Annotated in this window: 40 protein-coding genes and 5 pseudogenes; 27 read left to right on the top strand and 18 right to left on the bottom strand. The window is 71.7% G+C overall.

What is annotated here, in order from left to right:
• The first annotated feature begins 124 nt into the window (after positions 1 to 124).
• Positions 125 to 1,015, top strand: a complete 891-nt coding sequence (locus tag ACZ52R_RS39990; protein ID WP_465755256.1) for an IS5 family transposase — start codon at positions 125 to 127, stop codon at positions 1,013 to 1,015.
• An 18-nt stretch (positions 1,016 to 1,033) separates the two neighbouring features.
• Here ACZ52R_RS39990 and ACZ52R_RS39985 read toward each other — a convergent pair whose 3' ends face one another.
• Positions 1,034 to 1,453: a HEAT repeat domain-containing protein gene (locus tag ACZ52R_RS39985; protein ID WP_465665379.1), complete on the bottom strand. Its 420-nt coding sequence runs from the start codon at positions 1,451 to 1,453 to the stop codon at positions 1,034 to 1,036.
• Positions 1,454 to 1,680: 227 nt separating this feature from the next.
• Entirely contained in the window at positions 1,681 to 2,043 is a 363-nt protein-coding gene (locus ACZ52R_RS39980) for a CAP domain-containing protein (RefSeq protein WP_465624397.1), read from the bottom strand.
• Between ACZ52R_RS39980 and ACZ52R_RS39975 the strand changes: the two genes are divergently transcribed.
• Positions 2,030 to 2,680 carry a hypothetical protein gene (locus ACZ52R_RS39975; protein WP_465755255.1) on the top strand — a complete coding sequence of 217 codons (651 nt, stop codon included), beginning with the start codon at positions 2,030 to 2,032 and terminating at the stop codon, positions 2,678 to 2,680. The genes ACZ52R_RS39980 and ACZ52R_RS39975 overlap by 14 nt on opposite strands.
• Positions 2,681 to 2,850: 170 nt before the next feature.
• Positions 2,851 to 3,117 carry an RICIN domain-containing protein gene (locus ACZ52R_RS39970; protein ID WP_465755254.1) on the top strand — a complete coding sequence of 89 codons (267 nt, stop codon included), beginning with the start codon at positions 2,851 to 2,853 and terminating at the stop codon, positions 3,115 to 3,117.
• Between the two features lie 356 nt (positions 3,118 to 3,473).
• Here the strand turns inward: ACZ52R_RS39970 and ACZ52R_RS39965 are convergent, their stop codons facing one another.
• Both ACZ52R_RS39965 and ACZ52R_RS39960 read right to left on the bottom strand, forming a co-directional pair.
• The gene (locus tag ACZ52R_RS39965; protein WP_465624392.1) at positions 3,474 to 3,608 is read right to left on the bottom strand and encodes a hypothetical protein; all 135 of its coding nucleotides are present in this window, start codon (positions 3,606 to 3,608) and stop codon (positions 3,474 to 3,476) included.
• Positions 3,605 to 3,913 carry a hypothetical protein gene (locus ACZ52R_RS39960; protein WP_465755253.1) on the bottom strand — a complete coding sequence of 103 codons (309 nt, stop codon included), beginning with the start codon at positions 3,911 to 3,913 and terminating at the stop codon, positions 3,605 to 3,607. The genes ACZ52R_RS39965 and ACZ52R_RS39960 overlap by 4 nt, the downstream gene beginning before the upstream one ends.
• Positions 3,914 to 4,174: 261 nt before the next feature.
• On the opposite strand from ACZ52R_RS39960, the gene ACZ52R_RS39955 reads away from it, so the two are divergent.
• The 6 genes from ACZ52R_RS39955 (at position 4,175) to ACZ52R_RS39930 (ending at position 7,358) form a co-directional block, all read left to right on the top strand.
• Entirely contained in the window at positions 4,175 to 4,375 is a 201-nt protein-coding gene (locus tag ACZ52R_RS39955) for a hypothetical protein (RefSeq protein WP_465755252.1), read from the top strand.
• Between the two features lie 192 nt (positions 4,376 to 4,567).
• Positions 4,568 to 4,738, top strand: coding sequence for a hypothetical protein (locus ACZ52R_RS39950; RefSeq protein ID WP_465755251.1), 171 nt, complete (start codon positions 4,568 to 4,570; stop codon positions 4,736 to 4,738).
• Positions 4,726 to 5,076: a hypothetical protein gene (locus tag ACZ52R_RS39945; protein WP_465755250.1), complete on the top strand. Its 351-nt coding sequence runs from the start codon at positions 4,726 to 4,728 to the stop codon at positions 5,074 to 5,076. Before ACZ52R_RS39950 ends, ACZ52R_RS39945 begins: the two co-directional genes overlap by 13 nt.
• Positions 5,077 to 5,112: 36 nt before the next feature.
• Complete coding sequence (locus tag ACZ52R_RS39940; protein WP_465755249.1) at positions 5,113 to 5,310, top strand: hypothetical protein; 198 nt, start codon at positions 5,113 to 5,115, stop codon at positions 5,308 to 5,310.
• Positions 5,311 to 5,394: 84 nt separating this feature from the next.
• Positions 5,395 to 7,140, top strand: coding sequence for a DUF6895 family protein (locus ACZ52R_RS39935; protein WP_465755258.1), 1,746 nt, complete (start codon positions 5,395 to 5,397; stop codon positions 7,138 to 7,140).
• Positions 7,137 to 7,358 carry a hypothetical protein gene (locus ACZ52R_RS39930; protein WP_465665370.1) on the top strand — a complete coding sequence of 74 codons (222 nt, stop codon included), beginning with the start codon at positions 7,137 to 7,139 and terminating at the stop codon, positions 7,356 to 7,358. The genes ACZ52R_RS39935 and ACZ52R_RS39930 overlap by 4 nt, the downstream gene beginning before the upstream one ends.
• Positions 7,359 to 7,513: 155 nt before the next feature.
• On the opposite strand, the pseudogene ACZ52R_RS39925 reads toward ACZ52R_RS39930, so the two are convergent.
• Positions 7,514 to 7,823, bottom strand: a pseudogene (locus tag ACZ52R_RS39925) (molybdopterin cofactor-binding domain-containing protein); the annotation flags it as partial.
• A gap of 126 nt (positions 7,824 to 7,949) precedes the next feature.
• On the opposite strand from ACZ52R_RS39925, the gene ACZ52R_RS39920 reads away from it, so the two are divergent.
• Both ACZ52R_RS39920 and ACZ52R_RS39915 read left to right on the top strand, forming a co-directional pair.
• Complete coding sequence (locus tag ACZ52R_RS39920; RefSeq protein WP_465755248.1) at positions 7,950 to 8,774, top strand: SDR family NAD(P)-dependent oxidoreductase; 825 nt, start codon at positions 7,950 to 7,952, stop codon at positions 8,772 to 8,774.
• 850 nt (positions 8,775 to 9,624) lie between these two features.
• Positions 9,625 to 10,017 carry a VOC family protein gene (locus ACZ52R_RS39915; protein ID WP_465755257.1) on the top strand — a complete coding sequence of 131 codons (393 nt, stop codon included), beginning with the start codon at positions 9,625 to 9,627 and terminating at the stop codon, positions 10,015 to 10,017.
• A 376-nt stretch (positions 10,018 to 10,393) separates the two neighbouring features.
• Here the strand turns inward: ACZ52R_RS39915 and ACZ52R_RS39910 are convergent, their stop codons facing one another.
• Complete coding sequence (locus ACZ52R_RS39910; RefSeq protein ID WP_465665366.1) at positions 10,394 to 10,783, bottom strand: aggregation-promoting factor C-terminal-like domain-containing protein; 390 nt, start codon at positions 10,781 to 10,783, stop codon at positions 10,394 to 10,396.
• Positions 10,784 to 11,587: 804 nt separating this feature from the next.
• On the opposite strand from ACZ52R_RS39910, the gene ACZ52R_RS39905 reads away from it, so the two are divergent.
• The 10 genes from ACZ52R_RS39905 (at position 11,588) to ACZ52R_RS39860 (ending at position 27,548) form a co-directional block, all read left to right on the top strand.
• On the top strand, positions 11,588 to 12,112 hold the full coding sequence (locus tag ACZ52R_RS39905) for a hypothetical protein (RefSeq protein WP_465755247.1): 525 nt from the start codon (positions 11,588 to 11,590) through the stop codon (positions 12,110 to 12,112).
• Positions 12,113 to 12,438: 326 nt separating this feature from the next.
• Entirely contained in the window at positions 12,439 to 13,410 is a 972-nt protein-coding gene (locus ACZ52R_RS39900; RefSeq protein ID WP_465755246.1) for a phosphotransferase family protein, read from the top strand.
• A 137-nt stretch (positions 13,411 to 13,547) separates the two neighbouring features.
• Positions 13,548 to 14,144: a hypothetical protein gene (locus ACZ52R_RS39895; RefSeq protein WP_465755245.1), complete on the top strand. Its 597-nt coding sequence runs from the start codon at positions 13,548 to 13,550 to the stop codon at positions 14,142 to 14,144.
• A gap of 974 nt (positions 14,145 to 15,118) precedes the next feature.
• A complete protein-coding gene (locus ACZ52R_RS39890) occupies positions 15,119 to 16,474 on the top strand; it encodes an aminotransferase-like domain-containing protein (protein WP_465755244.1) in 1,356 nt (451 codons plus the stop codon).
• Complete coding sequence (gene dpgA / locus ACZ52R_RS39885) at positions 16,471 to 17,592, top strand: 3,5-dihydroxyphenylacetyl-CoA synthase DpgA (protein ID WP_360509483.1); 1,122 nt, start codon at positions 16,471 to 16,473, stop codon at positions 17,590 to 17,592. The genes ACZ52R_RS39890 and dpgA overlap by 4 nt, the downstream gene beginning before the upstream one ends.
• 21 nt (positions 17,593 to 17,613) lie before the next feature.
• Positions 17,614 to 18,297 (top strand): enoyl-CoA-hydratase DpgB, encoded by a 684-nt coding sequence (gene dpgB / locus ACZ52R_RS39880; RefSeq protein WP_465755243.1) that lies wholly within the window; start codon positions 17,614 to 17,616, stop codon positions 18,295 to 18,297.
• On the top strand, positions 18,294 to 19,595 hold the full coding sequence (gene dpgC / locus ACZ52R_RS39875; RefSeq protein ID WP_465755242.1) for a (3,5-dihydroxyphenyl)acetyl-CoA 1,2-dioxygenase DpgC: 1,302 nt from the start codon (positions 18,294 to 18,296) through the stop codon (positions 19,593 to 19,595). Before dpgB ends, dpgC begins: the two co-directional genes overlap by 4 nt.
• 413 nt (positions 19,596 to 20,008) lie before the next feature.
• Positions 20,009 to 20,236, top strand: a complete 228-nt coding sequence (locus ACZ52R_RS39870; protein ID WP_360509477.1) for an MbtH family protein — start codon at positions 20,009 to 20,011, stop codon at positions 20,234 to 20,236.
• On the top strand, positions 20,233 to 22,263 hold the full coding sequence (locus tag ACZ52R_RS39865; RefSeq protein WP_465755241.1) for an ABC transporter ATP-binding protein: 2,031 nt from the start codon (positions 20,233 to 20,235) through the stop codon (positions 22,261 to 22,263). Before ACZ52R_RS39870 ends, ACZ52R_RS39865 begins: the two co-directional genes overlap by 4 nt.
• Before the next feature lie 335 nt (positions 22,264 to 22,598).
• A complete protein-coding gene (locus ACZ52R_RS39860) occupies positions 22,599 to 27,548 on the top strand; it encodes an amino acid adenylation domain-containing protein (protein ID WP_465624440.1) in 4,950 nt (1,649 codons plus the stop codon).
• 113 nt (positions 27,549 to 27,661) lie between these two features.
• Here ACZ52R_RS39860 and dpgD read toward each other — a convergent pair whose 3' ends face one another.
• On the bottom strand, positions 27,662 to 28,483 hold the full coding sequence (dpgD, locus tag ACZ52R_RS39855; RefSeq protein WP_465755240.1) for an enoyl-CoA-hydratase DpgD: 822 nt from the start codon (positions 28,481 to 28,483) through the stop codon (positions 27,662 to 27,664).
• A 118-nt stretch (positions 28,484 to 28,601) separates the two neighbouring features.
• On the opposite strand from dpgD, the pseudogene ACZ52R_RS39850 reads away from it, so the two are divergent.
• Positions 28,602 to 28,886, top strand: a pseudogene (locus tag ACZ52R_RS39850) (transposase); the annotation flags it as partial.
• Positions 28,887 to 29,107: 221 nt separating this feature from the next.
• Here ACZ52R_RS39850 and ACZ52R_RS39845 read toward each other — a convergent pair.
• Positions 29,108 to 30,016, bottom strand: a complete 909-nt coding sequence (locus ACZ52R_RS39845) for a Vgb family protein (RefSeq protein ID WP_465755239.1) — start codon at positions 30,014 to 30,016, stop codon at positions 29,108 to 29,110.
• Between the two features lie 727 nt (positions 30,017 to 30,743).
• On the opposite strand from ACZ52R_RS39845, the gene ACZ52R_RS39840 reads away from it, so the two are divergent.
• The 4 genes and pseudogenes from ACZ52R_RS39840 to ACZ52R_RS39825 all read left to right on the top strand — a co-directional run.
• Positions 30,744 to 31,196, top strand: a complete 453-nt coding sequence (locus ACZ52R_RS39840; RefSeq protein ID WP_465624448.1) for a hypothetical protein — start codon at positions 30,744 to 30,746, stop codon at positions 31,194 to 31,196.
• Positions 31,197 to 31,774: 578 nt separating this feature from the next.
• Positions 31,775 to 31,960, top strand: a complete 186-nt coding sequence (locus ACZ52R_RS39835) for a hypothetical protein (RefSeq protein WP_465624452.1) — start codon at positions 31,775 to 31,777, stop codon at positions 31,958 to 31,960.
• An 80-nt stretch (positions 31,961 to 32,040) separates the two neighbouring features.
• A complete protein-coding gene (locus ACZ52R_RS39830; RefSeq protein WP_465755238.1) occupies positions 32,041 to 32,994 on the top strand; it encodes an ATP-dependent DNA ligase in 954 nt (317 codons plus the stop codon).
• 105 nt (positions 32,995 to 33,099) lie between these two features.
• A pseudogene (locus ACZ52R_RS39825) lies at positions 33,100 to 33,489 on the top strand (ATP-binding protein); the annotation flags it as partial.
• Between the two features lie 22 nt (positions 33,490 to 33,511).
• Here the strand turns inward: ACZ52R_RS39825 and ACZ52R_RS39820 are convergent.
• The 8 genes and pseudogenes from ACZ52R_RS39820 to ACZ52R_RS39785 form a co-directional block, all read right to left on the bottom strand.
• Positions 33,512 to 34,993, bottom strand: coding sequence for a beta strand repeat-containing protein (locus tag ACZ52R_RS39820; RefSeq protein WP_465755237.1), 1,482 nt, complete (start codon positions 34,991 to 34,993; stop codon positions 33,512 to 33,514).
• 165 nt (positions 34,994 to 35,158) lie between these two features.
• A complete protein-coding gene (locus ACZ52R_RS39815) occupies positions 35,159 to 35,422 on the bottom strand; it encodes a hypothetical protein (RefSeq protein WP_465755236.1) in 264 nt (87 codons plus the stop codon).
• 362 nt (positions 35,423 to 35,784) lie between these two features.
• Positions 35,785 to 35,907 (bottom strand): annotated as a pseudogene (locus tag ACZ52R_RS39810) (IPT/TIG domain-containing protein); the annotation flags it as partial.
• A gap of 186 nt (positions 35,908 to 36,093) precedes the next feature.
• Positions 36,094 to 36,789: a hypothetical protein gene (locus ACZ52R_RS39805; protein WP_465755235.1), complete on the bottom strand. Its 696-nt coding sequence runs from the start codon at positions 36,787 to 36,789 to the stop codon at positions 36,094 to 36,096.
• 534 nt (positions 36,790 to 37,323) lie between these two features.
• Positions 37,324 to 38,007: a hypothetical protein gene (locus ACZ52R_RS39800; protein ID WP_465664920.1), complete on the bottom strand. Its 684-nt coding sequence runs from the start codon at positions 38,005 to 38,007 to the stop codon at positions 37,324 to 37,326.
• 187 nt (positions 38,008 to 38,194) lie between these two features.
• On the bottom strand, positions 38,195 to 38,656 hold the full coding sequence (locus ACZ52R_RS39795) for a transposase (protein WP_465755234.1): 462 nt from the start codon (positions 38,654 to 38,656) through the stop codon (positions 38,195 to 38,197).
• A complete protein-coding gene (locus ACZ52R_RS39790; RefSeq protein ID WP_465664919.1) occupies positions 38,610 to 38,882 on the bottom strand; it encodes a transposase in 273 nt (90 codons plus the stop codon). The genes ACZ52R_RS39795 and ACZ52R_RS39790 overlap by 47 nt, the downstream gene beginning before the upstream one ends.
• Positions 38,883 to 39,314: 432 nt before the next feature.
• Entirely contained in the window at positions 39,315 to 40,115 is an 801-nt protein-coding gene (locus tag ACZ52R_RS39785; RefSeq protein ID WP_465624468.1) for a maleylpyruvate isomerase family mycothiol-dependent enzyme, read from the bottom strand.
• 408 nt (positions 40,116 to 40,523) lie between these two features.
• Here ACZ52R_RS39785 and ACZ52R_RS39780 point away from each other — a divergent pair.
• Positions 40,524 to 40,631 (top strand): annotated as a pseudogene (locus tag ACZ52R_RS39780) (IS5 family transposase); the annotation flags it as partial.
• A gap of 894 nt (positions 40,632 to 41,525) precedes the next feature.
• On the opposite strand, the gene ACZ52R_RS39775 reads toward ACZ52R_RS39780, so the two are convergent.
• Together ACZ52R_RS39775 and ACZ52R_RS39770 are read right to left on the bottom strand one after the other, a co-directional pair.
• On the bottom strand, positions 41,526 to 42,653 hold the full coding sequence (locus ACZ52R_RS39775) for an FAD-dependent oxidoreductase (protein ID WP_465624470.1): 1,128 nt from the start codon (positions 42,651 to 42,653) through the stop codon (positions 41,526 to 41,528).
• A gap of 97 nt (positions 42,654 to 42,750) precedes the next feature.
• Complete coding sequence (locus ACZ52R_RS39770) at positions 42,751 to 43,041, bottom strand: transposase (RefSeq protein ID WP_465624472.1); 291 nt, start codon at positions 43,039 to 43,041, stop codon at positions 42,751 to 42,753.
• Between the last annotated feature and the right edge of the window lie 669 nt (positions 43,042 to 43,710).

Here is a 43,710-nt window from a genome sequence, read left to right as displayed (position 1 = left end):
CGGCCCGTCCTCGCCCCAGGCCCCCGCGATCCGGCTGGTCGGGCCCACGAAAGCCAGCCCAACCCGCCGGAAATCGACCTAAATCACCGGTATTGGTACTAGGCCGTGTCTGACAATTGATCTTGTGGCAGGTCGAGGTGAGTTGACGGACGCGGCGTGGGGACGCGTAGAACCCCTGTTGCCGCAGGTGGACGGACGTGGCCGCCCGTGGCGTGACCATCGGCAGGTGGTCAACGGGGTTCTGTGGCGGTTGCGAACCGGGGCGCCCTGGCGGGACCTCCCTGAACGCTATGGGCCATGGCAGACCGTCTACGAGCGGTTCGCGCGCTGGGAATCGGACGGGACCTGGGCGAAGGCTCCTCGAACACGTCCAGGTCCGAGACGACGCGGTGGGCCGGATCGAGTGGACTGTCGCCGTCGACTCCATGATCAACCGGGCCCATCAGCACGCGGCCGGCGCCCGAAAAAAGGGGCCGCAGACGGGGACAAACTGGAAGATCCGGGCCGCTCACAGACCCGCCAGGCCCTCGGCCGGTCCCGAGGCGGACTGACCACCAAACTCCACCTGGCCGTCGACGGCCGCGGCCTGCCCCTCTCGATCGTGCTCACCCCGGGCAACGCCAACGACGCCACCGCGTTCGGCCAGGTCCTTGACGCCATCCGGATCCCGCGCCCCGGCGCCGGCAGTCCGCGCACGACACCGGACCGAGTACTGGGCGACAAGGCCTACTCCAGCAAGGCGATCCGCCACCTGCTCCGACGCCGGGGTATCGCTGCCACCATCCCCGAGCGCCGCGACCAAGAGGCCCACCGCCGGCGGCGCGGAGCCCTCGGTGGCCGACCACCTACCTTCTACAAGGAGATCTACCGCGAACGCAACGTGGTCGAACGATGCTTCGCCCGCCTCAAGCAGTTCCGCGCGATCGCCACCCGCTTCGACAAACTCGCCGACCGCTACCGTGCCGGAGTCGTCCTGGCCTCGCTGATCCTCTGGCTCCGGGAACCAGTCGGGTAATCACCTGGCGTCTCCCGGCTACCGTTGTTCGGCCGCTCGGCGAACGGCAGCGCGGATTTCCTCGTCGGGCTCGTTCCGTCTGAGCACGGCTTTGAGAGAAACCTGCGCTGCCTCACGCACCTCGGGATCCGGGTCGGAGAGGGCACTGGCGATGATCGGCGCGTGTGCCACGGCGTCGGGGCCGAAGATGCCGAGGCCCTCGATCCCTGCGCGCCTGAACATCGGATCCTGTGCCGCTGTAGCCGAGACAAGTAGTTCCAGAGCCTCAACCGGTGTCTCCGCGCACAGTAGCGCAAGGCCGAACAGAGCCTGCTCGAACTCCGCGGTGTCGTGGCGGGCGGCTGCGGCGAGCCGCTTCAGCGCCTCGCTCACCGCCGACGGGCCGGCCGCACGAAGGCTGAGCTCGTCGGCCCGGGGCGGGGCGGTGTCGTCGTCCATCCGGCCATCCTGCCAGGAACAGAATCCCGCTCCCCAAACCTGGGGAGCGGCTGGCCCGGTCGCAGCGAGCGACCCGCTGGGCCTTCAGACAGCGGACAACGTGGCCTCACGAGCAAGCCATATGATCATTTGTCAGACACGGCCTAACCGATAACCCCAGCTCAGACACACTGTGCCTGGTCACAATCAATGAGCGCGGACCGCGCTCGGTGTGGCCGGTTCTCGTGTCAGCCCGCGAACTCGTGCACGCCCCACCAACCGCTGGAGTCGTGGTAGAGGCCGACGCCGATCTGCGTGTAGCGGGGGTTGATCTGAGCGGCGTGGTGCCCCGGGGACTCGGTCCACATCTTCTGGAACTGCTCGGCGGCTTGTTCCCCGGTGAGCGAGGCGTCGCTCCACATCACGATGCACTCTCCGGTCAGCGTCCGGCTGCCGGTGAGGCTGGGTCCGGCACCGGAGGCGTTCTCCGAGTGGGCGAACCCGGTCTCGCGCATGTGGCGGGCCCAGTTCGCGGCGAACTCCGTCAGGTCGTTCTTGACGACGAGGGCCGGGACACCGTTGCGGGCACGCTCCTCGTTGATCAGCTTCAACGAGAGCGCCTCGGCGCTGCCCGCAGTCCGGTCCGGCCCGGTGGTGTCGGGGTTCGCCGGGGCCGGGGCCGGGGCGGATGTCGTGTGGCCGGGGTTCGCCGGGGTCCTGCCCGACGCCGCGTTGTCCGTGTTCGGCTGGGCCTTGGCCGGTGCTCCGGTCGAGGTCCGGGTCTGGGCCTGGGTCGGAGCCTGGGTCCCGTTCTGGCCCGGCGGTTGGGTCGAGGTCTTCGCCGTGGCCGGGCTGGAAGGGTCCTTGGTGGCCACCGGGGTGGTCGGTGCGGGCGGGGCGGGCGGGGCGGGCGGCGGCGTTGTTTCCCGGCTGGCCGCGGAAGCGGACGCCGACGGGGAGGAGACGGCCGCCGCCGCCTTCGCCGGGGCGGCACCTGCCGTGTCCGTGACGGATCCGCCGTTCTGCGGACCGCACGCGCTCAGCGCGGCGCCTATGACTCCGGCGGCCAGGACTGCGGTAATCATCTGCCTTGGACGAACAGACTGCATGAAACAGGCTCCTTGGGTTCTCCTGGCCGCTTGGAGCGACTACGCGCCGTACCACCACGCGCGCCACCCCGACCAGCCGACGCCTCTTGCGCCGACATCACAGGAGACCGCCGGGCTCGGCGGAGATAACACCTATTGAGGAGACCGTGGTCTTCGCCACCCGGATGCTCTCCCTTCCGCTCCCTCGGGCTCCGCACAACTCTTTCGAGGACGCGGCGGTCCAACTCCTCGACGCCGCCGGGGAGTCCGGGCACCGGCTCCTCGCCTTCCCGGCCCGGCGCCCACCCATCGCACCTCAGGAGGACAGCCGTGACCGGTCCCGCCCCCACCCGGAGACACCGCCACGCCGCCCTGCTCGCCCTCGCCACCGCCCTTCCGGTGGCCGCCCCGGGCACCGCCCACGCCGAGCAGATCCCCCGCTACACCTCCGCCTTCGAACTGCGCAACCAGGCGACCGGCAAGTGCCTGGAGGTCGCCGACTGGCGCACCGACGACGGCGCACCCGTCCGCCAGTGGACCTGCCACGGCGGCGCCAACCAGGCCTGGACCGGGCTCCAGCCCCGGATCAACTTCTGAAACCGCTTCCCGGACGACGGCGCGCCATGATCGAGCGCCCGGGCTGTCCGAGCGGTGCTGCGCTTGCACCGCCGGCACCCTACGGAGTTCGCAGACGCCCGGAAGCGCGAACTCGACCTCCGTCGCTCAGGGAGTCACCAGGCCGATCCCGCCCGCCGCAAGCTTGGATGTCCGTCGTGACGAGATCGGCTCCGCACGCGAGCACGCCCCGGGCCAGTTGCCTGGTCCGGGGCGTGCTCGGGGTCGGTTACCCGGTCAGGCGACCGTGAAGCTGTACGTGGTCGCGGCCGAGCGGTTGCCGGACGGGTCCGCGGCGGTCACCGAGAGGGTGTGCGCCGTCCCGCCGGCCAGCCCGGTCACTGGATGTCCGGCGTGTTGTGGAAGGCGTCCAGGGTGACCGCTGCGCCGTCGTCCAGTGTGTACTGGAAGGACGCGACCCGGCCCCGGTCGTCCGAGGCGCGCAGAGTGAGGCGGACCGTGGGGGCGCTCACGGTGGCGGCGGTGGGGCTCGCCAGATTCGCCGTGCCGTTCCCGTCGACCAGCAGGCTGCCGTCCGCCCAACGGTAGAACGTCTTCCACCCCCGGCTCGGCCGTAGACGGCGCCTTGGGCGACGTCCACCAGGTCCGACAGGTCGCCGGCCGCCTTCACCGGGATGGAGCCGCCGAACTTGCCGTTGCCGTCGCCGGGGTAGACGAAGCCGCTGCCGGCGATCCAGCGGACCAGCAGGTCGTCGGCGTCGAAGTCTCCGCCGGTGATGTTCGCCGCGTCGGTCCGGGCACCGGCCGACCGGATCACGGTCGGGCTCGCGAAGGCGCCCCCGGTGTTGCCGGTGCCGCCGATCTCCTGGCCGGCCCCGAAGCCGCCGTTGCCGCTGCCGAGGTACTAGAGGGTCGCCCCGCAGTCCTGACGGGTGATCAGATCGGCCTTCCCGTCCTCGTCGACATCCGCGACCAGGGTGTCGGCGTTGTTGGTCCACCGACCGGGCGAGGCCCACTTGAGCACGCTGGGCGCGCCGAACAGCTGTGGGGTGTTGCCGGTTGAGGCGAGGAGCTCGGTTTGGCCGCCACCGGGTGTCTTGGAGTCGTACTGGTTGATCCGGTGCAGGACGACGTCGGCCTGGCCGTCTTTGGTGAAGTCGCCCGCCGTGATGTCCTCGACGGCCTTCCAACTGAAGGTCGGCTGGTGCAGGTAGGGGGCCAGGCGCGGCCGTCGGTGATCTGCGAACCCGCCGCGAAGCCGCCGCCGCCCGTGCCCTGATAAACGGTGACCGAGCCGTCCACGCCGCGTAGCAGTAGGTCGGCGAGGCCGTTCCCGTTGAAGTAGCCGGCGGTCACCCTCGCGGCGTCGTACCAGCCGTTGCTCCCGGAGACCAGCTGCTGCCCGGCGTCGACGCTGCCGTCGCTCTTGCGCCCGTAGCGCATGACGGTGCCGTTGGCGTAGCGCAGCACCATGTCCGCGCCGCCGCTGCCGGTGAAGTCGCCGGCCGTGCGGCTGACGGCGTTGGCCCAGGTGTTGGCGGAGCCGACGGTGGCCGGGCTGTCGAAGACCTGCGGGGCCGGCGGGGCCTGGCTGTCGGGGCTCCAGTTCAGCGTGGTGCGGTACATCAAGTGGTCCTGGTAGCTGACGTCCTGGCCGCCGTCCGTCACCATGCCGGTGTCCGCCTGCGCCGTGGTGAAGTCGGCACTGCTGCTGAAGATGTAGTCGAACTTGCGGGCGCTCTGGACCGGGTTGGTCTACGAAGTGGTGGTCATCTCACCCGAGCGGCAGCTCGCGAGTTGGCGGCAGGCTGGGGCGAAGAAGGCCCGGCGGTCTTCGTGCACGCGGTCTCCGTGAATCCGCCCAGCGAGGATAATTGGAATATTGTATTCATGATGGCCCGTTCGGGTGAATCCGCGCATTCTCTGATGACATCCCCGCAAACCATTGACACTATCGAGAATAAGTATTTCGCGGGATAGAAGCCCGTGGAGTCACGCCCTCACTGGAGGTTCGCCATGACCAACTGCCCTGCTGTTGACGCCCGGGCCGCTCTCACGTTCCTCCAGAGCAGCCGGCTGATAAACATGGACACCACTCTGGAGCAGCTGGTCAGTGCGACCGCCGCGCTCGGAGAAATCTCCGGCTATGTACTGGCCTGGGACAAGTACGTGCTCGTCGTCCCGTCCGTGGCCGAGGAATCTGCGCAGGCCTAGTTTCGGACCGCTCCGTACCGGGGCGCGCCAGGCGAAAAGCAAGGCCAGGTGAAATCGACTCATCAGGGGGCGGCTGTGGCTGACATGTGGCGCATGGTGGAACACGGAGCGGTCTCCTGGCTGGCCGCGCACCGCACCCGCTTCGACCCTGACGCCGCCGATGAGGGGCGCGTACTGTTCGTCCGCAAGGCGCTCGTCGAGGTCGCGTTGCTGGTCGGACTGCGCGCCCGGGCGGAGTCCGGATCCTTCGACGACGCCGACTACCAGATGCTGTTCGACCAGGTCACCGCGGTGGCGGCTCGAGCCTCGTACCGTGAGCTCGTCGCACGCGACGAGCGGGCCCTGCTCTTGTATGCGGGCACGTATGCATCACAGCGGCTGTGCGGGCAGCGCGACAGCGAATTCGAGCGCCTCATCGGCCAAGCGGTCTCCGGGCGCTATGCGGCCTGTTTCGAGCGAGTTCCCTTCCGACAGCTGGATCTGCTGCACACGCTGGAGTTGGCCGGAATCGATCACGGAATGCCGGTGGCCGACGCTGTACTGTCTTTCTCCCTGCTCTGCGCGAATCCGTCCGTGCTGAAGCTGAGCGATGGCGATATTTACGCGATCACGCATACTGTGTTCTACGCCACCGATTTCGGTCGGCGTGTCCCCCGGTGGCCCACCGGATTCGATCTGCCGCAGGCCGTGGAACTGCTGGAGGCGCTCAGCCTTCTGTGCCGCCAGAGGGAGAACGCCGACCTCGTCGCCGAATTGCTCTGCTGCCTGCTGTGCCTGGGGATCCGGGACTCATCAGAGACGGAACGGGCATGGGCGTTTCTCGCCGATGTACAGGAACCCAGCGGGCGGGTCGCCGGGCCGGAGGGCGTCCTCCCGCCGGAACTCGAGAACGGCGATGCGGAATACCGAGGCTGGGCCACCGGCTACCACACCACGATCGTCGCAGCGCTGGCCGGCCACATCGCCCGCGACGCAGCCGTGATCCGGCGGCCGAGCCCCCCACCTCCCCGGTCCGCCGGCAAGCGACGACTTGAAGCTGCGATCCGGCGTGCCATCGCCTGGCTGACCGACGACGCTCTCGAGTTGCCCTTCGACGACGCAGTTCCGGCAGCGGGCGCGGCCTCGCGAGCCGCACGCTCGGTGGGGGAGCCTCAACTCGCCGCCCGGACTCTCACGCATCTCGTGCAATGTGCCGAAAGCGCCCTCGCCCAACCGGTGGCCTGGGGGAAGCAGGGCGTCGACGCGGTTGCCGAGTGCGCGCGAGGCCTGTCGGCCTGCGAATTGGCCTGCGACTCCCTCGACCGGTTCCTGACGGACACGGCAGGAGCGCTCACCGGACTCACCGCCGTTCCCACGACCGCCGCCGGCGGAGTCCGGCGACTTCAGGACCTGGGCCGACTCACCGCGCAGCAGGCGGACTCCCTCCTCGCCTCCACGGACCCCGCGAGCCTGCTGGCCGAGGACCATGCGCCCGCGGTCACTGCCGTGGCCTTGGCGCAGTATGCCGACGGCCAACCGCTTCGCCTCGGCGACGACGCCTCCGCCTGGCATTCCGTCGCGGAGCGGTTCGCGGCCGCGCTGCCGACCGCCTGCCGGAGTTACCGACTCGAGGAGGTCGCCGCGCTCCTTCAAGGGCTGGGGGTGCTCGGCTGGGCCGATCACCGGATCACCCGCGACGGAACCGACTTCCTGCTCTGCCAGCAGCACCCCACCGGCGCCTTCGGCTACCCGGCGCGCGACGACCACCAGGAGCGGGCGACGGCGCAACGCATCTGGACCCGGAGTTGCGTCGTCGCCCTTTCATACCTGTACAACCTGTACGACGAGTGAGCACCCCACCGCTCGCCACGTCCGCCCGGTGCGGTTCCGCTGCGCTCCGCCCGCTGGACGTACTGCCAGTCGGTGGGACGGCGGATCTCCAGGCGGTCGGCGGTCTGGGAGGCCAGGAAGCGGCTTCGGCCGACGACCTCGCCGGAGAGATCGGCATGCACGCGATCCTCCAGTCGGTCCTGGGCAGCGGCGCGGGCTCCGATCTCGGCTGCCAGTAGGCCTCCCCGATCAGCCGACAGCAGGGACCGGGATGGCCGGCTCATGCGGGAGAGCAATGCATTCGTATGTGCCCGGTCGAGCGCCCGAGTTGGCCGTTCAGAAGGTTGTGTTGCCGGAATCGCCGTCGCGGGTGACCTACTTGATGCTGCTGAGGAGGCGACTGCGAACTGGTACGCACGTTCAGGCGACCGTCCTCCATCCAGGCGATCGAGCCGTGGGTCTCTCTCCAGGTGCGCGTGCTGCACGCGCGGGGAGGAGTACGTGCCCTCGTGGATCACGTCGGCGTCGGCGAATCCGGCATCGACGTCACCGATGTGCGAATGGATCTCCAGCAGGATGTGGACCGGATCCCGGACGAAGGGGTCGTCCGTGCCGTGCAGCTGCGGCACCCCCTCGGCCATCGCCTCCTCGGGGTCGAACACGGCCGGCATGACGTCGTAGTCGACGACGCCCCTCCGGCAGCCGGCGTGCTGGTGACAGGCCTCGGCGGCGTCGGGGCCTGTTCCGCGCCCTACCACTCGGCCGGTTGTCGATTCGTGATACAGCTAGGACAGCAGGGGTGGTTGGTGGCCGATCGGAGGGGAAGGCCCATGACGGAGCAGCGAGTTGTGATCGTGACCGGGGGTGGCACGGGAATCGGCGCGGCCACCGCGAGGCTGTTGCGGGAGGGCGGTCACGAGGTCGTCGTCTCCGGGCGGCGAAGCGAGCCGCTGGAACGCGTCGCCCGGCAGACCGGCGCACTGGCCCACCCGGCCGACACGACGGACCCCGCCGCCGTGCGCGACCTCGTGGAGAGCACCGTCGCCACCTACGGGCGCCTCGACGGACTGGTGGTCAACGCGGGCGTCGGCCGCGGCGGCGGCGTCGGCGATACCTCCGACGAGGACTGGGACCTGGTGCTGCGCACCAACCTCACCGGCCCGTTCCTGACGATGCGCGCGGCCCTGCCGCACCTGCTGCGGGCCCGCGGAGCCGTCGTCGCCGTCGCCTCCGTCTCGGCGCTGCGCAACGGCGTGCGCAACGCCGCCTACGCCGCCTCCAAGGCGGCTCTGCTGCAGCTGTGCAGCTCACTGGCCGTCGACTACGGCGCGAGCGGGCTGCGCGCCAACACGGTGTGCCCCAGCTGGGTGCGCACCGAGATGGCCGACCGCCGGATGGCCCGCTTCGCCGAGGAGGCGCAGCTGGGCGACGGCGACGCCGGCGAGGGCGCGGCCTACACCGAAGCCACCCGGCTGCTCCCGGCGGGTCGTCCAGCCGACCCGCGCGAGGTCGCCGAGGCCATCGCCTGGCTGCTGTCCCCGGCCGCCTCCTTCGTCAACGGCGCGACCCTCACCGTCGACGGCGGCGCCACCGCCCTGGACCCGGGCACCCTGCCCTTCGCCTACCGCATCGACCCGCGTGAGTCCGACGGCTGACCCCTGGCCCAGCCTTCGGCGCGGCTGGTGGCCCGGAATTCGGCGAGGGTGTCGGAGAGGTGGTCGTGGACGGTCCTCGGGCTGCGTCAGCCCCTGCTCGGCGAGGTGGGTCGACTCCTGATCGCGGGTACGAGACGAGCGGCTACAGCAGGAGCCGATACCGGGCCCCGGACGCGGCCCCGGGGCACTACGTCGTCAACCTCCAGGAACTGACGGCGAGCTCCCGTCCGGCCCTGCCCTTCCGGACGGGACGGGTTCGCGTGCGCGCCCCACAGTCGTCGATCGCTTCTCCCCGTCAGATCGCTTTCCCGGAACGTGAGTTAGTGGGATCACGTCACTTCCGGCAGTGACCTGCACCCTGCCGATGGGACCGTCGATGAAACCGCTGTCCGTCGCCGATCCGTGCGCGGTCGGGCCGCACCTTCTGCTGGCGTGCCTGGGCGGCGGCGGGATGGGGAGGGTGTTCCTCGGCAGGTCGCCGGCGGGTTGACCATCGCGGTGAAGGTGGTCCGGCCGGAACTCGCGGAGGACGCGCGATTCCGGCAGCGGTTCGCCCAGGAGATCGAGGCCGTCCGACGCGTAGGGATCGCGAACCCGGCCACCGGGCGAGGGACGCTGCGGGACACTTCGCTCACAAGAGCCCGTCAAGGTCTGGCACTCCGCGCAGCTATGCCCGCCGCATCGTCGGTATCCGTCCGACAGCCGTCGCGGACCTGATCCGCGAACGGCCGGTAAACGCGGGCGGGGTCCGGCACCTATGTAGGTGCCGGACCCCGCCCGACGGTGGAGCGCCAGGCCCGGGTCGCACGGACTCTTCCTACTGAAAGTAGGACGTGCTCTGGTAGCACCGCTGACGCCGGACTTCGTCTCGATCCGCATCATCACCGGCGACGTGGCGCGCCTCGTCGAGTTCTACGAGCGAGCCACGGGGGCACGGGCGACGTGGGCCACCGAGGAGTTCGCCGAACTCAGGACCGCGGGCGCCAGCCTCGCGATCGCCGGGACCCGCACCGTCCCGTTGTTCGCCCCGGGCTCTGCCCATCCGGCGGACAACCACAGCGTGATCACCGAGTTCCTCGTCGACGACGTGGACCGCGTTCACCAGAACCTGACCGACTTCGTCACCGACTTCGTCACCGAGCCCACCACGATGCCCTGGGGCAACCGGTCACTGCTGTTCCGCGACCCCGACGGCAACCTCGTCAACCTCTTCACCCCCGTCACCCCGGCGGCCATCGAGTAGTTCGCAGTACGGGGTGCCCGGTCTGCCGGTGGTGGCAGTCGGCGTCGTGCCGGTGTCGTTCCGGGGCCTCGGGCTCCGGTCCGGCGGAGCATCTGGACCACTGCCGCGTTGCCGGCGGTGCTCTGCGGCGCAGGGAGGCCCGGGGACGGCGCCGGGCTCGCGGCCTGGGGTCGGCGGGCCGATGCCTTGCCTTTCCGTGCCTCGGCAGACCGGGCCCGTTCTTCGGCGTGCATGGGACCGCTCCCTCGGCGAGCGGGCGATTCCCCTCTGGATGCCTGAGGCGGGGGCGGTCGGACCACGTACACGAGGGCAGAGCAGCGGCAACGTGCGTGGGCTGTATGGGTGGGTGGGGCGGCGGATCGGCGGGTGGGGCCGGTCAGTAGTTGTGGTGGATCTGCCAGTAGGCCCAGGCCTGGTTCGGGCTGCCGTAGCGGCTGTTCATGTAGTCGTAGGCCCACTTGATCTGGGTGGCCGCGTTGGTCTTCCAGTCGGCGCCGGCGGAGGCCATCTTGTTGCCCGGCAGTGCCTGGGCCAGGCCGTAGGCGCCCGAGGAGGGGTTGGTCGCGGTGACGTTCCAGCCGCTCTCGTGGGAGATGATCTGGTCGAAGGAGGCGAGCTGGTCGGCGGGGACGATGCTCGCGGCCAGCGACTGCGGGGTGGTGGCCGAGGCGGCGGTGGGGACGATGGCGGCGCCGATCGCGGCGATGCCGACGGCGGTGGTGAGCAGGGCGGCGGACTTGCGCATGCGGGCGGAGATCACGGGCATGTGGGAGTTCGACCTCAATCGTGGGGGTGCCTGGCCCCGCGGCTCGGCGGGCCCAGCAGGGCCGGCGGGCGGGAGTCGGCACCGGGGCGGTCACGAGTGGTGACCGCCGAACGGGAGCTGCGGCAGCGGATGGAACCACCGTCGCAGCCGGCGACTGAGCCATTGTTAGCGGGGGTGGCGGCCGGTTCCAAGGGGTGCCCGCTACGACGCGGCGTCGTAGCCGAGCCGGGCGAGCGTGCCCGTCGGACGCGGGCCGGTACCCGTCGACCGGGTGGTCAAACCTGACCGGATCTGGACTTTTGTGGCGATTTGTACCGGTTTGAGCTGCGGAAACAACGGAGGCCCGGCCGCAGGCGCGGGAGCACGGCAGCGGCGGCGGTCGGCCGGGCCGGCGCCGGGGGCGGGGCCGGGGAACGTCCTACTAGGAAGGGTAGGAGGTGGGCGGGGCGCGTGAGAACCGTCACGGGCCACCCCGGTCCGGCACCCGCCTCAAGGGGATCCAGATCACATCGCGGGTGACTGTCGGCAACCACCTGGTGGCGCCGACGCGCGTTCGACTCGAGCCCCGATTCCTGCCAGACCTGGACGCCCATGGCCCGGGCGTGCCGTTTCCCGAGCTGCCGGAGGCGGGCGGCCGGGCGCGTACTGCGGGCCTGGGCATGTGCCAGGTCGACTTGGAGCGAGGCCCGACCCGCCGGCGATCCCGCGCCGCGGCCCTCGAGCCGCGTGGGTAGGACCGGTCCATCTCGGTGATGGCCCAGTATCGATGTGGCGTGCCGTTCCTGTGCGTGGCAGCATGCGGCCATGTCGACGAGCGAACCCCCCGAGACCGTGGCCGAGGCAGTGCGGGAACTGCGGGAGATCGCCCACTCTTGGGTCGACGGCCGGCATGGCGACCCGGAGCTCCTGGTCGAAGCCGCACTGCGTGCCCTGAGCGCAGGCGTCTACACACCGTCGCTGCTGCACCTCGCCGCGTTGAGCCGCCTCGAGCACGAGCAGGCCTCGGAGCTGTTCGGCCAGGTGATGGAGGAGCTCGGATTCGGCTTCCACCCGCCCGAAGGCTACTGGGAGAGCCGCCTGGCGCTCGCCCGCTGGTGGGCCACCGAGATCGTCGGCGGGTGGCTCGACCCCTTCGAGGGCACCTCGCTCATCCTCTACGAGGTCGCGGAGGCCTACGGACGGTGCGAGGAGTTGGCTCCCGTCATCGGCGCGGCGACCGGGCACTGGGAGCGCGGCGGGCAGCAGCGGTCCCCGCACGAGATCACCGCAGACCTGACACGGGTCGCCCAGGAACTCGTGGCCCGCATCCCGCCGCCCGTCCGCCCCTGACAGCACGCGTCACCGACGCCCGCACCCGCGGCGAGGCCTGCGGCCCGCCCAACCCCCTCCCCGCCCCGGGGCCGGCGACGAGCAGACCGCGACGCAGCTGGCGGCCTGCGCCCGAGTGTGGGAACGGGCGGCGAGGGAGCAATGGTCAAGACCTGTGGACGAGATGACGCGCGGAGCAGGCTGCGGTGATGGTTCTTTGAAGTTCCCCACCCCCGGGCTATGAGTGCGGACAGACCTGCGCGCCCAACTTTCCCTCCACCGCGCTGACTTGCGGACAGCCCGTAAAGGGGTCGCGGGTGCCGTCGTCCGGATGATGAGGTGGCACGGTGACCCATCATGATGAGGCGGCGACTGTCCGACCGTTGACACTGGCCTGGGTGGGTCGGCACCTGGAGGCCGGCGAGCGGATCGTCGGAGTCGAGGCGCTGCACGGCGGCGCCACCGCTGACATGCGGAGGCTGACCATCGGCACGCGGGCCGGAGGCACCCGGCACCTGGTGCTGCGCTCCTTTGTCGACCCGACCCGGCAGGGGCCGGCCGAGGACCTCCTGCACAGGGAGGCCCACGCCCTGACCACGCTCACCGGAACCGGCGTGCGGGCTCCCGGACTCGTTGCCGTCGATCCGACCGCCGCGTACTGCGAGTACCCCTCGCTCCTCATGACCCACCTGCCGGGCCGGACGGTCCTCGACGACGAGGGGCTGGAGGCGCGCCTGCCCCTGCTGGCCCGTCAACTCGTGGCGGTCCACGCGGTGCGGCCGCCCGTCCGGCCCTGGGAGTACGTGGCGCTGACGACCGCCGACACTGTCGTGACCCCCGAGGGCGCCGACGTCGCGGTCTGGGCCGCCGCGATCGACGTGATCCGCAGGCCCGCGCCGCGCTACGAAGGGCGGTTCCTGCACCGGGACTTCCAGCCCGGCAACGTGCTGTTCGACCTGTCGCCCGAGGACCCGGCCGGTGCCGCCGGTGCCCGGATCACCGGCGTCGTCGACTGGGCGGCGGCCTCCTGGGGCCCGGCGGACCTCGACGTGGCGCACTGCTCCACCAATCTCGCGCTGCTGCACGGGCCGGCGTGGGGCTTGCGCTTCACCGAGGCGTATCAGGAGGCCGGCGGGATGCTGGCCACGGCCGCGGACGAGCGGCTGTACTGGCAGGTGCGGGAACCATTGGCGTTCTCGGAGGAAGTGCAGTGGGTGGCGCAGCCGTGGCGGGAGACAGGACGGACCGAGCTGACGACACGAACTGTGGAGGAGCGGCTGGATGCCTATGTCACCTCCCTGATGGACGCGCTGGGCTGAGCCAAGGCGGTCCGGGGCCCGGCCCCGACCTCATCGTTTACCGGTCAACCAAGTGGGGAGTCGAGCAAACCCTGGGGAGTTTCGGTCGGGCATCCCCATCAGCGGTGCCCAGCCGGGTCGGTCCTATGCTGACGGTCGTGCAGGTACTGGGTGTGAGCAGTGAGGACGAGATGGTCGCCTGCTTCTTGAGCGGCGAGCTGGCCAGCGGCAGGTTCGGCCGGAACCTCCGGTCTCATCTGGCGGCAGCCGGGCAGGCCGAGCAGTTGCTGACGCATCCGGACCTGTCCGACGCTGGAGCGAACTTCGCACGTCGCGCTCTGCTCGCCGCGACGCGCGGGTACGGCGAAAACCGTGACCTGTTCGAGAACTTCCCCGTTCACGTCACGTGGACCAGGGCACTCCTGTCCGCCGACGAGGCGGCCGGCGTGCGCTACCTCGACTATTCCTACTGGGTCGAACTGTCGGGTGGCAGCCGCCGGCCGGCCGACGCGGCCGCACGCGTCAAGGCAGGTCTACGGGCGTTCGACGTGCCCAACGAACCGTTCGTCGATGCGGCCCACGCGTTCATCAGAGGCGAGCGATTTCCTCCGCTCATCCTCGTCGGAGAGCGGCAGGACGACCTGGTCTGCCTTGAGGGCCACCTGCGTCTGACCGCCTACGCCGTCGTCGGCTTCCCGACCGGCATCGAGTGCCTGATCGGCACCGCGCCGGCCATGGGACGCTGGGCGCGGTAGTCCAGTCGCACCAAGCTCTCGCCGCCCCAAATCAGCCTGGCTGAGGACAGGTCAGCTCAGCCATGGGTCGGCTGGTGGCTCCTTCAGCCGATCAAGCTGCCTGCTCCTCGCGTTCGACGAGGACACCGTTCTCGAAGCATGCGCCGGCGCGAACCAGCGGCACCAGATGGGCACCGGCGATCGCACGCCACACGACCAGATCGACTCCCGGCCCTGGTCGGCGATGACGATCCGACAGGTGGCGAACCGGACCCGGAAGGCTCGCCGGTTGAAGCCCGCGAAATCGGCGCCCACGGCGCCATGTCCGGATCACCTCCGGGCTCCAGTCCCTCATCCGCCGGGCGTCCGCGACGGCCGCGTCAACCATGCACCCGCCCAAGGGGTTTGCCGGCCGGCGGTCACGCGCCGGTCCCGGGTTGCGATCGGCTCTTCGGCGTCCGCGTCCGTGGACCCGTGGGCCGCGAACCAATAAGCGCCGGACGAAGACCCGACGCGTCGATCATGCACCACGCCACCGGCCCCGGGGCCCTGGCGGCAGCAGGCTGTAGCGGCCCGGAAACCCTCAGCGCTTGACAGGCTCTTGCCCGGGGGCGCGTACTGGAACGAGGACAAACAGCAGACAGGGCCCTGTGCTCCAGGTATCCGTTCGATATCCGTGGCCGGCGCGAAGTGGCGGCAGGGCGTGCTCGGATGCCCGACATCCTCGCGTCGCCTCGCCCGGTCCTTCGACGGCCGTTTTCTCGCGCGTGGGCACCACGCCCCGCATCGCCGGGCGGTTGGTGCACTCACGGTGACGCTGCCGGGGACCGGGGCCCGCGGCCGGGCCCGAGGGGCCGTCATGAAGCCGAAGTCGAAACCGGCCGATGGCCGACCGCAGCAGGAGGACGATACCGGCGAACCGCCGGTGGACACGCATCGCTTCCTGTGACGGTCACGTCGGGCGACTGCGGCTCGTCCACGGAAAGGCGGGCATCATGGTGCTCGATTCGACAACGCTGCACTCGAGCATCGAGGATCCGGTTCTCGACCGGATGAACTTCCTGAACGAGATCACGTTCAGCTACCCGGACGCGGTGTCCTTCGCACCGGGGCGTCCTTATGACGGCTTCTTCGAGGTCGAGGAGGTCCATGCGCACCTGCGCCGGTACGCGAAGTACCTGGAGAGCCGGGGCGCGGAGCTGGCGGAAGTGCGCAGCGGCTTCTACCAGTACGGGCCGGCCGCGGGGCAGATCCGGGAGCTGATTGCGTACTCGTTGCGGCAGGACGAAGGGCTCGAGGTCGCGCCCGAGTCGATCGTGGTGACCGTCGGTGCGCAGGAAGCGATGTTCCTGGCGCTGCGGACACTGTTCGCGACGCCCGAGGACGTGCTGCTGCTCGTGACTCCCTGCTATGTCGGCATCATCGGGGCCGCGCGGCTGCTGGACATCCCGGTGGTCGCGGTGCCCGAGCGCGACGGGCGGCTGGTGGTGGCGGACCTCGACGGGGCCGTACGTGCGCAGCGCGCGGCGGGCCGCCGGCCGCGGGCGGTCTACGTGGTGCCGGACCACGCCAATCCCACCGGGTCCACGCTGGACCTGCCGACGCGCACCGCACTGCTCGAACTCGCCGGGCGCCACGGGCTGCTCGTTCTGGAGGACAGTCCCTACCGGTTGAGCGGCCCCGGGCCGCGCCACCCCATGCTCAAGGCGCTCGACGGGTCGAGGAGCGTCATCCAGCTCGGCACCTATTCCAAGACGCTGTTCCCCGGTGCCAGGGTCGGCTACGTCGTGGCCGACCAGGAGGTGCGTGACGGCTGCGGGCGAGTCCGGCTGCTCGCGGACGACCTGGCGAAGGTGAAGAGCATGGTCACGGTCAACACCTCCTCGCTCAGCCAGGCGGCCGTGGCGGGTGCGCTGCTGAGCGCGGACGGCCGGCTCTCCGTCCTGAACGCGAAGGCTGCCGAGCACTACCGCCGCAGCATGGCCGTGACGCTCGCGCAGTTGGAGCGATGGCTGCCCGAGGGGCGTCGCCGGGAGCTGGGGGTGGACTGGAACAGTCCCGACGGCGGCTTCTTCCTCACTCTGCGCACCGGTTTCCGTACCGGCACCGCGGCTCTGGAGCGCTCGGCCCGCGACTTCGGCGTGATCTGGACGCCCATGGAGTTCTTCCATCCGCACGGCGGGGGCGAGCAGGACATCCGGCTCTCCATCAGCTGTCTGACGCCCGGGCAGGTGGCCGAGGGGGTCGAGCGGCTCGCGCGGTTCGTGGAGGCGCTCAGCAGCGAGACGCACGGCGACGGAGCGCACGGCAAGGACGTGCCCGGCACCGGAACGGAGAGTGACGCACCATGACCACGGCCCTGGACCGAGCACTGATCGCCACGGCCCCGCGCATCCTGAGCGTGGGCACCGCCGTGCCCCCCGAACACTATTCCCAGGAGGAACTGCTCGACCTGTTCGGGATCACCGACCGGAAGGTGCGGTCCGTCTTCCTGCTGGGCTCCATCCGGCAGCGCTCGCTGGTGCTGCCCCCGGCGGCGCCGGACGGCACCAGGCTCCGGGAGTCCCAGGGCGACCTCCTGGACAAGCACAAGGCCTGGGCCGTGAACATGGGAGCGGACGCGCTGGCCCTGTGCCTCAAGCGGCTCGGGGCCGACCTGTCCGAGGTGGCGTACCTGTGCTGCGTGACCTCGACCGGCTTCCTCACCCCGGGCCTGAGCGCGCTGCTGATCCGCGAGCTCGGCATGGACTGGCACACCGCGCGGGCCGACATCGTCGGCATGGGCTGCAACGCCGGGCTCAACGCGCTCGCCGTGGTCGGCAACTGGGCCGCGGCGAATCCGGGCCGGCTGGCCGTAATGGTCTGCTCGGAGGCCTGCTCGGCCGCCTACACGATGGACTCCACCATGCGTACGGCCGTGGTCAACAGCCTCTTCGGCGACGGCGCCGCGGCGGTGGCGGTCATGGCCGACCCGGACGGTGGCGAAGGGCCCGAGGAAGAGGAGGAAGGGCCCGGCCGCCACCTCGACGGCCCCCGGATCCTGAAGACCGCGGGCGTCACCATCGTCGACGCCATGGATGCGATGCGCTACGACTGGGACCGCGACCAGGACCGTTTCAGTTTCTTCCTGGACCCGCAGATCCCCTACCTGGTCGGCGCGCACGTGGAGGGCGTCGTCGACCGGCTGCTCGCCGGCACGTCGCTGCACCGCGACGACGTCACGCACTGGCTGGTGCACTCCGGCGGCAAGAAGGTCATCGACGCGGTAGCCGTCAACCTGGGGCTGACCCGCCACGACCTGCGGCACACCATCACCGTGCTGCGCGACTTCGGCAACGTCTCCAGCGGCTCGTTCCTCTTCTCCTACGACCGGCTCCTACAGGAAGGCGTGGTCCGCCCCGGCGACTACGGCGTGCTCATGACCATGGGCCCGGGTTCAACGATCGAATCCGCACTCATCCAGTGGTGACCCAACGCAAGGAAGACCGCCATGCCCGTCAACGCACTCCCCGAAAGCCCCGCGCTGCATGTGGACGGCAGCCGGGAGATCTCGGCCGAACTGGCCCATGCCGTCTCCGCCCTGTGCGACGAGGCGGAGTCCACCGGGGCCGATTTCGCGACCCTGTACGTCTCCGGCGCCCCGACGGGCGAGGCGGTGGCGAAGGTGTCCGACGTGGCCGCCGTCACGAAGTGGGAGCGGGCCGTTCGGCGCTTCGAGCGGCTGCGACTGCCCACGCTGGCGGCGGCGAGCGGGGAGTGCGGCGGTGCCGCGCTGGACCTGCTGCTGGCGGCTGACGTCCGGGTGGCGGCGCCGGACCTGCGGCTGCTGCTGTCCTTCCACGACCAGGGGACCTGGCCGGGCATGGCCGGCTTCCGACTGGTCCAGCAGCTCGGGCTGGCCTCGGCGCGCCGCACGGTGCTCTTCGGGGTGCCGATCACCGCTCGTGAGGCGCTGGAGCGGTCCCTGGTGGACCAGGTGAGCAAGGACCCCGGGCGCACCCTGGCGGCCGCCGCCCGGATGCTGCGCCGCTTGTCCGGCCCCGAACTCGCGATCCGCCGCCAACTGGCCTTCGACGCCCAGTGGATGAGCTTCGAGGACGCGCTGGGCCCGCACCTGGCCGCCTGCGACCGCTCGCTGCGGCGCACCCAGGCGGCGAACGAGGTGACGGCGTGAGCACGTCGAACGCGCAGGCGCCGGCCGCCGTGCGGGGACGCGCCGCGGACGGGTTCGAGCGGGCGGCCCGGCTGCTGCCGCCGTTTCCGGAGCCCGGGCCGCGCACCGGCGAGCCGCGCGCCCGTACCGAGCAGGCGCTGGAGACCGCCCGCGCGCAGCGCACCGCCTTCCTGGACTGCCACGCCGAGCCGCTCTACGACCGGCTCACCGGGGACCGTACCCGCCGGCTCCGGCTCGACGGCCTGGTGGAGGGCGCAGCGTTCGTGGTGCCCGGTCTGGTGCCCACGCCCGCGCAGCTGCGGGCGGAGCGTGCCACGCCGGTGCGGGAGCGCCTGGGCTACGAGATCGACCTGGGCGTCTTCCTGCGCGGCCTGCTGCGCTGCCCGGCCGCCGGCGACCACCTGATGGACTCCATGCTCCGGCCCACCGAGCGCGCGCTGGGCCTGCTCGGGGAGTTCGAGGCCACCGGGGTGGTCCGGCTGGAGAGCACGAGGCTGGAGCGGCGCGAGGGGGTGGCCCGGATCACCATGTGCGCCGGAGACCGGCTCAACGCCGAGGACGAGCAGCAGGTCGACGACATGGAGACCGCGGTCGACCTCGCGCTGCTGGACCGGCGCTGCGAGATCGGGCTCGTCCGGGGCGGCGAGATGACGCACCCGCGCTACGCGGGCCGCCGGGTGTTCAGCGCCGGGATCAACCTCAAGCACCTGCACGCGGGCGAGATCACGCTCGTCGGCTTCCTGCTGCGCCGTGAACTCGGCTATCTCCGGAAGCTGCTGCTCGGGCTGCGCACGGACGGGGCGTCGTGGCGCTACCCGCTCACCGACATGCCGTGGGTGGCCGCGGTGGACGGCTTCGCGATCGGCGGCGGCATGCAGCTGCTGCTCGCGGTGGACCACGTGCTCGCGGCCTCCGACGCCTACCTGAGCCTGCCGGCCGCGCAGGAGGGGATCGTCCCGGGCGCGGCGGACTTCCGGCTCCCTGCGGTGACCGGCCCCCGGCTGGCCCGGCAGATCATCCTCGGCGGCCGGCGGGTGCGTGCGACCGACCCCGAGGCCCGCACGCTCGTCGACCAGGTCGTCGACCCGGCGGACCTCGACCGGGCCGTCGAGCGCGCCCTGGAGCTGCTGCGCGACCCGGCCGTCACCGCCAACCGCCGCATGGTGAACCTTTCCCTGGAGCCGGCGGACGGCTTCCGCGCATACATGGCGGAGTTCGCGGTCCAGCAGGCGCTGCGCGTCCACGCGGCGGACGTGCTCGGCAAGGCGGGCCGTTTCACGGCGCGCCCGCCCGGTTGACGCCGTGCCAGGGCCGCCTTCCCCTCCCCCGCCGCCGCCCGGCGGCCGGTACCCGAACGACAAGGAGACCGAGTTGACATCCTCCACCGGCTGAAACCGGAGGATTCCAACCCTCACGGGTCGGGCTTCCTGCTTCACAGCCGGTTGCCGACCTGGGGCTACCAGCGAAGGGACGGTGTACCGCCCATCGGTCTTACATCAGCTCCCCAGACCTGACTTCCCGCCAGCCCGGCGGGAGGCCGGCCCTGAACTCGGCTGTCACCCCGAATTGGCGCGATCAACTATCACGCACAGTGACCCGAGGAGCGGGGACAGCGGTCCGCCTTGACGGCGAAACGCTGACTCCTACCCCGCTACGCGGGAAGTCCGTTTCCTCCCCCGGCCAAAGCCGGGGGCATCCACGGAGGTATCAGATGACCAGCCCCTTCGACGACCCGGACGCCTCCTACCTCGTGCTGATCAATCCGCGGGGCCAGTACTCGCTGTGGCCCGCGTTCGCGCAGGTGCCGACCGGGTGGCGGATCGCCTACGGCCGGAGCGCTCGCGACGAGTGCCTGGCGTACATCGACCGTGCTTGGACCGACCAGCGACCGCCGGGCCCGGTCACGGTGCCGGGCGGCGCCCAGGTGGCCGCAACATGATGGCCGGCCCGGGCCCGCTGATCACGGTACGGGCCACCGGCGGCGACGGCGCGGAGCCGACCCGGGGGCACGTCAGGCCCGGCACCTCGCGGCGGATCCGGCCCTACCTGCGGCCCTACCGTCGGCAGATCGCCGCGCTGCTGAGCCTGACCGTGCTCGACGCCGTCATCACCGTCTCCACGCCGCTGCTGTTCAAGGTGCTCATCGACCACGGCATCATGCCCCGCGACCGGGGCGTCGTGGCGGGCGCCGCCGCCGCGGTGGCGGGCCTGGCACTGCTGCAGGCGCTGGTGGGCTTCCTGGTGAGCCGCAGTTCGGCGCGCATCGGCGAAGGGCTCATCTACGACCTGCGCACCGAGGTCTTCGAGCACGTGCAGAGGCAGCCGCTGGCGTTCTTCACCCGGACGCAGACCGGTTCGCTGGTGAGCCGGCTCAACACCGACGTGATGGAGGCCCAGCAGGCGGTGACCGTGCTGCTGTCCAACGTGCTCTCAAGTCTGGTGGTACTGGGCCTGGTGATCGCCACGATCTTCTACTTGTCCTGGGTCGTCGGCCTGGTCGTGCTCGTCACGGTGCCCCTCTTCGTGCTGCCGGGCCGCGTCGTCGGGCGCCGGCTGCAGCGCAACCTGCGCACGTCGATGCAACTGGACGCCGAACTCGGCTCGCTCATGCAGGAGCGCTTCAACGTGGCCGGTGCGCTGCTGGTCAAGCTCTACGGCCGGCCGCAGAGCGAGGCCCGGCGGTTCGCCGACAGCGCGGCGCGGGTCAGGGACGTCGGCGTGGTCACCTCCGTCTACTCGCGCATGCTGCTGGTGACGGTGACGCTGCTGGCGTCGCTCGCCACGGCGGCGGTCTACGGCGTCGGCGGCGAGCTGGTGGTCGACGGGGCCATGCAGATCGGCTCGCTGGTGGCCCTGGCCACCCTCCTGGCACGGCTCTTCGGCCCGATCAACCAGCTCTCCAACCTGCAGTCGAACTACCTGACCGCGCTCGTCTCCTTCGACCGGCTGTTCGAGGTGCTGGACCTCAAACCGCTGATCGTGGAACGGCCCGACCCGGTCACACTGCCCGCCGCGGCCCGGTCCCGGGCCCCGGAGGTCGAGTTCGAGGACGTCTCCTTCCGCTATCCCGCGGCGGGAGAGATCTCCCTCGCCTCGCTCGAAACGCTGTCGCTGCCCGCGCCGGAACGCTCCGGCGACACCCACGCGCTGCGCGGGGTGAGCTTCCGCGCCCCGGCGGGCCGGCTGACCGCGCTCGTCGGGCCCTCCGGCGCGGGCAAGACCACGGTCAGCCAGCTGGTGGCGCGGCTCTACGAGCCCACCGGGGGCACCGTGCGGATCGGCGGCCACGACGTGCGCGACCTGTCCCTGGCCTCGCTGCACGACACCGTCGGCATGGTGACGCAGGAGGCGCACATGTTCCACGACACCATCCGCGCCAACCTGCTCTACGCCAAACCGGGCGCCACCGAGGCGGAGCTCGTCGAGGTCTGCGAGGCCGCGCAGATCTGGGACATGGTCTCCGCGCTCCCCAACGGCCTGGACACCGTCGTGGGCGACCGCGGCTACCGCTTCTCCGGCGGCGAGAAGCAGCGCCTGTCGATCGCGCGGCTGCTGCTCAAGAAGCCGTCCGTGGTCGTGCTCGACGAGGCCACGGCACACCTGGACTCGGAGTCCGAGGCGGCACTGCAGAAGGCGCTGTGGACCGCCCTGGCCGGCCGCACCGCACTGGTGATCGCCCACCGTCTGTCCACGATCCGCGAAGCCGACCAGATCCTCGTGCTCAAGGGTGGGCGCGTGGTCGAACGCGGCCGGCACACCGAACTCGTCGACGGCGGCGGCCAGTACGCGGAGCTCTACCGTACCCAGTTCGCCAAGCCGCCCGCGCCGCGCCCGGAAACCGAGCAGCACTCGGCGAACGGCTACGGCGACCTTCGCCCGCTGCCGCCCGGCGGAGGGCCCCTGCGCCGGCTGCCGCCGCCCGAGACCGCACCGGACCCCGACCGACCCGAAGGGAGAGCACATTGACATCCCCCTCCGACTGAAGCCGGAGGATCCAACCCTCACGGGTCGGGTTTTCTGCTTCACAGCCGGTTGCCGACCTGGGGTTACCAGCGAAGGGGCGGTGTACCGCCCGTCGGTCCTACATCAGCTCCACAGACCTGACTTCCCGCCAGCCCGGCGGTAGGCCGATCCGGGACTCGGCTCCCACCCGAATTGGCGTGATCAACCCATCACGCACGGCAACCACGGCAGTGGGGGCAGCGGTCCGCCTTGACGGCGAAACGCCGCCTCTTGCCCCGCCACGCGGGAAGTCCGTTTCCTTCCCCGGCCGAGGCCGGGGGTATCCACGGAGGTGCCAGATGACCCAGTTGACGGTCGAGGACGTGTGGCCGCTGTCCCCACTGCAGGAGGGGCTGCTGTTCCACGCCTCGTACGACCAGGACGCGCCCCGGGACGTGTACGTGGGACAGCGGATCCTCAACCTCGACGGCGATCTGCGGCCCGAGGCGCTCAAGGCGTCCTGGCAGGCGATGCTGGAGCGGCACGCGAGCCTGCGGGCCGGCTTCCGCTCCCGTTCGGCCGGCGACACCGTCCAGGTGATCGCCAAGGGCGTGCGGATCCCGTGGACGTACGCCGACCTCGGCGCACTGGGCGACGAGCAGGCCGAGCAGGAGGCCGGACGCCTGGCCGCGGTCGACGCGCGGCGCTTCGACCTCGGCATGCCGCCGCTGCTGCGGGTACTGCTGTTGCGCGTGGGCCCCGGCCGGCACCGGATGGTGGTGACGATGCACCACATCCTGATGGACGGCTGGTCGCTGCCGGTCCTGTTCCACGAGCTGTGGGCGGTCTACGGCAACGGCGGCGACCCCTCGGTGCTCCCGAAGGTGCCGCAGTACCGCGACTACCTCGCCTGGCTGGTGCGCCGGGACACCGACGCCGCGCGCGAGGCGTGGCGCGCGATGCTGGCCGGCGCCGAGGAGCCCACCCTGGTGGGCCCCGACGACCGCGGCGGCCCGCCGGTGGTGCTCCGGCACGTGGTCGACCGGCTCGGCGACGACCTCGCCGACCGGCTGCGGGAGACGGCACGCGCCGCCGAGGTCACCCTCAATCGGGTCTTCCAGGTCGCCTGGGCGCTGCTGGTGGGCAAGCTGTCCGGCCGGCTGGACCCGGTCTTCGGCGCGACCGTCTCCGGCCGCCCCGCCGAGGTGCCGCACGCGGACCGGATGGTCGGGCTGTTCATCAACACCGTGCCGGTGCGCGTGCCGCTGGACGCGGCCGTGCCCTTCCGCGAGGCCATGGCGGCGCTGCAGGACCAGCAGGCCGCCCTGCTCGACCACCAGCAGCTGAGCCTGCCCGAGATCCAGCGCGCCTGCGGCCCCGGCGCGGTCTTCGACACCCTGCTGGTCTTCCAGAACTACCCGCGCGGCCCGATGGTGGCCCCGGCGCCGCCGCCCGGCGGACAGGACCGGGCGCCGCGGCCCGACGGTCCCCCGCCCTGCGGCGAGGGGCTGGGCGGCACGGCGCTGAGCAGCGGGGAGCAGGGCGGCGGCCCGCTGCCCCCGGGGCCGCCGCCCGCCGACGGGCAGGACGGTCCGCCGGGTCTGCGGCCCGGGGACGATCGGCCGGGCCCCGCCGCCATCCGGGTCTCGGCCGGCGGCGGCGAGGAGGCCGCCCACTACCCGTTGACCATCGTGATCACGCCGACCGACGACATCGAGGTCCGACTGGACTACCGGCCCGACCTGTTCGACGAGCGCACCGCCCGCGGCCTGGTCGACCGGATGCTCCTGGTGCTGCGCCAGGTCGCGGACGACCCGGACGTGCCCCTGGGCCGGCTCGACGTGCTGACCGGCGAGGAGCGGCAGGAACTGAACGGATCCCGGAACCGGACCCGCCGCGAACTGCCCGGTGCGACGCTCGCCGAGCTCTTCGAGCAGCAGGCGCGCCGCACCCCCGGGGCCGTGGCCGTGGTGGCCGGGGACGCCGAGCTGACCTACGCCGAACTGGACCGGCGGGCGAACCGGCTGGCGCGCCGGCTGGCCGGGCTCGGCGTGGGCCCGGAGACACTGGTGGGCGTGGTGGCCGAGCGCTCACCCGAGCTGATCACCGCGCTGCTGGCGGTGGTGAAAGCCGGTGCGGCGTACCTGCCGATGGACGGCAGGCACCCGGCCACCCGGCTCGGCGCGGTGGCGGCGGAGGCGGGTGCGGCCGTCGTGCTGGTCGACACGCCGAACGCCGAGCGGGGCCTGGCCGACGCCGCGCTGTTCGCGCCCGCCGAGGTGCTCCGCCTGGAGCCGGCCCGCACGGGTACGCACTCCCCCGCCTCGAACGGTGACGACGCGGCCCTGCCCCCGGTGCGGGTGCGGCCGGAGAACCTCATGTACGTCATCTACACCTCGGGTTCCACCGGCCTGCCGAAGGGCGTCGCGGTGACCTACGGCAGCGTCCTCGCGTTCTGCCTCGACGAGTGCTGGTCGAGCGAGACCCTCCAGCGGGTGCTGGTGCAGGCCAACCACGCCTTCGACGCCTCCACGTACGAGATCTGGACGACGCTGCTGCACGGCGGCCGGCTGGTGCTCGTGCCCCCCGGGGACATCGACACGGTCGAGCGCGGCCGGCTGATCGCGGCCCAGAAGGTGACCAGCCTGCACGCCACGGCCGGGCACTTCCGGGTGCTCGCGGAGCAGGCCCCGCACATCTTCGACGGCGTGCGCGAGGTCTCCACCGGCGGCGACATCGTCTCCGCGCACGCCGTCCGGACGCTGCTACGCTCCCACCCCGGCCTGGTCGTACGCACCACCTACGGCCCGACCGAGTCCACCGCCTTCGCCACCCAACTGCCCTTCACCGACGCAGAATCCGTGCCCGACGTGGTGCCGCTGGGCCGGCCGATGGACAACACCAGGGCGTTCGTCCTCGACGCGTTCCTCAAGCCCGTACCCGTCGGCATGACGGGCGAGCTCTATCTCGCCGGGGCCGGGCTGGCCCGCGGCTACCTCGGCCGCGCCGCGCTCACCGCGGAACGCTTCGTCGCCTGCCCCTTCCCCGCCGACGGCGAGCCCGAGGGCGCGCGGATGTACCGCACCGGCGACCTGGCGCAGTGGACCCGTGAGGGGCAGCTGCTCTTCCTCGGCCGCGCCGACAAACAGCTCAAGATCCGCGGGTTCCGCATCGAGCCGGCCGAGATCGAGGCCGTGCTCGCCGCGCACCCGGACGTCGCCCAGGCGCTCGTGGTCGCGTTCGAGGACGCGAGCGGCCACAAGCGGCTGGCCGGGTACGTCGTGCCGGCCGACGGCGATCAGGCCTCGCCCGACCCGCGGGCGCTGGAGGAGTACCTCGCCGGGAAGCTGCCCGACTACATGGTCCCGGCCTCGGTGACCGTGCTCGTCGCACTGCCGGTGACGGCCAACGGCAAGGTCGACCGGGCCGCCCTGCCGCTGCCCGTCTTCTCCGCCAGCGCGGCGGGGCGAGCCGCCGCCACCGACACGGAGGAACTGCTGTGCCGGCTCTTCGCCGAGGTGCTGAACCTTGAACGGGTGGGAGCCGAGGACTCCTTCTTCGCCCTCGGCGGCGACTCGATCACCTCCATGCTGCTGGCGGGGCGGGCCCGCAAGGCCGGCCTGGCGGTCACCCCGCGCCAGATCTTCGAGCTGCGCACACCCGCGGAACTCGCACGGGTGGCCGAGTCGATCGACGACACGGAGGCGGTGCACGCCGAGGAGGTCCCCTGCGGCCCGGTCCCGCTGACCCCGGTGATGCACGAGATCGCAGCACGCACGGGCTCGGCGGCGCGCGCGGGCAGCCAGTCGATGGTGCTGACCGCCCCGCCCGGTCTGACGCCCGACCGGCTGGCCGCCGTGCTCCAGGCCGTCGTCGACCGGCACGACGTGCTGCGGGCGCGGCTGGAGGAAGCGGACGGGCGGCTGGTGATCCCCGAGCCGCACGCGCCCGCGGCGGTGCCCGCGGCGGACCTGGTGACCCGGGTGGAGGCGGTGGGCCTCGACGGGACGCGGCTGGACGCGCTGCTCGACGAACAGGCCGCGGCCGCCGAGGCCGCGCTGGCGCCGCAGGACGGCGTGATGCTGCGGGCCGTACTCATCGACCGCGGCGCCGCGCAGAGCACCCTGGTGCTGCTGACGGCCCATCACCTGGTGATCGACGGCGTCTCCTGGCGGATCCTGATGCCCGACCTGGCCCTCGCCCACGCGGCCCTGGCCGCGGGGGGCGCGGACGCGGCGAGGGCGGCAGTCGCCCCCGAGCTCACCTCGTTCCGCCGCTGGGCGAGCGCCCTGGCGGAGCGGGCCAGGGCGCAGCAGACGGTGGACGAACTGCCTGCCTGGAGGCGGGTGCTCGACCGGGTCGAGCCGCCGATCGCCGGCCGGCCGCTCGACCCGCGGACCGACACCGTGGGAGGCGGGCTGTCCCGCGCCGAGCTGACCGTTCCGGCGCGGACGGCGGGATCGCTGCTGGCGGCGCTGCCCGCCGCCTACCACGCGGGAATCGACGACGTGCTGCTGTCCGGGCTCACCGCGGCGCTGGACGAGTGGCTGCGCGCACGCGGCGGGCGGGCCCCGGAGGGCTTCCTGATCGACCGGGAGGCGCACGGCCGGGTGCCGTTGTCCGAGGACATGGACCTGACGCGGACCCTCGGCTGGTTCACCGCCGTCCACCCGGTGTGGCTGGAGCCCGGTCCGATCGACACGGCCGAGGTCCGGGCGGGCGGCGCGGACGCCGCGCGGCTGATCAAGCGGGTCAAGGAGCAGCTGCGGCAGGGGCCGGGCGACGGTCTCGGCTACGGCCTGCTCAGGTACGTGAACCCGGCCACCCGTTCGGTGCTCGAGCCCCTCGCGGCACCGCAGATCGGGTTCAACTACCTGGGCCGGTTCGGCGGCCCGCGCGGGGAGCCGGGCTCCCCGGGCGCCGACGGGGCGCCGTCCGGGGTGGACGGTTCCCCGCAGGCCGGCTGCGGCGGCCCGCGCCCGTGGACGCCGGCGGACGAGCACCCGGCACCCGACGGCGGCGTCGACCCGTCGATGCCCCTGCGGCACGTGCTGGAGATCAACGGCTCGGCGCGGGACCTGCCCGAGGGACCGGAGCTGTGCTTCGTCCTCGAGTCACCCCGCGGGCTGCTCACCGGGGCTGAGCTAGGCGATCTCGCCGAGCGCTGGCGGGCGGTGCTCGAGGGCCTGGTCCGGCACGCCTCCGAGGGCCCCGGGGGTCACACCCCGTCGGACTTCTCGCTGATCTCGCTGGGTCAGGAGGACATCGACGAGTTCGAGTCCGCCTTCGGCGGGGCGGGCGGCGGCTGACCCGGGCCCGGTGACGCTGCGGTGCGGCGAAGCGGCGTGGGGTCTCCCGGCCCGCCGACGGGCCGGGAGAGCCTTGGCGCAGCGCGGTGGCGCGCCGGCGACCGGGGGCCGTCTCAGCGCCCGCGCCAGACCGGTTCGCGTTTCTGCGCGAAGGCGCGCGGCCCCTCCTTGGCGTCCTCGCTGGCCCGGCGGGCCTGCTCCCACCGGTAGCGGGTGGTGAACGCCTGCTCCAGCGGCAGGTCCACCGAGCGCATCACGGCCTCCTTCAGGGCGCGCTGCGACAGCGGCGCGCAGCGCAGCAGGTCGGCCGTCCACCGCTCGACGCACTCGTCCAGCCGTTCGTCCGGCACGACCTCGTTGACCAGCCCGAAGGCCAGCGCCTCGCCCGCCGACATCCGGCGCCCGGTGAGCAGGTACCCCATCGCGGCCTTGAGCGGGATCTGCCGGGCCAGCCGGAAGGCCCCGCCCGCGCCCGGGACCAGCCCGAGGGTGGCTTCGGGCAGGGCGAAGACGGCGCTCTGCGCGGCGATCACCAGGTCGCAGGCGAGGACCAGTTCGAAGCCGCCGCCGAGGGCGTAGCCGCGGACCCGGGCCAGGACCGGTTTGGACAGGGAGAAACGGTCGGTCAGGCGCGGCCACCCTGGCAGGTCCTTCGAGCCGAAGGTCGTCGGCGGGGCCCCGTCGCGGTCGAGCCGCGCCCGCTCCTTGAGGTCCTGTCCGACCGAGAAGGCGCGTTCGCCCGCGCCGGTCAGCACGACCAGCCGCACCTCGTCGTCGCGCTCGACCTCGTCCCAGACCTCGCCGAGTTCCGTGTGCATCCGCAGGTCCATCGCGTTGAGCACCTGGGGCCGGTTCAACGTCACGCGCGCGACGTGCCCGGCCCGCTCGTAGAGCACGGGCCGGTTCGCCGCAGATGCCTCCTGCAAGGGGTCCACGCGGACAGGCTATCGGGGGAGGCGGGCCGTGACATTCCCCTCGTAGCGCGAGTTGTGACCAGAGGGGAAGTTGAGGGCCATGGCGGGGAAGAGGCGCTCGTAGGACGCGCAGTTCCGCGCGGGTGCGGTGCGGAACGTGACGGAGACCGGGAAGTCGGCCGCGGATGTCGCGCGGGATCTGGGCGTGCAGCCGAGCACGCTGCGGAACTGGCCCCCCGGCGGGCCCGGGCGAACGCGGAGGCGGCGGGAAGCCTGGGCGAGTCCGAACGGGGCCGGAAACGCAGGCGGTGGGCGTCCTGGGGTGGGGAAGAGCGCAGGGGAGGGTCGGGCCTGGCTGGTAGATCGCTGGCCCGACGGCCAGGCTCCGGGTGTCCTGCATTGCCTTCACGTACATGTGACGTGATCCCAGGATCACGTCACATGTACGCCTGCTCGCTTACGGCCGGCCTGGGACTATTGGGCCGGCCCCGCGGGGTCGAGGTCGAGGGGGAACGGGTTGGCGAGCACGGTGGTCTCGCCGGCCTGGACAAGCCGATCGAGGTAGATGCCGCGCTCGAGGTGCCCGAGGTAGAGATGTGGGGCGGGGCCGAGTTCGAGGCGCCATCGTTCACACCGTCGGTCTCGTCAGGGGGTTACCGTTGCGATCTGGCTCGGGGTGTTCTCGGTGATCCAGAGGTTGCCGTCGGAGCCGGTGGCGATCTCCAGCGGGCTCGCGTCCGAGGTCGGGACCGACAGTTCGGTGATCGTTCCCGAGGTCGTGATCTGGCCGATGTCGTTGCTGGCGTTCTCGGTGAACCACAGGTTGCCGTCCGGTCCGGTGGTGATGCCCCACGGGAACGGGAAGAAGGCGGTATCCGTCAGGTCGTAGCCGGTGAACACGCCCGCCGTGGTGACCTGTCCGATCTGTGTTGCTCCGGCGTCCGTGAACCACAGGTTGCCGTCCGGCCCCGCGGTGATGCCGATGGGCAGTGAGGCCAGTGAGGGGACCGCGTACTCGGTAATCGTGCCGCCGGTGGTGATCTGGCCGATGCTTCCGGACAGCACTTCGGTGAACCACAGGGCGCCGTCCGACCCGGCCGTGATGCTCAGCGGGAAGACGCCGGAGGTGGGGAGCGCGTATTCGGTGACCGTGCCGCCGGTGGTGATCCGGCCGATGTTGTCGGCACCGGGCTCCGCGAACCACAGGGCGCCGTCCGATCCGACGGTGATGCCCCACGGGTAGGCGCCGGAGGTCGGGAGCGCGTACTCGGTGAAGGTGCCCCCGGTGGTGATCCGGCCGATCTTGTCGACGTTCGACTCGGTGAACCACAGCGCGCCGTCCGGCCCGGTGACGATCCCGGCCGGGCCCGCGTTGGTGGTGGGCACCGAGTACTCGGTGAACGTGCCGCCCGTGGTGACGCGCCCGATCGCGTCGGCGGAGTTCTCGGTGAACCACAGGGCGCTGTCCGGCCCTGCGGTGATGCCGACCGGGGCCGAATTGGCGGTGGGTGTCGCCAGTTCGCTGATGGTGGAGGTCAGGCGGGTCTGTGACATCCTCGGTTGGGGGTGCCTCCCCCGGAGGCAGCCGATGAGCCCCGCCGGCCCCCGGTACCGGACGCAGGACTTCACCCACGGGCGCAGGGACCCGGGACGCGGGCGCGAGGAGTCACCGAAGGCGACAGTGCCGGGCGCTGCGACAGCGGCCGTCAGGGCCAGGACGACGAGCGCACGAGAAAGCCGCCTGAGACGGCTTGGACGGTCGGACATGAGACCCCTTTCCGAAGGACACAGCGGGAGCCGGAGCGCCGAACCCGTGGCACCGGCCTTCTCCCCGCCCCGGACCGTGATCGACAAGCACAGCGTGACGGCCGAACGGCCAGGTCGACGGGAGGCGCCCGACCTCAGGATGCAAGATCGTTCCTGCACGCACGAGAGCGTGGAACGCGGCTCGCGAAGCGCACCAGGTTGCGACGCGCCAGCTCACGCCGTGTACCCACGCGGCCCGCGCAAAGACAGGGACATAGGCCGGTGGCATGCTTCCGTACGCCCCACCCGGCCTCGCTGTCACCGGTCACTCCCCGGTGCAGGTCACAGCGACCGGGCCGGGCGCAGCAGCGCGGCGTTGGCCGCGCGGGCTGCCTCCAGCTGGGCCTGGGCCTTGGCCTCTCGCTCCTCGTCGTACCGCTGCTGGTGCAGCAGCAGAAGAAGAAGAAGAAGGAGCGCGGCGGGACGGCGGCCGCGGCACCGACGAGCAGGACGTCGACCAGGCGCATCACCACCGATGCGTAAGACCCTGGCCGCGGGCCTCCTGACCGTCGCGAGCGCCGCCGCGATGACCGTCGCGCCCGCGGCGCACGCCGGATACCCGTTCCCGTACCAGTGCCAGTACACCAACTCCAACGACGACTGGACCTTCAACGGGGGCTTCGGGACCGCCCCCGGCGAGACCATCTGCGTCAACAACTACGAGCTCGCCATGCAGAACGACGGCAACCTCGTCATCTACAACAACACCGCCACCCCGATCTGGTCCTCGGGCACCTGGAACCACTCCGGCGCGACCGCCAAGTTCCAGCCCGACGGCAACCTCGTCGTCTACGCGTACGGTGGCAGCCCGGCGCTGTGGGCCTCGGGCACCTATGGCAACTCGGGCGCGACCCTCGTATTCCAACAGGACGGCAACCTCGTCATCTACGGCCCCAGCCACCAGCCGCTGTGGGCCACCGGCACCTGAGACGGCCTCGGGACTCCGCGCCGACATTCAGCGTCGGCGCGGAGCGCTGAACTCGCCATTGCGGACGGTCCTCCTCCAAGCACTTGAGCGCGGCGGCGGACTCCTCCTCCTGCTGCTCCTGGTGCTTCTCGTGGCAGGGGTAGCAGCGGCCGCCGGGGCGGCGGGTCCACTGTCCGTGGATCCCGTACTCGTGGGTGCTCTCCTCCTTCGGGAGGGTCTGCATCAGCTCGCGGCTCCTGGTGGAGTCGATCCGGTGTCCGGCGGTCGCGCGGGCGGAGGCGGTGCACCTGCTCTGGCACCGGCGCCTGGGGGTCGACCTGGCCGCGCCGCTGGGCGACGCGTATCGGGCGTTCGAGGTCGGTGGGCTCGTCGGCTGCCGCCGGGCCCGGGCGGCGAGCGGGCTCGCGTCTGCCTTCAGAACTGGGGCGGCGGCTGCGGCTCGCTATGTGGCACGTCCGGCGGCCTGCCGGACGCTCCTTTAGCAATGGCTGGTCAAGTCCGCGTTCGCGATCGCTGCAGCCCCCGCGGGCGTGACTCCAGAGTGTGATCATAGGGGAATTCTTGAGAGCCGCCAGCAGGTGAGACTGCGGCACCTCACCGTCCTCACCCTCGACCTGCCCACCGTGCAGACCGGGGCCATCACCCTCTTCCTCGGCCAGGACCGCGACCTCGTTTTCCAGAACGCCTTCGAGCAGATCACCACCGCCTGGCACAACGCCGACCCCACCCACAGGCTCCCGCGCAGCGGCCGTCGTCCGCACTGACGGATGGGCATGACTGGTTATCGGCTGGCCGGGCGTATCCGGTTCCGCTCCGGGTGGTGTCCGGCGGCACCATGGTGGGTGTGAGTGCCCGAGGGTCCGCGCGGGTGCGGCTGCCCCACATCGAGCCGATGCTGGCGACGGCCGGCCCGCTGCCGTCCGGTTCCGGGTGGGTCGGGGAGCTGAAGTGGGACGGGGCGCGGGCCGTCGCGTATGTGCCCGAGGCGGCGCCGGTGCGGCTGCTGGGCCGCTCCGGGGCGGACTTCACCGGACGGTTCCCCGAGGTCGCCGACGCGCTGACGGAGGTCCGGGGCCCCTTGGTCCTGGACGGCGAGCTGGTCGTGATGCGCACCGGCGTCCCGTCGTTCGCCGCGCTGCAGGGCCGTATCCACCACACCCGCCCGGCCGCGGTGCAAGCCGGCGCGGCAGCCCCGCCCGCCCTGTACGTCGCGTTCGACTTGCTGCACACCGGCGAGCGGTCGCTGCTCGGCGAGCCGTACGCGCGCCGGCGCGAGCTGCTGGAGAGCCTGGAGCTGGAGCGGCCGCACCTGCGGGTGCCACCGGTCTGGAACTCGGTCGCCGAAGCCTACGGGTGGACCCGCGAACACCGCCTGGAGGGCGTCGTCGCCAAGCGGCTCGACTCCCTCTACCGACCCGGCACCCGCTCCCGGGACTGGACCAAGATCAAGCACCTGCGCACCGCCGACGTCGTGATCGGCGGCTGGCTACCCGGCGGGCCGACCGGGGACTCGGTGCGCGCCGTCCTGGTCGGCGTCCCCACCACACCCCACGACCGCCTGCTGTTCGTCGGCTCGGTCAGCAGCGGCATGGTCGGCCCCGAGAGACGCGCGCTGGCGGCCGCGCTGCGCCGCCTCGCCGTCCCGGTGTCGCCTTTCACTGCCGGCGGCGGTTTGGGGCTGGCGCGCGGCACCGAGGTCCGGTTCGTCCGGCCCGAGCTCCACGCCGAGGTCGAGTTCCTGGAGCTGACCGACAGCGGCCGGCTCCGGCAACCGGTGTGGCGCGGGCTCCGCGACTGAACTACGGCAGCCGGCCTGGCCCGTTCGGCGGGTCGAAGGTGATGCGATCGGGCCGGCGAGGCCGCCGAGCGCACCCAGCGGGGTCACTGTGCACTACCCGGCTGCGCGGGTACCGCCGCACCGGCCGCCTGCCGAGTCCTGCGGCTCCCGGCCGTGCTCGCGCACTACCAGGAGATCATCCGACGAGCTGAACGCGATCAGCTCACCTACCGCGGCATGCTGGCCGAGCTGCTGATGACCGAGTGCGATAAGCGGGACCGCCGCCGATCCGAGAGGCGCCTGCAGATGGCCGGCTTCCCCCAGCCGAAGTGGTTGTCCGACTTTGACTACTCTGCCAACCCGAACATCAACCAGGCCCAGATCGACAACCTCGCCAGCTGCGAATGGATCCGCAAAGGCGAGCCTCTCTGCCTGATCGGGGACTCCGGGACCGGAAAGTCGCACCTGCTGATCGCCCTTGGCTCCGCCGCCGCCATGGCCGGCTTCCGAGTCAAGTGACGCTGGTGTTCGGAGTGGGCTACGGCTGGTATTGGAAGGTGGCGCCGTTGCTGGTGCCGCCCGGGGAGTGGACGGTGACGATGGCCAGGCCGGCGGCATGGGCCGGTGAGGTGGCCACGACCATGGTGTCGGAGACGGCGGCGAAGGACGCCGGGGCGGTGCCGAAGAGCGCGGCGTCGGTGTAGGTGAGGTTGCTTCCCCTGATCAGGACGTCGTCCCCGCCGGATACCGAACCCTGGGCGGGGCTGAGGGAGGTGATGACCGGTGGTGCGACGTAGATGTAGTAGGCGTTGCCCAGCCCGATGGTGCTGGTGCCGCCTGGTGTGGTGGCCGTGACCAGGACGGTCCCCGTGCCGGCGGGCGCGGTGACCGTGATCTGACTGTCGGAGACCACGTTGGTGTTGGTGGCCGCGGCGGAGCCGAAGTGCACGGCGCTGGTGAGAGCCAGGCCGGAGCCGAAGAGGGTGACGGTGTTCCCGCCACCACTCGGACCCATGGTCGGAATCAGGCCGGTGACGTCCGGGGACGCGACGTAGAAGTAGGGCAGAAGGTTGCTGGTGCCCGCCGAGGTGGTGACCGTGACGTTGACCGACTGCGCGGCTCCCGCGGGTGCCGTGACCGTGATCTGGATGCCGGTGTTGGCGGTGATCGTGGCGGCGTGGGTGCCGAACAGCACCGAGGTCGCGCCCGACAGGTTGGTGCCGGAGATGGTGACGGTGTTCCCGCCGCTGGTCGGTCCCTGGTTCGGGGTCAGGCCGGTGATCACGGGTGCGTTGACGTAGGTGTACGCCACGCTGTTGCTGGTGCCCGCCGAGGTGGTGACGGTGACCGGGACGGAACCGGTGCCCGCGGGAGCCGTCGCCGTGATCTGGGCATCGTTGACCACCGTGAACAGTGCCGAGGCGCTGCCGAAGTGCACCGACGTCGCGCCGGTGAACCCGGCGCCGTTGATCGTCACCGTGTTGCCGGCGCCCGTTGGCCCGGAGGCCGGGCTCACCGCGGTGATCGCGGGTGTGGCGGTGTAGGTGAAGGCCGCACTGTTGCTGGTGCCCGCCGGTGTGGTGACCGTGACCTGGAGGGTGCCGGAACCCGCGGGAACCGTGGCCTGGATCTGCGCATCGCTCAGCACCGCGAACGTCGCCGAGGCGGTTCCGAAGTGCACGGACGACGCACCGGTGAACCCCGAGCCGCTGATGATCACCGAGGTGCCGGCCGCACCCGAGGCCGGGCTCAGACCGGTGATCACCGGCCCGGCACCGTAGGTGTAGGTGACGCCGTTGCTCGTGCCGAGCGGCATGGTGACGGTGACCGCGGCCGAACCGGTGCCCGCAGGAGCGGTGGTGAGGATCTGGCTGTCGCTGACCAGTGTGAAGGATGGCACCGGCGCGGTTCCGAACTTCACCGAGGTCGCGCCGGTGAAGCCGCTGCCGCTGATCGTGACGGCCGTACCCCCTGCGGCTGGCCCGTGGTTGGGGTTGATACCGCTGATGACCGGAGCCATCGGGTGCTCCTTTGCATCGCTGATGAGGGTGCCCTGGCCGCCGTAGGCGGGCCAGGGCACAGTGGGTCCGCGGTCGCGGCCCGTCGGATCCGCGCCGATGGAGGCGGTGACGGGAGGGCCGCGCGCCCGCTCCGGTGTCCAGGCTCCGGGCTCGGGGCTCGGGGCTCAGACGGTGACGGCGAACTGGTCAGCGGCGACGGCCGGGCTGGTGCCTCCGGGCGTGGTGACCTGAATGTCGTAGGTGGTACCCACCGCCAGGCTGGCGGGGACGTCGAGGGTGAGCGTGCCCACAGCGGAGACGCTGACGTTGTCGGCCGGCACGGCCGCGCCACCGCCGACCGGGGTGAACGTCACGGAGCTGACGTCGACGAAGCAGGTGCCGGCGACGATGACCCCGGCGGTGCCCGCCGGCCCCGTGCCGGGCGTCACGCCGGTGACCGCCGGCAGCTTGTAGTAGGTGAACTGACCGGCCGCCCCGATCGGGGAGCTGGTGCCGCCAGTGGCGGTGACGGTCGCATCCGCCGAGTCGGTGCAGTCGGTGAAGGCGCCGTGACCCGAGGGGTGACGGTCAGGTGGCTGTCCGACAGAACGGTGGGGACAGCGGTGCCGACCGTGCCGAAGGCCACCAAGGTCGCGGTCGCGAAACCGGTGCCGAAGACGTCGATGGCGCCGGGTGCGGCAGGGCCGATGCTGGGGGTCAGCGACGTGACCGTCGGGGCGGCGACGTAGAAGAAGGCGCTGCTGTTGCTGTTGACCCCGGAGACGGTCGCGATGACGTTGGCCTGACCGGAGCACCCCGACGGGATGATGAGGGTGACGGAGGTGCTGCTGGCGGCGGTGGGCGTGACCGTCCTGGTGCCGAAGTTCACCTTGGTGGTGCTCAAGCTCCCCAGACCGGTGCCGGTGATGGTCATCGTCTGACCCGAGTGGCCCGAGGTGGGCGAGATGGAGCTGATGGAGGGTGCCATGGCGGATCTCCTTCGCTGATGCTGATCGGTTGGGTGCCACAGCGCCTGGGGCGTGAGCACGGCGATGTGGTGCTTTCGCCGTCAACCTGCGGCTCTGTGGTCGAGTTGGGCGCCGTGGGCCGCCCGCCGGCCTCAGCAGGGCGCGGTCAGGGGCGGGGTGGCGGCGCAGTTGTCCGGGGTGTTGCCGGAGACGTTGGTGACGGGCAGCGTGGCGGAGCCGGCGTTCTTGTAGATACCGCCGCCGTCGACCGTGGCGGTGTTGCCGGTGACGCTGCTGGCAGTCATCGTCAGCGCGGTGTCGGTGTAGATGCCGCCGCCGAACGAGGCGCGGCTGTTGCTGACACCCCCGCCGGTCACGGCGACCGACCCGCCGAGGTTGGCGATGCCGCCGCCCACCCCGAAACCGGCGTCACCGTTATTGATGGCGACCGCGGTCAAGCTGAGCTGACCGTTGTCGGCGGGCAGATGCGAGGGCCCGTCCACCTCGATGATGCGAAACGCGGGCGCTCCCGACGCACGGGAGATCTCGGTGGCCAGCCCGGTCATGGTGATCGGCGTGGTGATGTTCGGCAGCCCCGCCGGTCCACCGGCGCCCCCCGAACTGTGGGCGCTGGTAAGGGTGTAGGTGCAAAACGGTGCCAGGCTCAGGTCCCCGCCTCCGGCGGCGTTGGCCGCATTGAGGGCGCTCACCAACGCGGCTTCGCTGCACGGCACGATCACCGCCAGCGCCGGACGTGCGGTCTGCGCGTGTGCCGCCGGGGCGGTGAACACGAGCGCACCGACAGCGCCGGTCCCGAACAGCGCTCGAAGCATGGTGATGGCTCGCAAGAACGCCTCCTCGGACGTATGAGCCACCCTCGTCAGCCAGTGTGCACCGAACGAGCACCCCGGCCAACAGCCTCCTCCGATGGGCGCCCTCGCGGACGTGCGGCAGGCACCCACACCACCAACCTGCATGGGCGGCCTTCCCCAACGGAGGGATGGGCGGCCCACCTGATCGGACGCTACGAGTAAGTCATCTGAGCTTCCGTGCAGACAAGAGGGTTGACCGGTAGTTCACCCATTCAGCGGAGCACATCGCGTGTGTCGTTACGGGCGGTGCGGAGAAGGGATGAGCTAACCGCTGCGTCAGAACATGATGTGGCTGCTGTGGCGCGGGGACCGACTCCGCCGAAGCGGTCGCGGCATCGCATGGCATCGGGGCACTCGGCCGCCTCCAGCGGCATGGCCGCAGGAGCGTGGAGCGGCTTACCGGGACCGCGAAGGTCCCGGCCAGGTGTGACCCGGGCCGCCCCGCCAGGGCCAGGGCGAGCTCCTGCAGTGCGCTCTGCAGGCCCTGGCTCCGCCGACCGTGACGGAGGGTCAGCCCCGCTGCCGGCTCGACAAAGGTCGATCGCGGGCACATCCGTTCACGGCACCGGAACCGTCGGACCCGTACCTGCGACGGCTGGACGACAGTGCGGCGTGTGGGCGTCGGGCCCCGGTGCCGGCGGTGTGGTCGCGCACGCGCTGCCATTCGGCCAGGGCGGCGGCCGCGGTGGCGGCGCTGGATTCGTGGCCGACGTCGGCATGCCGGTCGGCGCACCGCTCCCCGAACCGGGCCTGGTGCAGGGCCTGCTCGCTGGTGTCCAGGGTCTTCCCGGCCGCCCGGCGGCGAACCCGGATGCGGACGTCGCCGAGCAGCGGGTGCTCCTGGGCATCGGGCTCGATGTCGTCGGCCTGGTCGTCGTCGGCGGGGTGCTGGGCCAGGGCGGCGTGCAGCGTCGACCCGGCCTCGGCGTGCACGACGGGTTGGCCGTCGGGGCCGGCCTCGATCACGATCCGGCCCTCCACCAGGGCCACCCAGCCGTCCAGGGCGTCAACGTCCCTCTCCGTCCAGCCGCGGGCCAGACCGGCGCCCTGGTGCGGGGTGCGGATGCCGTCGTCACCGGTCCAGCGCAGCCACATCGAGCCGCGCGCCAGCGGCGAGTCCAGGACCGGGCGGCCCAGATCCCGGCCAGCGGGGGCGGGCCGGCTACGGAGGCGGCCCGCCCCAGCCGCGCGCACGTCGGCGGGGTCGGGGGGTGGTGTCGGTCATCGCGCGGTGCCTCCGGGAGTCGGGAACGGGGTGGGCCGTCCCGGGCGGGGTGGGCCGGGATGGCGAGGCGTACGGGCGGGTCAGCCGGCGACGGTCTCGGCGTGCCGGTGGAGCGCGTCCAGGAGCGCGGTCTGCTGCTCGGTCAGCTTCCCGCCCTTACGGGCCTCTCATGTGGTGTGGGGGGACGAGTTCTGGGCCGAGCTGTCCGGTGAGGACCGGGTCATCGCCCGCAGCCGGCTGAGGAAGCGGCGGCGTAGCGGGCGGGGTCATCGAACGTGATGGCGTCGGCCGCCTGGTGGTGGTCGATGCGTCGCTGCGTTTGACGATGGCGAGGCCCAGGGCGAGGGCCGCGAGGCAGTACTCGACGAGGCTGCCGGTGTATCCGCCGTCGGCCCGGACCAGGGCCAGCAGGTTGTGCGCGGCAGTGACCTGGGTGAGCAGGACCTGGGCCGCGGCGCGGTCGCCCACATCCGCTGCGGTGACCATCACCGCGAGCGGCAGGCCAAGGGTGTCGACCACGACGTGCCGCTTGTGCCCGTTGATCAGCTTGCCACCGTCGAAGCCGCGGCTGTCAGAGCCGACGACCGCGTCCGCTCTGACCGACTGCGAGTCGATCACGCCCGCGCCCGGCTCCGAGTCCCGCCCGGCCCGCTCGCGGACCAGGCGGGTCCCACGGTGGGAAGTCGGCAGGTAGGGCCCGCCACTTCGTGCCGTTGTCGACCAGGTAGCGGATCGCGTCCAGCATCGCGCGGTGGCAATAAGCCTCCGGTTGCCCGCCCCGGCCCCGCAGCCAGCCCGGCACCGGCAACAGTGGCCGGACCACCGCCCACTCGGCGTCCGACATGTCGGTGGGATACCGACGCTCGCGCGCCCCGTGGTCTCTGGCGTTCCCGAACCTGTGAGCCAGACAGTCACACGCGCGAGTGGCCGAAGTGGACCCCACTCCCGCGTTGCCGTAGAAATGCGACAACAGGGCCTCCTGGACCGCACGTTGGCTTCGATGCCCTTCGAGCTACCAAGAGGCCCTGCTCTCATGCACGGCAGCCGCCGCAGTCACCCGATCGACTGACTTCTCGACGAGATCGGGAGGACGGCAGTCGCGTCGCTTCTCGTGATCGCTGGGACGGACGAATTCGCACTGCCATCCAGGTAGACGGTCGGCTTGGTGACGCCCCGAGGCCGCCTCGCGGGTTTGAGCCCGGGGCCGCGACTGACGAACCTGGCGAAGAGTCGTGTCTTACCGGCTCGAGGCGCGGCCAACCGCCCCCGCTGTGTCCTACTTCTCCTCCGGCTCCCAGGCGCGGAGCAGGTCGAGCAGCCCTGCGTCTCCGTCAACGTGCAAGGAGTCGGCCTGGATCCGGTCGTACAGGTAGAGGACCAACTCACTGGCCGTGCCGTGGACGGAGGCGCCGGCTGCGTCCGTGTCCTCGCCGGTCGCGGCGGTGGGCGCGGGGATGCGGGTGACGCGTGCGCCGTCGCCGTCGACGGTGAGGCGCCAGGAGCGGCCCTCGGCGGCGTGGAAGTCGAAGGCCGTGGGCTTGTGCGGCCAGGCACTCGGCGTTGCGCAGACGGTGAACAGGAACTCCTCCACACCGTCGAGTGCCAGCTCGACCGGCAGCGGCTGCGGGGCGCCCCCGGCGAGCTGGGCGTCGTAGGTGTGCACCGCAGTCTCCTGGACCCGGTGCCGGGCGGTGCCGCCGGAGGTTTGCGGTGACTGGGACGCGGGCCACCACGTCCAGCAACCGCTCTCCGGCCCTGCCTCGCGCAGGGCGCCCAGCAGAAGCTGCGTCGACGCGTCCAGCCAGGCCAGCAGGGCCTCACGCTCCTGCGGCACTTCCAGCGCGGCGCGCGCGGCGACGGCCTCGGCCGGGGGCGCGTCGGCGGGCCCCGCGCCGACGATGGCGGCCCAGAAGCGGTCTCCCCCGCCCAGGTGCTTCACCAGATCGAACAGCGTCCACCCAGGGCAGGTCGGCACCTGTGCGTCGAGACCGGGCGCGGCGGCGACCACGGCACGGAAGGCGGTCGACCGTTCATCGATCAGTCGCAACAGGTCGGGGAACTCAAGATTCTTTTCCACGCCGGATATCTATCACCATGCTCCGGTGGTCGGACAGCGATTTTCACAGTCGCCGCCGGTTGGCCATTGCGGACGTCCTCGCCTCCCACCGCTCGGGTGACAAGCTGCGCACTGCTGCGAGGACGCTGGTGGTGGCCGTACGCCAGGCGTCGCGCCTGTGGGTGCTCTGGCCTCGCCGTGCGGCCGGGTGCCTCGGCGACGTGACGTCCACCCGGTGCGTGCGGTCATGCTGCCGCTCGATGTGATGGACGCGGAGGTCACGACGGCGGAGGAGGACCGGTCGGGTCGGGAGTTCAGGTGACTCCCGTTCGACCAGCACTCCTCAAGTAAAATGTCTCGTATGCCACACAGCTGATTCACTCCTGTGAGTGATGGGATGATTCAACTCCCAGGTGTACCAGTTGAGTTATGACGAGCAAGCCGCAGCGCAGAGCCTATCCAAGTGACCTGTCCGACGCCCGCTGGGCCCTGGTGGAGCCGATCCTGACCGCTTGGCGTGTCGAGCGGCAGAAGACCTCACTGGGACTCGCCGGCAGGGCCGCCCACGACGAACTCCTCCCCTCCCGCCGCCGAACCGCACGGACCACGGCACGCGAGACACCGCCCGACCCGGCGGACCAGACCCCGGCCGTCGGCACACCGACACCGCACGCCCGCACGGAGGAGACGTTCACCGCCGCCCAGGCCGAACTCCTCGCCGCCGCGCGCGCTCTCGTCACGCGCGGCACGGCCGGCTTCTCCCCCGCCGCCGACCACGTCCTCCAACGCCTGATCACCGCCATCGACCACCGCAACACCGTGGTACTCCCCCATGCCCGCCGGGACACCGCCCACCTCACCCACCGCCGCATCCGCCTCCCCACACCCCCGCCGGCCCAGCGCCTACGCGAAGCCCTCACGGCTTACCACGCCGCCTGGAACACCACCAGCGACAACGGCGGGTCCGTCTGAACCTCCATCACAACCAACACTGGGAGCGCCCCTCCCACCACGGATCGTCCGAGGCGGAGACCAGGGCGGCCACCTGCTCGCGCTTGGTCGGGGCAGGCAACACCAACCGGCGCGGCAGCGGCAGGCTGGCAGACCACGGCCGGGGGCGGGGACGGGGACGGCGCCAGGCAGCAGGGGGCGGCCGGCTGGCCGGCAGCCGGGCCGGCAGGAGCAGCAGGGCACTTGGCGGGCCGGCGGCGCAGCAGGACCGGCGAGCACCACAGGGAGCACCACCGGGAGCACCGGTACCAGCAGCCGGCCGGAACCAGAACCCGGCCGGGACGGCGGGACCGCGGGACGGAGCCACCACCACCGGCCGACGGCGCCGTTCAGCGGCACAGGGTTCGCAGGGCGGCGGCGGCGACGCCCCGGCCGGCGCGCTGGACCAGGCACCGGCCGTACTGCCCTCGGACACCCGCCCTAGGCGGTCTGCGGGGTGTAGGTGAAGAAGTCGATGACGTCCTGGAGCGCGGGGTTGTCGGTGGTCTCACCCTCGGTGGTGGGGCCGTGGGTGGCCGAGCGGAGGAACATGGCGCGTTCGTGGGCGGCGATCGCCGCGTCCGGGTCGTCGGGGTGCGCGGCGAGGGCTTCGGCGAGTTCGGCCCCGTCGAGCATGGCGAGGTTGGCGCCCTCGCCGTCGGGCGGGGAGAGGTGGGCGGCGTCGCCGACCAGGGTGGCGCCGGACACGGGCTCCCAGCGGTGGGGGATCGGCAGGGTGTAGAGGGGGCGGAAGAGCGGCGGAGTGTCACTCGCGGTGATCAGCGCGGTGAGGTCCGGGGCCCAGCCGTCGAACTCGCGCAGGATGCCGGCGGTGGCCGTGGCGGGGTCGGCGAAGTCGATGGCGTCGAACCATTCGCGCGGCTTGCGCAGCGCGACGTAGGTGTGCAGGGTGGAGCCCTTCTCGCGGTGCGCACCGAGCTGCCTCTCGCCGGGGTCGATGGCGAACATCCCTCCGCCGCCGACCAGTTCGGCGGCCGCGGGGTGGCGGCTGTCCGCGTCGTACAGGTAGGTCTCGACGAAGGACATGCCGCTGTACCGGGGCACGGCGGAGGAGAGCAGCGGCCGGACCCGGGACCAGGCGCCGTCCGCGCCGACGAGCACCGCGGCGGTGACGGGCGGGTGGTCGGTGAAGCTCACCTCGTGGCGGCCCGCGCCCAGGGGGCGGACGCCGCTGACCTTGTGACCCCAGCGGACGGTGCCCTGCGGCAGCGAGTCGAGGAGCATCCGGCGCAGGTCGCCGCGCTGGACCTCGGGGCGTCCGCCGGTGCCGTCGTCGTCCTGTTCGTAGCGCACGTTCGCGTTCCGGTCCAGGATGCGCATGGCCTGGCGGCCGTGGAGGACGAGGGTGCGGAACTCGTCGTCGAGGCCGGCGGCGCGCAGGGCGATCCGGCCGTTGTAGTCGTGGATGTCGAGGAGGCCGCCCTGCGGGCGCGCGGTCGGCGAGGCGTCGGCCTCGTAGACGGTGGAGGTGATGCCGTGGACGTGCAGGACCCGGGCGAGGGTGAGGCCGCCGAGTCCGGCGCCGATGATCGTGACGTCAGTGGTCATGATGGCTCCTTGGCTGGTCGCGGCCTGCCGGGAGGATGCCCGGCAGGCTCTGCGACCAAGGTTCCGGGGCCGTGCTGACACCTCACCGGCAGCGTGCTCACAGCCCCGGCAACCGGCTGACACCCTGCCGCCACCCCGCTGACACCCCCTGACAGCGCCCGGGTGGCCCGTCGATCGCCCAGTTCCGCAACCGGGTGTAGACGCCCTTCCACGAGCCGTACTCGGCAGGCAGGTACACCCACTGCGAGCCTGTCTGGAACGTCCACGCGATCGCGTCGATCACCTCCCGGTGATCGCGCCACCGCCCGCCCCGCTTCGGCGTCCGGTCCGGCAAAGAAGCCGAGCGGCAGGCCTCCCACTCGGTGTGGGCCGACGAGTACGGGGCCACGCTGTCCGGCGAGGGCCGCGTCTTCGCCCGCAGCCGACTCCACCACCTCGACGACCCGGTGGAGAAGCAGCGGGCCACCTGACAGCGGGCGACGACGGCGTCCCGGCCCCACGGCGGCGACGGGACGAGATCCGACCGGTCAGCCCTCTTCTGGCGGCTCCCGATCACGGAACGTGCACCAGTCCCGTCCGGGCGGATCGTCCCGGAGGTGCACCGTGGTCTCGCCGCACCGCGAACAGGGCCAGCCCGGCTCCAGCTCGTCGGCGCACGCGTCGAGGATGGCCACCTGGTTCCGCAGGCGCACCTCATCTTCCCGGGACCCCCCTGAGGCCCGCGGGTTCATGGAAACTGAAGGGTTCTCAGCCGGAACCCGGGGATGGACCGCCGTGTTTTCGTGCGATCGGCCTTCGGGTTCAGTTGAACACGCGGGTGAGCACCGAGCGGACCGCCCCTGGGCAACCTTCTTGGGAACGGTGCTGGCATCGTAAAAGTCATGAGACCAGCAGGAACGACACCAGCACCGGAAACCCCGATGCAGAGCGGCCTCACGACGCTGGGTGAAGTGGCGTGCCGTTACTGACATCTGCTCTTTGGGGTGATGGATCTGCCGTTTTACTGACGGATGGTCACCTGCCGCTGTAGACCGTCTCGCATGCGATATGCGGATGG

Source organism: Kitasatospora sp. NPDC034023, assembly GCF_055575795.1.
This window is presented reverse-complemented; position numbering and strand designations above follow the sequence as displayed.

What these genes read in the sequence shown, in the direction of transcription:
- ACZ52R_RS39940 (WP_465755249.1), top strand. Translation starts at nt 5,113, where the DNA reads ATGACCAACTGCCCTGCTGTTGACGCCCGGGCCGCTCTCACGTTCCTC.
- ACZ52R_RS39775 (WP_465624470.1), bottom strand. Translation starts at nt 42,653, where the DNA reads ATGACCACTGACGTCACGATCATCGGCGCCGGACTCGGCGGCCTCACC.
- ACZ52R_RS39985 (WP_465665379.1), bottom strand. Translation starts at nt 1,453, where the DNA reads ATGGACGACGACACCGCCCCGCCCCGGGCCGACGAGCTCAGCCTTCGT.
- dpgB (WP_465755243.1), top strand. Translation starts at nt 17,614, where the DNA reads ATGCCCGTCAACGCACTCCCCGAAAGCCCCGCGCTGCATGTGGACGGC.
- ACZ52R_RS39950 (WP_465755251.1), top strand. Translation starts at nt 4,568, where the DNA reads ATGTCCGCGCCGCCGCTGCCGGTGAAGTCGCCGGCCGTGCGGCTGACG.
- ACZ52R_RS39840 (WP_465624448.1), top strand. Translation starts at nt 30,744, where the DNA reads ATGCGTAAGACCCTGGCCGCGGGCCTCCTGACCGTCGCGAGCGCCGCC.
- ACZ52R_RS39870 (WP_360509477.1), top strand. Translation starts at nt 20,009, where the DNA reads ATGACCAGCCCCTTCGACGACCCGGACGCCTCCTACCTCGTGCTGATC.
- ACZ52R_RS39860 (WP_465624440.1), top strand. Translation starts at nt 22,599, where the DNA reads ATGACCCAGTTGACGGTCGAGGACGTGTGGCCGCTGTCCCCACTGCAG.
- ACZ52R_RS39845 (WP_465755239.1), bottom strand. Translation starts at nt 30,016, where the DNA reads ATGTCACAGACCCGCCTGACCTCCACCATCAGCGAACTGGCGACACCC.
- ACZ52R_RS39820 (WP_465755237.1), bottom strand. Translation starts at nt 34,993, where the DNA reads ATGGCTCCGGTCATCAGCGGTATCAACCCCAACCACGGGCCAGCCGCA.
- ACZ52R_RS39910 (WP_465665366.1), bottom strand. Translation starts at nt 10,783, where the DNA reads ATGCCCGTGATCTCCGCCCGCATGCGCAAGTCCGCCGCCCTGCTCACC.
- ACZ52R_RS39920 (WP_465755248.1), top strand. Translation starts at nt 7,950, where the DNA reads ATGACGGAGCAGCGAGTTGTGATCGTGACCGGGGGTGGCACGGGAATC.
- dpgA (WP_360509483.1), top strand. Translation starts at nt 16,471, where the DNA reads ATGACCACGGCCCTGGACCGAGCACTGATCGCCACGGCCCCGCGCATC.
- ACZ52R_RS39890 (WP_465755244.1), top strand. Translation starts at nt 15,119, where the DNA reads ATGGTGCTCGATTCGACAACGCTGCACTCGAGCATCGAGGATCCGGTT.
- ACZ52R_RS39790 (WP_465664919.1), bottom strand. Translation starts at nt 38,882, where the DNA reads ATGTCGGACGCCGAGTGGGCGGTGGTCCGGCCACTGTTGCCGGTGCCG.
- ACZ52R_RS39865 (WP_465755241.1), top strand. Translation starts at nt 20,233, where the DNA reads ATGATGGCCGGCCCGGGCCCGCTGATCACGGTACGGGCCACCGGCGGC.
- ACZ52R_RS39905 (WP_465755247.1), top strand. Translation starts at nt 11,588, where the DNA reads ATGTCGACGAGCGAACCCCCCGAGACCGTGGCCGAGGCAGTGCGGGAA.
- ACZ52R_RS39935 (WP_465755258.1), top strand. Translation starts at nt 5,395, where the DNA reads ATGTGGCGCATGGTGGAACACGGAGCGGTCTCCTGGCTGGCCGCGCAC.